The organism is Rhodococcus sp. SMB37 (genome assembly GCF_004345605.1).
Classification (GTDB): domain Bacteria; phylum Actinomycetota; class Actinomycetes; order Mycobacteriales; family Mycobacteriaceae; genus Rhodococcus.
In genome coordinates, this window is sequence record NZ_SLVY01000014.1 from 114,178 (window position 1) to 170,499 (window position 56,322).

The 56,322-nt window shown below is 65.1% G+C and carries 56 protein-coding genes and 1 pseudogene (2 of these 57 cut by a window edge); 31 read left to right on the forward strand and 26 right to left on the reverse strand.

The features are described 5' to 3' along the window. Positions 1-906 carry the 5' portion of a sensor histidine kinase gene (locus EV641_RS21140; RefSeq protein ID WP_132474292.1) on the reverse strand. The gene continues 324 nt to the left of window position 1, outside the view, so only the first 906 of its 1,230 coding nucleotides appear in the window; it begins with the start codon at positions 904-906; its stop codon lies beyond the left edge, outside the window. A gap of 111 nt (positions 907-1,017) precedes the next feature. Between EV641_RS21140 and EV641_RS21145 the strand changes: the two genes are divergently transcribed. The 4 genes from EV641_RS21145 to EV641_RS21160 all read left to right on the forward strand — a co-directional run bounded on the left by EV641_RS21145 (position 1,018) and on the right by EV641_RS21160 (position 5,023). Beyond that, on the forward strand, positions 1,018-1,770 hold the full coding sequence (locus tag EV641_RS21145) for an ABC transporter ATP-binding protein (protein WP_132474294.1): 753 nt from the start codon (positions 1,018-1,020) through the stop codon (positions 1,768-1,770). Beyond that, positions 1,770-4,205 (forward strand): ABC transporter permease, encoded by a 2,436-nt coding sequence (locus EV641_RS21150; RefSeq protein ID WP_158289202.1) that lies wholly within the window; start codon positions 1,770-1,772, stop codon positions 4,203-4,205. Before EV641_RS21145 ends, EV641_RS21150 begins: the two co-directional genes overlap by 1 nt. Before the next feature lie 102 nt (positions 4,206-4,307). Next, positions 4,308-4,724 carry a hypothetical protein gene (locus tag EV641_RS21155; RefSeq protein ID WP_054712933.1) on the forward strand — a complete coding sequence of 139 codons (417 nt, stop codon included), beginning with the start codon at positions 4,308-4,310 and terminating at the stop codon, positions 4,722-4,724. 104 nt (positions 4,725-4,828) lie between these two features. Beyond that, positions 4,829-5,023 carry a hypothetical protein gene (locus tag EV641_RS21160; RefSeq protein ID WP_054712936.1) on the forward strand — a complete coding sequence of 65 codons (195 nt, stop codon included), beginning with the start codon at positions 4,829-4,831 and terminating at the stop codon, positions 5,021-5,023. Between the two features lie 293 nt (positions 5,024-5,316). Here EV641_RS21160 and EV641_RS21170 read toward each other — a convergent pair whose 3' ends face one another. Continuing rightward, positions 5,317-6,561, reverse strand: coding sequence for a multidrug effflux MFS transporter (locus EV641_RS21170; protein ID WP_277874516.1), 1,245 nt, complete (start codon positions 6,559-6,561; stop codon positions 5,317-5,319). 76 nt (positions 6,562-6,637) lie between these two features. On the opposite strand from EV641_RS21170, the gene EV641_RS21175 reads away from it, so the two are divergent. After that, complete coding sequence (locus EV641_RS21175) at positions 6,638-7,075, forward strand: MarR family transcriptional regulator (protein ID WP_158289203.1); 438 nt, start codon at positions 6,638-6,640, stop codon at positions 7,073-7,075. A 56-nt stretch (positions 7,076-7,131) separates the two neighbouring features. Here EV641_RS21175 and EV641_RS21180 read toward each other — a convergent pair whose 3' ends face one another. The 4 genes from EV641_RS21180 to EV641_RS21195 form a co-directional block, all read right to left on the reverse strand. Continuing rightward, on the reverse strand, positions 7,132-8,880 hold the full coding sequence (locus tag EV641_RS21180; RefSeq protein ID WP_132474300.1) for an ABC transporter ATP-binding protein: 1,749 nt from the start codon (positions 8,878-8,880) through the stop codon (positions 7,132-7,134). Further along, a complete protein-coding gene (locus tag EV641_RS21185) occupies positions 8,877-11,462 on the reverse strand; it encodes an ABC transporter ATP-binding protein/permease (protein ID WP_199233345.1) in 2,586 nt (861 codons plus the stop codon). Before EV641_RS21185 ends, EV641_RS21180 begins: the two co-directional genes overlap by 4 nt. After that, positions 11,462-12,148 carry a TetR/AcrR family transcriptional regulator gene (locus EV641_RS21190; protein ID WP_132474302.1) on the reverse strand — a complete coding sequence of 229 codons (687 nt, stop codon included), beginning with the start codon at positions 12,146-12,148 and terminating at the stop codon, positions 11,462-11,464. The genes EV641_RS21185 and EV641_RS21190 overlap by 1 nt, the downstream gene beginning before the upstream one ends. Positions 12,149-12,260: 112 nt before the next feature. Then, on the reverse strand, positions 12,261-12,887 hold the full coding sequence (locus EV641_RS21195) for a pyridoxamine 5'-phosphate oxidase family protein (protein ID WP_054712942.1): 627 nt from the start codon (positions 12,885-12,887) through the stop codon (positions 12,261-12,263). Between the two features lie 80 nt (positions 12,888-12,967). On the opposite strand from EV641_RS21195, the gene EV641_RS21200 reads away from it, so the two are divergent. Further along, positions 12,968-14,410, forward strand: a complete 1,443-nt coding sequence (locus EV641_RS21200) for a PLP-dependent aminotransferase family protein (protein ID WP_132474304.1) — start codon at positions 12,968-12,970, stop codon at positions 14,408-14,410. Positions 14,411-14,422: 12 nt separating this feature from the next. Here the strand turns inward: EV641_RS21200 and EV641_RS21205 are convergent, their stop codons facing one another. Continuing rightward, positions 14,423-14,662, reverse strand: coding sequence for a sigma factor-like helix-turn-helix DNA-binding protein (locus tag EV641_RS21205; RefSeq protein WP_132474306.1), 240 nt, complete (start codon positions 14,660-14,662; stop codon positions 14,423-14,425). Between the two features lie 275 nt (positions 14,663-14,937). Here EV641_RS21205 and EV641_RS21210 point away from each other — a divergent pair, with 275 nt between their 5' ends. Continuing rightward, entirely contained in the window at positions 14,938-15,267 is a 330-nt protein-coding gene (locus EV641_RS21210) for a PASTA domain-containing protein (RefSeq protein ID WP_054718913.1), read from the forward strand. Positions 15,268-15,624: 357 nt separating this feature from the next. On the opposite strand, the gene EV641_RS21215 is transcribed toward EV641_RS21210, so the two are convergent. The 3 genes from EV641_RS21215 to EV641_RS21225 all read right to left on the reverse strand — a co-directional run bounded on the left by EV641_RS21215 (position 15,625) and on the right by EV641_RS21225 (position 17,993). Further along, complete coding sequence (locus EV641_RS21215) at positions 15,625-15,858, reverse strand: hypothetical protein (protein WP_132474308.1); 234 nt, start codon at positions 15,856-15,858, stop codon at positions 15,625-15,627. A 160-nt stretch (positions 15,859-16,018) separates the two neighbouring features. Next, positions 16,019-16,450 carry a helix-turn-helix domain-containing protein gene (locus tag EV641_RS21220; protein WP_241997387.1) on the reverse strand — a complete coding sequence of 144 codons (432 nt, stop codon included), beginning with the start codon at positions 16,448-16,450 and terminating at the stop codon, positions 16,019-16,021. Positions 16,451-16,883: 433 nt separating this feature from the next. Further along, complete coding sequence (locus EV641_RS21225; RefSeq protein ID WP_132474310.1) at positions 16,884-17,993, reverse strand: hypothetical protein; 1,110 nt, start codon at positions 17,991-17,993, stop codon at positions 16,884-16,886. Positions 17,994-18,092: 99 nt separating this feature from the next. Here EV641_RS21225 and EV641_RS21230 point away from each other — a divergent pair, with 99 nt between their 5' ends. After that, a complete protein-coding gene (locus EV641_RS21230) occupies positions 18,093-18,698 on the forward strand; it encodes a TetR/AcrR family transcriptional regulator (RefSeq protein WP_054718519.1) in 606 nt (201 codons plus the stop codon). Between the two features lie 820 nt (positions 18,699-19,518). Here EV641_RS21230 and EV641_RS21235 read toward each other — a convergent pair. Further along, positions 19,519-21,036, reverse strand: coding sequence for an NAD(P)/FAD-dependent oxidoreductase (locus EV641_RS21235; protein WP_054718523.1), 1,518 nt, complete (start codon positions 21,034-21,036; stop codon positions 19,519-19,521). Between the two features lie 276 nt (positions 21,037-21,312). Between EV641_RS21235 and EV641_RS21240 the strand changes: the two genes are divergently transcribed. Further along, a complete protein-coding gene (locus tag EV641_RS21240) occupies positions 21,313-22,356 on the forward strand; it encodes an LLM class F420-dependent oxidoreductase (protein WP_054718526.1) in 1,044 nt (347 codons plus the stop codon). A gap of 79 nt (positions 22,357-22,435) precedes the next feature. Beyond that, positions 22,436-23,218: a PASTA domain-containing protein gene (locus EV641_RS21245; RefSeq protein ID WP_132474314.1), complete on the forward strand. Its 783-nt coding sequence runs from the start codon at positions 22,436-22,438 to the stop codon at positions 23,216-23,218. Positions 23,219-23,335: 117 nt separating this feature from the next. Here the strand turns inward: EV641_RS21245 and EV641_RS21250 are convergent, their stop codons facing one another. Next, positions 23,336-24,184: a phosphotransferase gene (locus tag EV641_RS21250; RefSeq protein ID WP_054716565.1), complete on the reverse strand. Its 849-nt coding sequence runs from the start codon at positions 24,182-24,184 to the stop codon at positions 23,336-23,338. 161 nt (positions 24,185-24,345) lie between these two features. Between EV641_RS21250 and EV641_RS21255 the strand changes: the two genes are divergently transcribed. Further along, positions 24,346-24,930 (forward strand): molybdopterin-dependent oxidoreductase, encoded by a 585-nt coding sequence (locus EV641_RS21255; protein ID WP_132474316.1) that lies wholly within the window; start codon positions 24,346-24,348, stop codon positions 24,928-24,930. Positions 24,931-25,019: 89 nt separating this feature from the next. After that, the gene (gene modA, locus EV641_RS21260) at positions 25,020-25,823 is read left to right on the forward strand and encodes a molybdate ABC transporter substrate-binding protein (RefSeq protein WP_054716553.1); all 804 of its coding nucleotides are present in this window, start codon (positions 25,020-25,022) and stop codon (positions 25,821-25,823) included. Between the two features lie 27 nt (positions 25,824-25,850). Here the strand turns inward: modA and EV641_RS21265 are convergent, their stop codons facing one another. Then, positions 25,851-26,447, reverse strand: coding sequence for a hypothetical protein (locus EV641_RS21265; RefSeq protein WP_132474318.1), 597 nt, complete (start codon positions 26,445-26,447; stop codon positions 25,851-25,853). A 211-nt stretch (positions 26,448-26,658) separates the two neighbouring features. Here EV641_RS21265 and EV641_RS21270 point away from each other — a divergent pair, with 211 nt between their 5' ends. Next, positions 26,659-27,558 (forward strand): SGNH/GDSL hydrolase family protein, encoded by a 900-nt coding sequence (locus EV641_RS21270; RefSeq protein WP_241997388.1) that lies wholly within the window; start codon positions 26,659-26,661, stop codon positions 27,556-27,558. 35 nt (positions 27,559-27,593) lie between these two features. On the opposite strand, the gene EV641_RS21275 is transcribed toward EV641_RS21270, so the two are convergent. Continuing rightward, positions 27,594-28,631, reverse strand: coding sequence for an alcohol dehydrogenase catalytic domain-containing protein (locus tag EV641_RS21275; protein WP_199233346.1), 1,038 nt, complete (start codon positions 28,629-28,631; stop codon positions 27,594-27,596). Positions 28,632-28,664: 33 nt separating this feature from the next. After that, a complete protein-coding gene (locus EV641_RS21280; RefSeq protein WP_054716543.1) occupies positions 28,665-29,558 on the reverse strand; it encodes an aldo/keto reductase in 894 nt (297 codons plus the stop codon). A gap of 130 nt (positions 29,559-29,688) precedes the next feature. Here EV641_RS21280 and EV641_RS21285 point away from each other — a divergent pair, with 130 nt between their 5' ends. Both EV641_RS21285 and EV641_RS21290 read left to right on the forward strand, forming a co-directional pair. Further along, positions 29,689-30,627 carry a helix-turn-helix transcriptional regulator gene (locus tag EV641_RS21285; protein ID WP_054716539.1) on the forward strand — a complete coding sequence of 313 codons (939 nt, stop codon included), beginning with the start codon at positions 29,689-29,691 and terminating at the stop codon, positions 30,625-30,627. A gap of 120 nt (positions 30,628-30,747) precedes the next feature. After that, positions 30,748-32,348: pseudogene (locus tag EV641_RS21290) on the forward strand (FUSC family protein). Here EV641_RS21290 and EV641_RS21295 read toward each other — a convergent pair. Further along, complete coding sequence (locus tag EV641_RS21295) at positions 32,349-33,356, reverse strand: iron-siderophore ABC transporter substrate-binding protein (RefSeq protein ID WP_132474320.1); 1,008 nt, start codon at positions 33,354-33,356, stop codon at positions 32,349-32,351. It abuts the pseudogene before it with no gap. Between the two features lie 152 nt (positions 33,357-33,508). Here EV641_RS21295 and EV641_RS21300 point away from each other — a divergent pair, with 152 nt between their 5' ends. Further along, complete coding sequence (locus EV641_RS21300; protein ID WP_132474322.1) at positions 33,509-33,853, forward strand: CD225/dispanin family protein; 345 nt, start codon at positions 33,509-33,511, stop codon at positions 33,851-33,853. Here the strand turns inward: EV641_RS21300 and EV641_RS21305 are convergent. Further along, positions 33,740-34,921: a hypothetical protein gene (locus tag EV641_RS21305; RefSeq protein WP_241997389.1), complete on the reverse strand. Its 1,182-nt coding sequence runs from the start codon at positions 34,919-34,921 to the stop codon at positions 33,740-33,742. The two genes, EV641_RS21300 and EV641_RS21305, sit on opposite strands and share 114 nt — an antisense overlap. 30 nt (positions 34,922-34,951) lie before the next feature. Continuing rightward, entirely contained in the window at positions 34,952-35,896 is a 945-nt protein-coding gene (locus EV641_RS21310) for a helix-turn-helix domain-containing protein (RefSeq protein WP_132474324.1), read from the reverse strand. Positions 35,897-36,019: 123 nt separating this feature from the next. Here EV641_RS21310 and EV641_RS21315 point away from each other — a divergent pair, with 123 nt between their 5' ends. Further along, a complete protein-coding gene (locus tag EV641_RS21315) occupies positions 36,020-36,655 on the forward strand; it encodes an isochorismatase family protein (protein ID WP_132474326.1) in 636 nt (211 codons plus the stop codon). Positions 36,656-36,658: 3 nt separating this feature from the next. On the opposite strand, the gene EV641_RS21320 is transcribed toward EV641_RS21315, so the two are convergent. From EV641_RS21320 to EV641_RS21335, 4 genes are all read right to left on the reverse strand, one after another. Continuing rightward, positions 36,659-37,270 (reverse strand): dihydrofolate reductase family protein, encoded by a 612-nt coding sequence (locus EV641_RS21320; protein WP_054719910.1) that lies wholly within the window; start codon positions 37,268-37,270, stop codon positions 36,659-36,661. Between the two features lie 42 nt (positions 37,271-37,312). Then, positions 37,313-38,719, reverse strand: coding sequence for an amino acid permease (locus EV641_RS21325; RefSeq protein ID WP_132474328.1), 1,407 nt, complete (start codon positions 38,717-38,719; stop codon positions 37,313-37,315). Next, positions 38,712-39,965, reverse strand: coding sequence for a Glu/Leu/Phe/Val dehydrogenase dimerization domain-containing protein (locus EV641_RS21330; protein ID WP_132474330.1), 1,254 nt, complete (start codon positions 39,963-39,965; stop codon positions 38,712-38,714). Before EV641_RS21330 ends, EV641_RS21325 begins: the two co-directional genes overlap by 8 nt. Positions 39,966-40,106: 141 nt before the next feature. Beyond that, a complete protein-coding gene (locus tag EV641_RS21335; RefSeq protein WP_132474332.1) occupies positions 40,107-40,616 on the reverse strand; it encodes an Lrp/AsnC ligand binding domain-containing protein in 510 nt (169 codons plus the stop codon). Between the two features lie 187 nt (positions 40,617-40,803). Between EV641_RS21335 and hppD the strand changes: the two genes are divergently transcribed. Both hppD and EV641_RS21345 read left to right on the forward strand, forming a co-directional pair. After that, the gene (gene hppD / locus EV641_RS21340; protein ID WP_132474334.1) at positions 40,804-42,009 is read left to right on the forward strand and encodes a 4-hydroxyphenylpyruvate dioxygenase; all 1,206 of its coding nucleotides are present in this window, start codon (positions 40,804-40,806) and stop codon (positions 42,007-42,009) included. 68 nt (positions 42,010-42,077) lie between these two features. Further along, the gene (locus EV641_RS21345) at positions 42,078-42,704 is read left to right on the forward strand and encodes a maleylpyruvate isomerase family mycothiol-dependent enzyme (RefSeq protein ID WP_132474336.1); all 627 of its coding nucleotides are present in this window, start codon (positions 42,078-42,080) and stop codon (positions 42,702-42,704) included. A 15-nt stretch (positions 42,705-42,719) separates the two neighbouring features. On the opposite strand, the gene EV641_RS21350 is transcribed toward EV641_RS21345, so the two are convergent. Continuing rightward, on the reverse strand, positions 42,720-43,163 hold the full coding sequence (locus tag EV641_RS21350) for an SRPBCC family protein (RefSeq protein WP_054715937.1): 444 nt from the start codon (positions 43,161-43,163) through the stop codon (positions 42,720-42,722). A 156-nt stretch (positions 43,164-43,319) separates the two neighbouring features. Between EV641_RS21350 and EV641_RS21355 the strand changes: the two genes are divergently transcribed. The 5 genes from EV641_RS21355 (at position 43,320) to EV641_RS21375 (ending at position 48,176) form a co-directional block, all read left to right on the forward strand. Further along, the gene (locus tag EV641_RS21355; protein ID WP_132474338.1) at positions 43,320-44,447 is read left to right on the forward strand and encodes an NDMA-dependent alcohol dehydrogenase; all 1,128 of its coding nucleotides are present in this window, start codon (positions 43,320-43,322) and stop codon (positions 44,445-44,447) included. A gap of 35 nt (positions 44,448-44,482) precedes the next feature. Then, positions 44,483-45,109, forward strand: a complete 627-nt coding sequence (locus EV641_RS21360) for a TetR/AcrR family transcriptional regulator (RefSeq protein WP_054715942.1) — start codon at positions 44,483-44,485, stop codon at positions 45,107-45,109. A gap of 87 nt (positions 45,110-45,196) precedes the next feature. Then, entirely contained in the window at positions 45,197-46,414 is a 1,218-nt protein-coding gene (locus tag EV641_RS21365; protein WP_132474340.1) for an acyl-CoA dehydrogenase family protein, read from the forward strand. Next, positions 46,411-47,442 (forward strand): phosphotransferase family protein, encoded by a 1,032-nt coding sequence (locus tag EV641_RS21370; RefSeq protein ID WP_132474342.1) that lies wholly within the window; start codon positions 46,411-46,413, stop codon positions 47,440-47,442. The genes EV641_RS21365 and EV641_RS21370 overlap by 4 nt, the downstream gene beginning before the upstream one ends. Then, positions 47,439-48,176, forward strand: a complete 738-nt coding sequence (locus EV641_RS21375) for an SDR family oxidoreductase (protein ID WP_132474344.1) — start codon at positions 47,439-47,441, stop codon at positions 48,174-48,176. The genes EV641_RS21370 and EV641_RS21375 overlap by 4 nt, the downstream gene beginning before the upstream one ends. A 79-nt stretch (positions 48,177-48,255) precedes the next feature. Here EV641_RS21375 and EV641_RS21380 read toward each other — a convergent pair whose 3' ends face one another. Further along, positions 48,256-48,855: a hypothetical protein gene (locus tag EV641_RS21380; protein ID WP_054719539.1), complete on the reverse strand. Its 600-nt coding sequence runs from the start codon at positions 48,853-48,855 to the stop codon at positions 48,256-48,258. A gap of 93 nt (positions 48,856-48,948) precedes the next feature. On the opposite strand from EV641_RS21380, the gene EV641_RS21385 reads away from it, so the two are divergent. From EV641_RS21385 to EV641_RS21400, 4 genes are read left to right on the forward strand one after another with little or no spacing between them, the layout of a single operon-like run. Beyond that, on the forward strand, positions 48,949-49,452 hold the full coding sequence (locus EV641_RS21385) for a methylated-DNA--[protein]-cysteine S-methyltransferase (protein ID WP_054719536.1): 504 nt from the start codon (positions 48,949-48,951) through the stop codon (positions 49,450-49,452). Next, positions 49,433-49,942, forward strand: coding sequence for an RNA polymerase sigma factor (locus EV641_RS21390; RefSeq protein WP_132474346.1), 510 nt, complete (start codon positions 49,433-49,435; stop codon positions 49,940-49,942). The genes EV641_RS21385 and EV641_RS21390 overlap by 20 nt, the downstream gene beginning before the upstream one ends. After that, positions 49,939-50,526, forward strand: coding sequence for a methylated-DNA--[protein]-cysteine S-methyltransferase (locus tag EV641_RS21395; RefSeq protein WP_132474348.1), 588 nt, complete (start codon positions 49,939-49,941; stop codon positions 50,524-50,526). The genes EV641_RS21390 and EV641_RS21395 overlap by 4 nt, the downstream gene beginning before the upstream one ends. Continuing rightward, positions 50,523-51,434, forward strand: coding sequence for an AlkA N-terminal domain-containing protein (locus tag EV641_RS21400; protein WP_132474350.1), 912 nt, complete (start codon positions 50,523-50,525; stop codon positions 51,432-51,434). Before EV641_RS21395 ends, EV641_RS21400 begins: the two co-directional genes overlap by 4 nt. On the opposite strand, the gene EV641_RS21405 is transcribed toward EV641_RS21400, so the two are convergent. Then, the gene (locus tag EV641_RS21405) at positions 51,371-52,972 is read right to left on the reverse strand and encodes a bifunctional 3'-5' exonuclease/DNA polymerase (protein WP_132474352.1); all 1,602 of its coding nucleotides are present in this window, start codon (positions 52,970-52,972) and stop codon (positions 51,371-51,373) included. The two genes, EV641_RS21400 and EV641_RS21405, sit on opposite strands and share 64 nt — an antisense overlap. Before the next feature lie 308 nt (positions 52,973-53,280). Here EV641_RS21405 and EV641_RS21410 point away from each other — a divergent pair, with 308 nt between their 5' ends. Then, positions 53,281-54,039 (forward strand): CPBP family intramembrane glutamic endopeptidase, encoded by a 759-nt coding sequence (locus EV641_RS21410; RefSeq protein ID WP_132474354.1) that lies wholly within the window; start codon positions 53,281-53,283, stop codon positions 54,037-54,039. Positions 54,040-54,060: 21 nt separating this feature from the next. Here the strand turns inward: EV641_RS21410 and EV641_RS21415 are convergent, their stop codons facing one another. Beyond that, positions 54,061-55,419 carry a DUF3533 domain-containing protein gene (locus EV641_RS21415; protein ID WP_132474356.1) on the reverse strand — a complete coding sequence of 453 codons (1,359 nt, stop codon included), beginning with the start codon at positions 55,417-55,419 and terminating at the stop codon, positions 54,061-54,063. A 213-nt stretch (positions 55,420-55,632) separates the two neighbouring features. On the opposite strand from EV641_RS21415, the gene EV641_RS21420 reads away from it, so the two are divergent. Together EV641_RS21420 and EV641_RS21425 are read left to right on the forward strand one after the other, a co-directional pair. Continuing rightward, positions 55,633-55,980, forward strand: coding sequence for a helix-turn-helix transcriptional regulator (locus EV641_RS21420; RefSeq protein ID WP_054713473.1), 348 nt, complete (start codon positions 55,633-55,635; stop codon positions 55,978-55,980). Further along, positions 55,977-56,322, forward strand: the start of a protein-coding gene (locus tag EV641_RS21425) for a permease prefix domain 1-containing protein (RefSeq protein WP_054713474.1). 599 nt of this gene lie beyond the right edge of the window; only the first 346 of its 945 coding nucleotides appear in the window; it begins with the start codon at positions 55,977-55,979; its stop codon lies beyond the right edge, outside the window. Before EV641_RS21420 ends, EV641_RS21425 begins: the two co-directional genes overlap by 4 nt.

Below are 56,322 nucleotides of genomic sequence, written 5' to 3' on the forward strand. Positions count from 1 at the left end.
CGGTGAGCGGGCCGCGACGTCGTCGATCGCGGCGGGGAGTCCGCGCTCGGCCAGGACCTGCGGATGGATGCCGCGAATGAGGTCGCGCAGATCCTCCAACGCCAGCCGCGCCTGTTGCTGCGCCTCGCCGACACGTTCGGCGGCCGGGGAGTCGGCGGGTAGATCGAGCTTCGCCATGCCGAGCGACATCGACAAGGCGACAAGTCGTTGCTGTGCTCCGTCGTGCAGATCCCGTTCGATCCGGCGACGTTCCGCGTCGAACGCTGCCGCGAGCGCACTGCGCGACAGGGTCACCTCGTTGAGCATGCGGTCGAGTTCCGCGTCGCGCGGAGAGAGCACGGCGCGCGCGATCTCGGCGCGACCCGCCGCCCACGCAGCGATGATGTAGGCAGCGATCGGCAGGAACAGGAGCGACGCGAGCACGAAGATCACCCGATAGTGCGTCGGCACACCGGGTTCGGTCAGCGACATCTCCACGCCGAAGAACACCGTTCCCAGGCAGAGGAGCAGTACCACGGTATCGATCCAGCACAGGATCGACGCATTGATGACGGCATAGCCCAGCTCCCGCCACGTGACGCGCTCCCGTAGCCGAACCCGGAGCCACGCGCGCAGGCCCCGCTCCGTAACTCGGATGTGCGGATCGAAGGTCGGCTCCTCATCCACCAAACGCAACCGCGCGCGTTCCCACCGGGCGATCGGGATACCCATGAGCAGCGATGCCGCGAGTAGGACGAGACCCACCACGTAGATCGACAGCACTATCGCCAGCGCAACCGCCGCAGCGGTCAACGCGCCCAGCGCGGCTCCTGTCGCGAGGTAGACGATGGCGCGCCACGGCCACCACGACAGCAGGAACCGTCTCGGCGATCGTGGCACCGCGGCGCGAAGCGTAGAGGGTTCCACGTCCAAGCACGTTATCGCGTTCGGGAGGGCGCCACAGTAGTGCTGGCGCTACTCGGAAGAGTCACCCCTGCGTGACCGACACGATAACCGGAAACCGGTTGGGTCGAGCCCATGACGACAACGATTCGAACCACGACGCGAGGGCATGTCGCACTGCGCAGCGTCTCCCGTGAATATGGACTCGGCGATCATATGGTGACCGCACTCGACGATGTCTCGGTCGAATTCGCACCGGGAACCTTCACGGCGATTATGGGACCGTCCGGTTCGGGCAAGTCCACGCTCATGCACTGCGCCGCCGGCCTCGATCGCCCCGACGCGGGATCGGTGTTCATCGGCGAGATCGACATGACGCAGCTCGGAGAGAAGGAGCTGACGAAGTTTCGACGTCGGCACATCGGGTTCGTATTCCAGGCGTTCAACCTTGTGCCGTCGCTCACCGCCGCGCAAAATGTGGCACTGCCGCTGAGGTTGGACGGCAAGCGGCCGGAGAAGACGGAAGTGGCCGCGGCGCTGGCCCTCGTCGGACTGAGCGACCGAGCCGCGCACCTCCCGTCGGAACTGTCGGGTGGCCAGCAGCAACGTGTCGCGATTGCGCGTGCCCTGATCTCGAATCCTTCGGTCCTGTTCGCCGACGAGCCGACAGGAGCGCTCGATATCACGTCGTCGCGCACTGTGCTCGAGGAACTTCGACGGCTGGTCGACAAGCATCGTCAGACGGTCGTGACGGTGACGCACGACCCGGTGGTGGCAGCATCCGCCGATCGAGTGCTGTTCCTCGCCGACGGCAGGGTCGTCGATGAGTTCAGCTCGAGAACGCCCGCTCAGCGGATCGCCGCGCGCATGACCGAATGGGAGGCGTGATGTTCTCGCTCGCAGTGTCTTCGGCGCGACATCAGTGGCGGAATCTGCTCGGCAGCGCGGTCGCGCTCGCCTGCGGTATCGGTCTGCTCTCGGCTACGTTGCTGGTCATCGTGTCTGCGCAGCCGCGCCCACCGGCTCAGTACGCCGACGCGGACATCGTCGTTGCGTCCGAGGTGCTGGGCGAGACCTACAACTCCACACCGGTACGCAAGCCGTGGGACGAGTCGACGGAGAACAGCGTGGTCGCCCGGCTCGGGCAGGTCGACGGCGTTGCTTCGGTGGTTCCGAGTTCGGTGTTCCCCGCGCAGCTCGTCGAGGGTGATCGAGTACTCACCCCGACCGATCGGGATGACCCACTGGGACACAATATTTCGTCATCGACTCTGGGTGGAAATCGGATCATTGCCGGATCGCCCCCGGTCGAGGCCGGTCAGATCGTCGCGCCGGAATCCAGCGGGCTCGTGGTCGGGGATTCGACCGCACTCGTCACCGCTGCGGGCCGAACGGACGTCATTGTGGCGGGTCTGGCGCAGGGTCGTTCCGTCTACGTCGACGACGCGACCGCGCGGACACTGTCGGGGGGCGCCACCACCATCGGAGTGATTCTCGACGAAGGTGCCGACACCGACTCGGTGCGCGCAGAATTCGCGGCGATCGTCGGAGCGTCCGGGGACGTCCTCACCGGCGATGATCTGGTGGCGATCGAATCGTCGGCGGATCGCGGCGCCCGTAATATCGGGTCGCAGCTGCTCGGCGCGATGGGGCTGCTCGCTGCGACGATCACGGTGTTTATCGTGGCGACCACATTCGCATTCACTGTGACGCAGCGTCGGCGAGAGCTCGGTCTGCTGCGGGCAGTCGGAGCCACACCAGGGCAGGTACGACGGATGCTCCTGGCGGAAGCCGTCGTCATCGGTGCGGTGTCGAGTGTTGTCGGGTCCATGCTGGGGTGTGCGTCGGCGCCGATGCTCGGTGGATGGATGCGCGACGCCGGGATGCTGCCGGCAGGCTGGGAGCTGTCGATCACCGCGATGCCGGTCCTGGCGTCGGTGGTGACCGGCCTGGTAGTTGCAGTGACGGGCGTATGGTTCGCGTCGCGCCGAGCCACGCAGGTACAGCCGATGGAATCGTTGCGGGAAGCGCAGGCCGAGCGGTCCCCGATGACGAGGGCACGGTGGATCGCAGGCGGAATCGGCGTTGTCGCAGCATTCGGGTTCGCTGCGGCCGGCGCGACGAGTGGTAGCGGTGGGTCGACGGCGTCGTTCGCGGTTGCCGCGGTGATGTCGGCAATCGTCGGTGCCACGGCACTCGGACCGGTGTATCTGCCGAGGTTGATCCGGGTGTTCGTGCGGGGTTCGAGTCCGACCGCGGAACTGGTGCGCGCGGAGTCGTCGCATGGTGTGCGGCGCGTGTCGTCGGTGTTGTCGCCGATCCTCGTTCTCGTCGGATTCGCGGTGATGTTGACCGGCTTGATCGACACGATGGACAAGGCCTTCGGCGAGACGGCATCAGCGGCGGTTCCGTCGGAGTTGGTCGTGTCGCCGGGCGAGGGTACTCCGGCGCTTTCGCTCGATGTCGTCGACACCGTGCGGTCGTATGGAGGGTCTGTTGTCGCGCCGGTCGCGACCATGCTCGTGTATGGCGAGAGGGCACTGGACGTGTGGGGGATCGACACGGCGGCTCTCTCGTCGATGGGGTTGACCACCGACGAAGGCTCGGTCGACCGTCTCGCGCCCGGCACTGCCGTCCTGGATGCGGACGCGGCGTCCCGGCTGGGTGTGGGAGTCGGCGCGGCGGTACCGACGGTATTTCCCGACGGCGCACAGGAACTGCTCGAGGTGGTGGCCGTGGTATCGGGAGGGCCGGTATTCTCGTACGTCGATACGCAGACGGCGTTGGCTCACGACCGGGTCGCGATGACCCCGCTGTTGTACGTGGACGGCGTCGAACACGCGGCCCTGACGGACGCGTTGGCCGGTACGGGTGCGCGGGTGGAGACACCGGAACAGTACGAGAGCGCGGGCAACGCCGAGGATGCGCGGCTCCTGGGGTTGTTCGAACTCGCGCTCGTGGGGCTGTCCCTCGGCTTCGCTGCACTGGCTGTCGCAAACACGATGCTCATGGCCACATCCGACCGGCGCCCCGCCTTCACGCTGTTACATCGGATCGGCGCGACGCGTCGTCAGATCCTCGGGGTCGTGGCGGCAGAGGCTGCGGTGGTGGCAGTGATCAGTGCCGTCCTCGGAGCTGTCCTGGCATGGCCGGCGCTGGCCGGTGTCGCAGCGGGATTGGCCGACGACCTCGGTACTTCCGTGTCGCTGGAAGTGCGATGGAGTGCCGTGGCCGGGGTCGGGGCGGTGTCGTTGGTAATCGCACTGGGATCCGCCCTGCTTCCGGCGGCAAGGCTGATTCGATCCGCCGGAGCGGCCCGATGAGTCCGCACCGGCCCCGCCGAGTCGAAGTGCTCCGGCCGAATACCTCGCGTTTCCGGTTCGTTCTTGCGGGTATCCGCTTGGTATTGCCCGAAGGAGGTTGCAATGAGTACCAACGGCTGGATCGGACTGATCATCATCGCACTCGTGGTAGTGCTGTTGCTCATCGGACTGGTGTGGGCACTGAGGCGTCGGGGCGCCGTGAAACGGCAGGAGGAGGCTGCGCACATCCGTGAGCGAGTGACGGAGAAGCAGCCGGTCGTCGAACAACGTGCCGTGGTGGCCGAGCAGACCGAAGCGGAAGCGCGACGGGCAGCAGCCGACGCGGATGCCAAGGCCGCAGAAGCAGAACGTCTGGGCAACCGTGCGGAGAATCAGCGCGTCGCGGCTGATCGCTCCCGTGCTGAATTGAATGAGGACGTGGCGCGCGCGAACAAGCTCGATCCGTCGGTCCGCGACGGCAACAGCGTCGGCCGGACCGATCCATCCGACCCAGATGCCGGATTGCCGCCTCGGCGCTGAATGGTTCCGCCTGCGCAGCAGGACACCACGAACGCTCCAGCTAGCGTGAAGGCGGTCACACGCACTCGCCTTCCGGGTCTGTGAACTGCCGTTATCCCAGGCTTGTGCGAGCCTGTCGGCGCTCGATACCGACGGCGACTTTCGAAACCCAGGTCGAGGACACCGACGGCGACGGCCGGATCGATCTGATCGCAACCGACGCGGACGGTGACGGTGAAGTGGATGCGGTCGTCGACCTGCACAGCGGCGCGGTCGACTACGACGGTGATGCGGATCTCGCGCGCTGTCAACCGAGTTGAGTCGCCGGTCGGAGCAGGATCTCGTTGAGGACCAGATGACGGGGGCGGCTGAGGGCGAATGAGATGACCTCGGCGACTGCGTCTTCCCGCGCGCATCCCTGCTTCGCGCATCGGCGGCGGTCGTTGCCGGAGACTGGCCGGCGCGCGGGAAGGAGTGTGGGGCCAGGTCGACTCTCCTTGTCGGCATGGGAGACGCGCAACAGTTCGGATCGAGTGGCAGAGGCATTACCTCCGGAGGCGAGCAGGCCGAGTCGCTGGCAGTATCACTGTTGCTCGGGCTGCTTGCCGTGAAATCACCTCCCTTGTATGGCTTCCAACTTGTGATCGACCTGACCGGTCTCCGGTTCGTTTGTCGTGCCACGTGTGAGAGTCACCAAGCTGAGGAGGGCTATCGCGCCGGCAACGACCATCACTATCGCCATCGGTATGGCGCTACCTTCGCCGGCGAGCCCCACCAACGGTGAAGCGAGGGCGGCCAAGGTGAACTGAAGTGCGCCCAGGATCGCGGACCCTGTTCCGGCGTACTTCTTGGCCTGCTCTGTGGCCAATGCCGCGGCATTGCCGAAGACGAAGCCCAGCGGCGAGATGGCCAGGAAGAGCAGGACGAGTGTGGGCACAAGTGATGTATCGGCGAGCGACACGACCGCCAGCAGAGCGGCACTGGACACCAGAAGTCCGGAGACCCCGACGTACGTCATCCGCAGCGGCCCCACGGAACCCGCCAACCGCACCGCGACGATGCTGGTGATGGTCAGGCCCAGGGCGTTGAGGGCAAAGATCAGTGAGTAGGCGGTAGTGCCGAGTCCGAGGATGTTCTGGATCACGAATGGCGAGGCAGCGATGTAGCCGAACATGGCGGCCATCGAGAACGCGAAGGCGGAGGTAAATCCGAGGTATCGCTTGTTGCGGAGAACGCGCCCGGCGTTGGAGAAGAGTTCGCTGACGCCTCCCTTGCTGCGAAGTTCCTGTGGCAAGCACTCTTTCAGGATGAAGAACGAACCGATCAACATGATCAGGTTCAAAACTGCCAACACCCAGAACACTCCGCGCCAACCGGCGAAAGCGATGACTCCGCCGCCTGCCAGCGGCGCGAGAACCGGTGCGATGCCACTCACCGCCATCATGATGGAGAACAGCTTCGCGGCCTGCGCTCCGTGAGCCGTATCGGAGATCACGGCGCGTGCCAGTACGACACCGGCAGCACCTGCGAAACCTTGCACGAATCGCATGCCGATGAGGAATTCGACATTGGGTGCGACGGCGCAGAGCGCGCTGGCGATCGTGCAGGCGAAGACGCCGATCAGTAGCGGCTTACGTCGGCCGAACTGATCCGACAGCGGCCCGATGACGAGATGGCCCACGGCCATGCCGAGCATGAACGCGGTGAGCGTCAGCTGAACAGTGGCGGCGCCGGTGTCGAGGTCCACCATCATCTGGGGAAAAGCCGGCAAGTACATGTCGATGGCAAAGGGGCCCTGGGCGCTCAGAAGCGCCAACATGGCTATCAGGGAAGCGGTGGTCGTCGAAGACTTGTTCACGGCGAGAAGAGACTCTCTTTCGAATCGATAGGTTTGTTATGTTCACATATGTATGTCTCCATGTCAAAATGGTGGGATGGACAAGGCGTATGAGACGGCGAAGACCCTTATGGAATTGGCCTGGTGGGTTCAGCGGAAGGGGCCCATCCGGTCGGGGCTCGAGCCACTACCGGCTGCTGAGCGCGCAGTGCTTCGATATCTGGAGCACCACGATGGAGCCGGCGTCACCGAAGTAGGGTCGGCGTTGAATATGAAGACGTCCAATGTTTCGGCCGTGGTCCGTGCCCTGAGCGAGCGTGGGCTGGTCGAGAAGTCCTCGGACCCTCGAGACAAGCGGAAGTCGTTGCTTCATCGTACGGATCTCGCCCGAGCGAACAAGGGGCGGATCGACGCGGCGGTAACCGGCGCGCTGGAAGAGGTGCTGGGAGAACTTTCTCCTGAGCATCGAGAATCCCTGTTCGACTCCCTCGAAGCTCTGAGTGAGGTTGCTTCACGACTTCGGCCCTACGGGTAGGGCGCACGAGATACCGCCGCAGACGTGTTCGTGTCAGCTACCGCGCCGCCCTGAGGTCATGGACGGGGCCCCGACGTCTCGAGTTGCCAACCCGACGCCTCGTCACGCTGACGCCAGAACTCTGCGAACCGGCCTCCGGCGGCAAGTAGATCGTCGACGGTGCCCTCCTCGACAACTCGGCCCTGCTCGAGGAACACGACGCGGTCGGCGGTGCGAATACTCGCCAGACGATGCGCGACGATCACGCGGGTGCGCGGGGTGGGGTCGTCCGTGAGGGCCTGCACGATCGCGGTTTCGTTTTCGGTGTCCAGTGCGCTGGTCGCTTCGTCGATGAGCAGGAGCGGTGCGGGTTTGAGGAGGGCGCGCGCGATGGACACGCGTTGCTTCTCACCGCCCGACAGTGCGGCGCCGCCCTCGCCGACGCGAGTATTCCACCCGTCGGGGGAACGTGCGATCACTTCGTCGACCCGCGCGAGTGTGGCAGCGGCGGTGAGCGCGGCGTCGTCGGAATTCGGATCGCCGACACGGATGTTCTCGCGGATCGTTCCGTCGAACAGATAGGGGTGTTGGAAAACCATCCCGGCCAGCGCGCGTCGCGAGATCGGATCCAGGGTCTCGGCGTCGACACCGTCGACGAGTATCCGTCCGGTGCGCGGTTCGTGTAGACCGGCGAGAAGCGTGAGAATAGTGCTCTTGCCGGAGCCGGACGGGCCGACGATCGCGGTGGTGGTGCCGGCCTCGAAGGTGAGGTCGACACCGTCGAGCACGGGCGGCTCCCCGACGTTGTACCAGAACCGTATGTCCTGCAGCACGATTCGGGGCGTCCTGCCGGTGAGGGCGCAGGTGCCGTCGTTGTTCGTGACGGGGGCGTCGAGGACGGCACGGATGCGGCGCAGAGTGGTCAAAGACGATTCGACACCACCGGCGATATCGCTCAGTGTGGTGAACGGGTCGAGGTAGCGGACGATGACGACGATGAAGGCGACCGCCTCGGTCACGTCGAGGTCTCCGCGCACTGTCAGCACCGCGACCGCACCGGCCAGGATCGCGAGCGCGAGTTGAGTTGCGAGGCTGAAGATGAGCTGTCCCGGAACCTGCATGAGCAACAGTCGCACCGTGGCCGAATGCTGACGGTCCAGCGCCTCGCCTACGTGACTGCGGCTGGGCTCGGTGCGTCGAGCAGCGCGCAGTGCAGGCTGGGTACGCGCGAATTCGACGATCCGTTCGGTGAGTGCAGCATTGGCATCAGAAGCGACGCGGTCGGCGCCGCGGCCGAGCCGGGCCGAGAGCAGGAAGGCGCCCAGCAAGATAGGCACACCGGCGAGCGCAGCAACACCGAGAACCCAGCTGATCGGCAGCAACGCAATCGCGATCGCAAGTGGCAGCAGAATGGCGCTGAGGATCGGAGTCACCAGATACACGATGAGGCCGACGAGGTCCGGCCCGGTGGCCGCGATGGCCTGCCGGTTGGTTGCGGTGTTCTCACCGGTGAACCACGTCAGCCGGATTCGTGCGGTGCGCTCGGCTATTTCGTTCTGGGCGTGGTTGAGCAGCCCGAAGCCGAGGTTGAATCCGAGCAGGGACACGAACATATCGACGATCCAGCCCGCGATCGTGACACCGGTGAGCGCGCCCAGCCACGGCCACGCATCGGACGGCGTGGTACCGAACAGAGCGCCGACGAGCGGCACCATCAGCACCACACCGGCAGCGCGAAGCGCGACGCTGACGACGGTGAGAAACACATGGGAGGCGACAGTGCGGCGGCTGCCGGGCGGCAGCAGTACGAGCAGTGTGCGGATCATCGGCTCGGCTCCTGGTCTGCGTCGGCGTGGACAAGTTCGTTCGACGTGAAGGATCCTGCATCCCACATCTTCTTGTAGCGGCCATCGGTGGCGAGTAGCTCGCTGTGGGTGCCGGATTCGGCGATATGGCCGTGGTCGAGCACCACGATCCGGTCGACGTCGACGATGGTGTGCAACCGGTGTGCGATCACCAGCACGGTGCGGCCGGCGGTGAGCCGGCTCAAGGCCTGCTGGACGAAGTACTCCGATTCGGGATCGGCGAAGGCCGTCGCTTCGTCGAGGACGAGGATCGGGGTGTCGGCCAAGATGGCGCGCGCGATCGTGATGCGTTGCCGTTCACCTCCGGACAACTGTGGATTCGTGTCGAGCACGGTGTTGTACCCGTCGGGTAGCTGCAGGATCCGGTCGTGGATGTATGCGGCGCGTGCGGCAGCTTCCACCTGGTCGTCGGTAGCGTCCGGTACGGCGAGCGCAATGTTCTCGCGCACGGTGCCCTGCACGAGTTGAGTGTCCTGGAAGACGAATCCGACCTGCCGATAGAGCGCATCGGCGTCGAGTTCGCGGATGTCGCGGCCGAAGACGCGGATAGTGCCCTCGTCGACGTCGTGGAATCGAGCCAGCAGAGACGCCAGCGTGGACTTGCCGGAACCGGAGTGACCGACGAGCGCGGTGATCGTCCCGGTATCTGCGGTGAGAGAGATGTCGTCGATCACGGGTGCGCCGAGCCGGTACGAGAACCGGACACGGTCGAAATCGACGGCAGCGGTGGAAGGCCGCGACGTTGCGGGGCTCTTCTCCTGGGGGCCGAGTTCGGGTTCGTCGAGGACGACGCCGATCCTGCGCGCCGCGAGCATCCCGTCACGCAGGCCGCCGACACCGTATCCGAGTCCGAGTAGCCGGGCACCGAACGTGGTGCCCAGGAACAGGAACGGAAGCAGCGTGGTGGGCTCCATACTGCCCGAGGTGATGAGCGCGGTACCGGCTGCCGTGATGAGCAGCAGGAAGGTGGCGGGCCTCGTCGCCAGGTCCATGAGTGACTTCTTGCCACTGAACGGGCGTTGCCAGCCGTCGAGGAACTCGATGTACTCCCACAGTCTCGCACGGAACGTGGATGCGGCTGCTCCGCCGAACACGCGAATCACCGGTTGTCCCTCGAGGTAGGCGCCTGCTTCGGAACCCATACGGTCGGCCCAGCGCATCGCCTGCGCAGTCTTGTTTCCGGACTGAACGAGCATCACCGTCATCGTCACGATGTAGACGAGGATCGGCACGAACATCAGAAGTGCCAGACGCCAATCCACTGCGAAAAGATAGATCAGCACCGCAACAGGGGCGATCACCGCGGCGACCGCATCGGTCACTGCGTGGGTCACGAGATAGTGCAGCGACAGCGTATCGTCCTGCACGAGCCGTTTCACCTGCCCCGAGTCGCGGGCCGTGAACCAGCCGAGCGGCAGTTTGGCGAGTTTACCCAGAAGTTGTTGACGCAAATCGCGTTCGAATCGAGCATCGACACTGTGCAGCCACAAGGTGAGGGCGGCCGCGAGCACTGTGCCGATGCCCATCAACCAGACCGCCCAGAGCCCGATGGTCCACAGTTCGGATTCGGTTGCGCCGTCCAGCATTCGTCGTGCCAGCTCGGTCAGTAGGACGAACGGTGCGAGCTGGATCAAGGTGATGAGCGCCTGCAGGATTCCGGCGACGATGAGAGTGCCCCGCAGCGGAGCGATCAATTTTCCTGCCGCATCCGCGTTCCACGAGCCTCGATTGCTTCGAACCGGCTCGGGTGTCGGTGTCTCGTCGAGCTGCGTGGGTTCGGGTTCGGCCGGCTCGGTGGAGCGGTAAGTGCCCATGGCTCGACCGTGGAACCAGTATGCCTGGGCGTGTATCTCGGACTTCGGAAATCCGAAATCGTCACGTAGCCGTGCCCGGACATGTTTGAGCGCCTTCGATTCAGGACCCGCCCACACCGTCCAATTCGACCAGTCGCGGTCTTCGATGGCCGCAGCCAGCGAAGTGGGTCCCTGCCGGGGAATCCAATGCTTGTGCATCAGACGATGATCGGGCATCGGAATGCGCAGATCGTCTTCGTCATGCTGTTCGAGGTACAACTCGATCGCGACGTCGTCGGGTAGGGCGCGGATGATGCTGCTGATCGCGGGAATCGACGCGGAGTCGCCGATCAGCAGATAGCCGGCGGGAAGCTCGTCGGGGACGTCGAAAGGTTTCGACCCGAACGACGTGATGCTGACGGCGTCGCCAGGTACCGCACGTTTCGCCCACGCAGATGCCGGCCCGGCCGGCTCGTGCAGGACGAAGTCCACGGCGAAGTGTCCGGTATCGGGATCGGACTCGGTGAACGTGTATGCGCGCTGGTGTTCTGTATCGGGATCGTCGGGATCGGGCACCCAGAACCGAAGCCATGCCGTCGGTGCTGGATCGACCTCATCGAACAACGTCTCGGATGTCATCCGTACGCGCACGAAATGCGGAGCGAGTTGTTCGGTACCTGTGACGACGGCGCTGTGGTCGCGGGCTCCGAACCCGCGCATCACCGCCCCCTGGAATCCCCGTTTGGCCATCAGATCCCCATTCCGGTGGTCGCCAGATCGGCGATCACCTGCTCCAGCGGTCGACCCGGTGGGGCGACCGACACGAGACCTCGGATTGTTGCTGTAAGAACGAGTTTCACGTATTCCCCGTGTTCGAAATTGGGTAGCTCGCGGTGGGTCTCGCCCAAGTCGGCGTCAACGGCCAGTTGGTTCGTGACGTCGCGTCGTTGATCCTCGAGACCGTCCGACCTGGCGTTCTGGTTGTCCTCGGCCACCGAGTAGTTGATGGAGTTTCCCGCGACTGCGCTGGACAGGGCGATGGCCACATCGGGTGCGTACCCACGCCGTCCCAACGCGACGACCTCATGGGTCATCAGCCGGCGACCCGCTTCTCCGCGTGGGAAGAGGGTCTGCATGTAGGTGCCGAGCCCGGGGTGGGCGAGGACGAACGCCCTGAGCTGCATCCCGAACGACAGCAGATGTCGGGTCGGGTCGTGTTCGGGATTGTCGTGCAGGACGAGGTCGTCCAACAAGCTCTCTCCGACGACCCGTTCGAGCCCCCAGCGGCCGTCGACGTGCCGGTACAGGGCGGTGGTGGATACTCCGAGTTCCGCTGCGACCGCGCTCAGGCTCAGGTGGCGCATGCCGAGTTCACGACCGACGCGGACGATGTCGTCGACGTCGATCCTGCGCATACGTTTAACCGGCTGAGCCACTCGCTCATCGCCCCGATCCCTTAAGTTGAACCCCATAACTTAGGGCAGTCTAAGTTCCTCTCCGGTTCGTGACAAGAGCTTGGAACGGACGCGGTACACGTCGGCATCTGGTTCAGTCGATTGCGGCCAGGCGCTGGACGGACAGGGGGAGCGGGGCATCGTCGGATATCCACGGCGCCGGAACGGGTGTCTCGGCGACGGTGCGTAGCGGTACCACTCCGGACCACGGGCCGGGGGTGTCCGTTCTCGTAGGTGGTGCATCCCGCACCTTCGCCGTCCACTGCCCGGGCAGGATGGGCAGAGCCAGTGCCGCAGTCGCCGCGAGTTGCTTGGACGTCGGGGCAGGCACTTCGCTGCTCCGTCCAGGAATCAGCCTGTCGGACAGTATGTTCAGGGCCTCGAGTGCCTCTGCGGCGCCGAGTCGTCCGACGGTACCGCGGACCACGGCCGACCGGTAGTTGGCCGACGAGTGATACAGATCTTCGGCGACGACGATTCCGTCGAGCAGCATCACGCTCACCGCGACGGGTGCCCCGGCCATGACGTGACGCAGTGCGCCGGCCCCCGTGGAACCGTGCAGGAGGATTCGATCCCCGTCACGGGCGTAGAGCATCGGCACCAGCCATGGTCGCCCGTCGAGCACAGTGGCGAATGTGCAGGTCGAGGCGGAATCGAGGACGCGGTCGAGATCCTCCCGATCGGTGCGGGCGCGTTCGGGGTAGCGAGTGACTGTATCCATGATGGCAACCCTGCCGGTTATCCGGACCGGAGAACAGATCCAGAATCGGGTCGGCTTTGGAGACCAGTATCTTGGACGATGTGCCCCGTGTTGCGACTCCTGTGAATCTCCCGTTGACGGTGCCCTCCGGCAGCGCACCGCTCCGGCACCGCATTGCAGAAGCGATCGTCGAACAGATCCGGCTCGGTCGCCTCGGGATCGGCGACGCTCTGCCGTCGTCTCGGATGCTTGCCGCCGAGTTGAGGGTGGCGCGCGGCGGAGTCGTCGAGGCGTACGACGAACTGGCCGCGTCCGGCTTCGTCGTCGCTGTGCCCGGTTCGGCAACCCGTATCGCCCCCGGCGCCGACGTGGCGGCCCGCGCGCACGCACAGTCCCATTCCGTCGAACCCGCTACGGTCGTGCCGCCGCGGCAGCGAACCCGGGTGGAGCCTGCCGTCGCCGACCTTCGCCCCGGGCGACCGGACACTTCTCTCATTGCCGAATCCGCGTGGCGCAGCGCGTGGCGTCGTGTCGCGAGCGCGGCTCCGGCGGCGGGAGGATCCGACTTGGCGGCCCACCCCGAACTGCGGTCTGCCCTCGCTGTGCATCTGCGACGCACTCGCGGAATCGACGTTGTGCCAGAAGAGCTGGTGATCTTACCCGGAGTTGCTGCGGCCATGCGTGTCCTTGCTGTGGCGGCCGAACTCGATGGACGCGACGTCGCCTTCGAAGATCCCGGATATCACCGGGCTCACCGTGCACTGGTCACCGAGGGAGCCCGCATCCGGCCTGTCCCCGTCGACAGCGACGGACTGCCACCACATCTGCTCGTGGACACCGATGCGGCTGTGTATTGCACTCCGGCGCACCAGTACCCGATGGGCGCACGAATGCCGGTCGCGCGCCGCGCCGAACTCGTCGCACGGGCGAACGCGGTGGGCATGCTGGTGATCGAAGACGACTACGACGGCGAGTTCCGGTACGACGTGTCGGCGCTTCCCGCATTGCGCAGCATCGACGGTGGACGCGACTGTGTCGCTTACATCGGCACCGCATCGAAGATCTTGTCGCCGGCGCTGCGACTCGCTTGGCTGATCCCGCCGGATCCATTGCGCGCCCGCATCGGCGACGCTCTTGCAGAATGTGGAGAGACGGCCAACGCGATATCCGCACTCGCGCTCGCCACGTTGATCGACAATGGCTCCCTGACAAGGCATCTCGCTCGGACTGCCCGCACTTATCGGGCGCGCCGCGCAGCGTTCGTCGACGCGCTGCGACTGCAACTCGCTGATCTCGAGGGGGTTCAGGTGGTGGGAATCGAGGCAGGTCTGCACGTGGTGCTGAGCCTGCCCGCCGGTATCGACGACACTGCGGTCGTGGCGGCGGCCGAACAATGCGGTGTCCGGACCACCCCGGTGTCGGCGCAGCTCTCGGGTGATCGTGGGCCACGAGGTCTGGTATGCGGCTATGCGTGCCTGCCGGAATCCGCGGCGGGAGAGGTGGCCGGGGTGATCGCAGACGCGGTGCGGCAGGTTGTTTCTTGATCGGCGGGCCGATCACGTGGACCGGAGCCCCGCCCGCAGTCGCGCCAGCGCGCGATGCTGGCCCAGAAGTACCGCGGCGACTGTCGTTCCCATGATGTCGGCAGTCTCCTGAGTAGACAGGCCGCGCCGCAACCGCAAGTCCAGGATCGTGCGCTGCCGGTCGCTGAGCGACGCAACGAGTTCGCCGATCGTGCGACGTGCGCGTAGTGCCGCGAGGGCCGTGATGTGGTCTTCGGTGGTGACTGGATGCATGACGGTGACGGGTACCTCGGATCGACGGATGTGTGTGCCACCCGGAGATCAGGGAGGGTCCGGGCGACTTTCCCAGTGGGCCACGAGGAGTTCCGGGCCAGCTGTGAAGAACTCGAGAATCGCCAGGTATCGAGCTCGGTGATTCACAGCAGACTGGGACTTTGCTCGAAGAGCGCTTGCAGGTTGCACGACGACCATGAACTCGAACAGGCAACGGGCACAGCTCAACGTGGCATGCCCAGACCCATCGGTTGCGTTGTAGGACAGGAGATAACATGCGTTCGAAGGTTTTCGCAGGACTCGTAGGTGCTGCAGTGGTGTCGGCAGCCGTGTTCGGCGCCGGGACGGCATCCGCGTCGACCGTTCCGAATGTTGTGGGAATGAACGAGACGGACGCGTACGCAACATTGGACGCCGCAGGCGCACCACATTCGATCATCAGCAGGGCCGGCAGCGCCTCACGGGATGCGTGCACCGTCACCGAACAGAGAGACCTGGGTTATCACACTGAAGCTGCGGGGGAGTGGAACAGCAGCACTCACTCGTACTACAGCAGCGATACCGAGGTGTGGGACGGCATCGGAGTTGTCCTGATCTGCCAGTGATCCCCAACCGCCGATTGCACCTCACCCCCACCGCTGGCGCGGAGCGCTCACTCATGTGGTCGCATCGCAATGAGGAAGGGCGTCAAACCCCGCTGGTAGAACCGACGAGGACTTGACCGATATCGAGGTGCTGGAGGTGGCACCGAACACGTTCGGCGAAGTCTGGTGCGCCTGCCGATTTCAATCTTTCGGGAAGCGAGCTTCTGATCTCCCTGGCGTGGTAGTAACGGAGTTGCTCCGCGATGACGGTTCGGACGATCTGCGGTCCGGAATCATCTATGAGTAAGAAAAATTCGTCGCAGGTGTAAATCTCGTACGGAAGGTCATCCGTTTCGGGGAGGCCCTTGGGGTCGTGCGTCAAAATGATGTCTGCCTGCGCATGGAGGGCTGCGCAATGAACATGAGCGTCACGATGTCGGGATAGTGGCCGTCCGGGTTGATCGTGAAATTGCGTACACGACCGCTGGCGAATGTGTCCTCGAGATTGCGCCGAACACCGCCGCATTGGGCATCGTCGAGAAACGGATTCTTCTTACGGAGGTGGTACTGGAACTCCACCATGATGTCGTCCGTCCACATCACTTCGAACATCGTCTGGCCGGACCTCAAATAGAGCAGCGCAAGCCAGTCGCGAAGTGTCCGTGAAAAGCACATTCGCATCGACCAGAACATTTGTCCCCTGCCCCCATGTCATACGGAGGATGGTACAAGCTGTCGGGGGCGCATGTTCTGGTCGATCGAGTTGGTTGTGTCAGTCCTCGATGCCGAGCTCGTCTTCGAGTGCGCGCAAGCGCTCGAAGGCATCGCTTTGCCGGCTTTGTTGGGCGTCCCTGTAAGAGAGGACATCCTTGCTGAACAGGCGCGTATGCGACCCGCGTTTGTGTGCGGCCAGTGCTTCGTCTCGCACGAGTTTCATCAGTGTGGGACGAGATATCCCCAGCATTTTCGCGGCGGTCGTGGTGGTGACTTCGGTGGGAATGCTACCCACCGTCACTGTTCCTCCGCGGCTGACTATGTCGAGCAGTTGGTTGAATATTCCAGCCAGCTCGGTGGGGAGTAGGAGAGGCTCTGTGTCCGATGTTGCGAGCGTGATCGTGTATCCGTCTTCGCTGTTCGATGTGCCGCGAGTCGCGTGGATCCGTTCGTTGAAGGCGCGAGCCTGCTCGACCTCGTCTGAGGTCAAGGATAGGACGGTCCTGTCTTCTCGGGCGATGTGCTCCGTGCTCACGGACTCGGCCTCCTCACCTCTATTGCTGATCCAATGTCACCACCGTAGCTAGTTGCAGAGTGTGGTTCGTCGATCGATGCCGCAATGTTGTTCGCGATCTTTGTCGCCACTGCCGGTGACACTTTCGCGTTGTGGCATCGACGCGCTGCCACGGCGAGACGATGCGCGGCTTCGTTGAGTGGGTGCCCATCGTGGGTTCGGACGCCTCGGAGGCTGGTGACCATCTGCGAAAGGCGATCGGTCGCCGTGCTTATGTGTTCCTCGCCGATCACACCGCGAAACACTGATCGGAGCATCCGGTCCTCGCGGTCGATACCGGCCCGGACGGGATCTACCGCGGATTCGCCTGAACTCGGTGAGGTGGTTTGGATACCCGTTCCAGGGTTGCTCAGCCGGCAGGCACCAGTTCTGGATCGTCGACAGGGGAGGGGGTCGCACCGCGTTCACGCACAACCGCAATTGCGGTGAGCAGCACGCCGGCTGCAGTCCACCCGGCAAGCACGGCCCACGGGAAGGCTTTGCTCGCGTCGGGGAAGTACGAGAGTTCCTTCAGCAGTGTCGCGCCCGCGCCCGGCGGGAACCACTGCCCGATCGCACCCCACGGTGACAGCAGGAATTCGACGGGCATCGTGGCAGCCGAGATCGGGTTGGCGACGAGCATGATCAGTACGGCGCCGACGCCGATGCCGGGAGTCCCGATCAGGCTGCGCAACCCGACGATGGGCGCGGTGATCGCCACCAGCGCCAGCCCGATCGCGGCGGCGTTCGTCCAGTAGCTGCCCTGCAGCGCTCCGAACATGCCTTGCAGGATGCTGCCGAGCAGCAGTCCGCCGAACACCCCGTAGGCCACCAATGCCACGATGCGGTGAGCCGATCGTCGAACCCCGAACGAAATGAGCACGGCCCCGGCAATACCACCGAGAACGAGGGGGAACGCGGCAACGCTCAGCTTCGCGCCGCGCGGGTCCGACTCGGAGAACGGCACGACATCGGTTACCACGACTTCGGCGTGCGGGATCGTGAACGGCGTCGACGCGGCGGCCGGATCGGCCGAGCGTTGCGCGATCGCGGCTTCGGTGGCCATCCGCATCTGAGCGTCGATCTGCTGCTGCATCCCGTCCGCGACACCCTGAAGCATCTGTGCAACTTGGGCATTCGCTGCTGTTGCGACGAGAACCTCGGGCGCTTCGGTGGGGTTGTCGCCCAGGACGATCGCGCCGTAGATCTCGCGTCGTTCGATAGCGGCGACCGCTGCGTCGCGGTCGTCCTCTCGAGTGAGGAGCAGCGCGTCACCCGACTGAGTCTCGAGCATCCCGGTGGTCTGCGCGACCGATGTGTCGGGGCCCACAACACCGACGGGCAGACCGTGCGGTTCGGAGGTGACGGCCGGCCACGCGAAGGCGAGGAGGACGACGCCGACGATGGCGGCTGCGCCAGCCGCGAGGGCGACGGCGCGTGCGATCGGCGGCATGCCGGTCGCCGGTGGGGTGGCAGTCATGGGTTCTCTCCTAAAACGAATATTCGTTCTTTATAGTGGGGTCGGTTAGAGTTACTTGTCAACAACGTGGCTGTGAGCAGGAGGAACGTGGTGCCGAGGGTGAGTGACGCGCATCGTGTCGCGCGAAGGGCAGAGATCATCGGCGCGGCTCTGCGATGCTTCACCCGCGCGGGCTACCAACGCACATCGATGGCCGACATCATCACCGAATCCGGGTTGTCGGCCGGCGCCATCTACAGCTACTTCAGTGGCAAGCAACAGTTGCTCGTCGCAGTCGCCGACCACGTCCTCGGCGATCGGCAGACCGCGTTGGCGACCGGCGGCGCGCTCGAGGGAGCACAGAGCCCCGGGGGCATTGCCGCGAACATCATGAGGACTCTCGCCGAGAACTTGCGCAGCATCGCGGGAGAGGGTTACAGCAAGGCGATCCTGCAGGTGTGGGCCGAAGCCACCATCGACCCCGAGATCCGCGAACTCGCCCACTCCGTCCTCGGCCGGCTTCTCGGCGCGGTCACCGACGCGCTCGTGGCGTGCGCGGAATCCGATCCGGATGTTCTCCCTGCCGGCGAGGCCGACGCTCGCGCTTGGGCCGTCGGGTACGCGCCGGTGGTTCTCGGAGTAGTCCAGGGCTTCATTGTGCAGCAGTCCCTGCTCGATGACTTCGACGTCGACGCATACATCGCCACGGCAGTGGGTACGTTGTGAAGCGGCCCGGATCGCCCTGGTAGGTGCGAACATAGGGCGCCCTGCGGGCGGCTGCGCCTGACCGATCGGAGACCCTACGGGTCCCTGTACTTGCCTTCGGCCCCTTCCCCAACGCTGCCCGGTCGCCATGCCCCGATAGACCGTCTCGGCCAGCGCATCTGGCCCCACGTCGCTGGTGACGTGCGGCTTGCGCTGAACCCGAACGCTCGTGTCGACCCGCGCGATCGGGTGCTCCACCACCAGCAGTGGAGACGAAGGATACTGGTGCCCAGTCGGTTTCGAGCCCCTGGCTTCGATGCAGGGTGCTCGCAGCGTCGATGCGCTGACGTCGGACCTCGGGGGATGAGCGACGTTGACCGGCGTGCCTTGGTTACCGAAACGGCCCTTGCGTACGCCGATGCTGAGAAACGACTCGAGCCCCTCGACGACACCGCATCATGCGGGGGCGAGGGGCCGGGAGGCTACGACGTCGGGAGTGGGTCCGGCGGGGTGAATGAGTGGCGACCGCGGATCGCGGCCGGTCGCTGGTGCACGCCTCTGAGGGGCGTATGGATAGACTCCACCGTACGGTGCATGACAGGTCCTTTGTCGTGTGCCCAGACCCCGGTGTGGTGTTGGCGCACCTGCCGGGGTCGACCTATTTCAAGGTCAGTTCAGGGATGGTCCCACGAGTCACGGTCGCCGTCAACTCGCACGGGTGTTCTACCAGCCCACGATGTCGGCGGTGTCCTGAGTGGACACGCCGTGCCGCGCTCGAAGATTCTCGGAGGACTCGTAGCTCACCCGTCGGGATTCGCTCCAGAGCGGCGGATCATGACGATCAGCGCATCACACGCCCTGTTGCCTCAGCGGAGGTGATCCGGTAGTCCGTGAGCGGGAAGGCTGCGGCCTCTTCGAATGCGTTCGCGGTCGACGTGGGCCGGAGCAACGCGGCCTCGCCGTGCTGGTTGAAGTAGTAGCTGCGGGAGGTGCTGCAACTGCCCCGGTAGAACACCGAGTCGTCGAGGTTGTCGGTCATCCGGTCGAGGAAACGGGTATTGGCGTCTTCGGTCACCTCGAACACGTCGGCACCCCGGTTGCGCATCGCACCGAAGAGGCGTGACATATGGGCCATCTGCGACTCGATGGTGGTGAAATACGACAGGCCGCTGTACGAGTAGGGGCTGGCCAGGGTGAGGAAGTTCGGGAACTGCGGCACCGTGACGCCCTCGTATGCCTGGAATCGGTTGTCGCGCCACCATTTGCCGAGGTTACGTCCTTCGCGTCCGATGATCTCGATCGCGGGGAAGTTGGCATCCCACAGGCTGAATCCGGTCGCCAGAATCAGGGTGTCGACCTCGGTCTTGCGGCCGTCTGCGGTGACGATGCCGTCGGCCTCGACCCGTACGATCGAGGTCGTTTCCAGGTCGACGTTGTCGCGGGTGAACGTGCGGTAGTAGCTGTTGGAGAACGTCGGTCGCTTGCAGCCGAAGTCGTAGTCGGGCGTGAGCTTGCGGCGCAGCGACCGATCGCGGACCTGGGTGCGGAGAAACAGCCGGGATGCCGCCGCGGCGCCCTTGTTCAGCAACTTGGCCTGCCGATAGTGCAGTACCGCGCTCACCATGATGCCTTCGAGCAGTCCGTCGCTGACTGCGCGGGCGACGCGCTGCGTGGCGGGCCTCCGTGCGAAGAGGCGCTGCACGACCTTCGGAATGGGTGCGTCGAGCTTCGGCACCACCCAGATCGGGGTGCGTTGGTAGACGGTGAGCGCGGCGGCTTCGCGTGCCACTTCGGGGATCAGCTGCACAGCGGTGGCGCCGGTACCGATGATCGCGGCGCGTGTGTCGCGCAGATCGATGGTGTCGTCCCAGGCGGTGGTGTGCAGGACGTGTCCGGCGAAGGTGTCGATGCCGTCGATGTCGGGCATTTTCGGCTGAGACAGGAACCCGGTTGCGGTGAGCAGGTAGCGGGCGGTGACCGGGTCGCCGCCGTCGATCGACACTGTCCATCGGTGCGCGTCGTCGTCCCACTGGGCGCCGGTGACGGCTCTGCCGAACCGCATGTGGCGGCGGAGATCGTATTTGTCGGCGACGTGCTCGGCGTAGCGTTTGAGTTCGGTGCCCGGCGCGAAGAGACGTGACCAGTACGGATTCGGTTCGAACGAGTACGAGTAGGTGACCGACGCGATGTCCACGGCGAGGCCGGGGTAGCGGTTGACGTGCCACGTTCCGCCGAGATCGTCTTCGCGCTCGAGGATGAGGAGGTTGTCGAACCCGAGGCGGTTCAGGGCGATGGCCGCACCCATGCCGCCGAATCCGGCTCCGACGATCACTGCGTCGAACTGTGTGCTCGAATTCATCACTCCACCCTCGCCAGATTATATGTCACCGCAAGTATCATATACTTTGCGGTCGTTGGCCACCCCCGCCGCGGTTCCGAAGGAAGCGTTGCGAACGGCGTAGGCTGCTGCGATCGCATTGTGCTGGAGCCGATATCGCTCATTGGTTTTGCTGATTGATCGGATCGGTGATGGGTCTTTGCGTCGTGTGCCGCGCAATGTTGGACTGCGGAAGTCCTCAGTTTCGCGAACTCGGATCCGTCATCGATGCCGGGTACCTCGATTGGAGCACTGCCGATGCGCATCGGAACGATGATCACCTACAGCGGTGGGTTCACCGAGACCGTCGCCGAGGTCGCCGACCTCGAGCGTGCCGGGCTCGACATCATCTTCATGGCGGAGGCGTACTCGTTCGATGCCGTCAGCCAGCTCGGCTATCTCGCGGCGAAGACTTCGCGGGTGCAGCTCGCATCCGGGATCTTCCAGATCTACACCCGGACCCCGTCGCTGATGGCGATGACCGCTGCCGGGCTCGACTACGTGTCGGACGGCCGGTTCGTGCTCGGGATCGGTGCGTCGGGGCCGCAGGTGATCGAGGGTTTCCACGGAGTTCCGTACGACTCCCCGCTGGGCCGCACCCGCGAACTCGTCGACATCTGCCGGCAGGTGTGGCGACGTGAACCGGTGCGCCACGATGGGAAGCACTACCAGATTCCGCTGCCCGTGGAGAAGGGCACCGGCCTCGGTAAACCGCTGAAGCTCATCAATCATCCGGTACGCGAACGTATCCCGATCATCATCGCTGCGCTCGGACCGAAGAACGTCGCACTGACCGCGGAGATCGCAGAAGGGTGGCAGCCGATCTTCTACCATCCCGAACGTGCGAAAGACGCGTGGGGCGACGCACTCGCGAAAGGTAAGACTGCGCGCGACCCGTCCCTCGGTGAACTCGAGGTCTACGCCGGTCCGGCCCTCGCGATCGGAGACGACGTCGACCACCTTCTCGACACCGTCAAACCGCACCTGGCGCTGTACATCGGTGGCATGGGTGCGCGCGGCAAGAACTTCTACAACGATCTGGCGTGCCGATACGGATACGAAGCGGAAGCCAAGACCATCCAGGACCTGTACCTGGACGGCAAGAAGAACGAGGCCGCTGCCGCCGTACCCGACGAGCTGGTGCGGGCGATCTCACTGATCGGCCCCGAAGGGTACGTCAGGGAGCGGGTCTCCGCGTTCAAGGAATCAGGTGCGACGACATTGAACGTCAAAGCTCTCGCCCCTGACTCATCGGGGCGTGTCGCGCAGATCGAGAGGCTTCGCGCCATCGTGGATGCGTAACGGTCGGGTGCCCTGATACGAACAAAGCTCATGAGACAGACGTGCGCTGTCGTGATCGCGTTTGTTCTGAAGGAGCACCATGAGGTTCGTCGTGCCTTACCTGCGGGTTCTGGCGGGAATGTTCGCCGGTGTCACGATGTGGCTGGCGATTGTCGAGATCGTCAACGGCAACGTCCCGGAGGCGCTCATCCAGTTGCTGTTCACGGTCGGACTCGGATATCTGGCTGTCGGTAAGCCCCTCCGGGACCGGCGGGCGAGGATCAAGGCTGAGGAGGATGCCCTCGCAGCCCGCGCCGAAGCGGGGCATCGCGCATTCCTCGCCGGCGACCCGTCGGCCGCGTTCGCACCCCCGCCGGAGCCACCGAAACCTCAGAAGATCCGCCGCGGCGTCGTGATCGCGGCAATGATCGCCGCCGCCTTCGTGCTCATCGGGATCATCGGCGATCTCTCGGATGGACTCGACGCGCCGTCCGACGACAACGCCACTACTACACCGCAGACCTCCACGCAGGCCACGGCAACACCGACCGTGCCTGTCGCGACGAGCGCCGCGACCACCGCTGCGGCCGTGACGCCCGCGGCCGTAGCCGTGCCGACACCGTCGTCCAAGGCGGCGAGCGCCCAGTCGGCAGCGATCATGCCGAACGTGGTGTGCATGGATCTGCAGGCAGCACAGGACACGATTCAGGCTGCGGGCGTGTTCTATTCGAGAAGTGTCGATGCCACGGGAGAGGGTCGCGCTCAGGTGTGGGATCGCAACTGGGTGGTCGTGGAGCAGTCGCCGTCTGCCGGCGCGGTGATCGGTGAGGGCGACGCGGTGCTGTCCGTCGTCAAGGAAGACGAGCCCAGCGGTTGCTACTGAGCGAACCTCATCTCTGCGTTGCAAGCCTTGATGACCCGCTCGCGTATCAGCATACGTACGACGAAGGGTTCGAGCCTCCGTGTGGACTTGTGTCTGCTATCGGGGCAAGAACCCACACTATCGAGTGAGCAGGTCGGCGATCATCCGGTGCCCCTCGGCTTCGTATGCGTAGTCGCCGACCTGAAAAGCCCATACGGCCGTTGCCACCGCCGCACGAATACGTTGCCGGAACCACGCTTCCGGTTCGCGCGGGTCGCTGCCGTAGCCGTCCAGGAACGCGTCCTCGGATCCTGCGACGCTGAGGAACTCGCGCGCGGCGAGTCGTTCGAAGTCCTCTGCGGCGTGTCGCAGGTCTGCGCGCCCGAAGTCGATCACCCTGACGGCGTTGTCGCTGTCGATGAGCCAGTTGCGGGTGTGCCAGTCACCGTGAGTGGGTACCAACGTCGTGGTTGGTGTGGACCAGGATCGAATCATCGCGCGTAGTTGCTCGACGAGGTCGGGTTCGACGCGATGCGGTCCGTCGAGCCAACGCAGCGACTTGTCGTTGGCCCGCTCCTCGTAGTGTTCATCCTCCACTCTGTACTGCGCATGAAACACCGCGAGCAGTCGTCCCGCCTGCTGGTATGTGTCCGGATCCGACATTGCGGGGTGATCCTGGACGAGTCGTCCAGGGAGGTATTCGGTCACGATCAGCTTGGCGTCGCGATCGGAGTGGAACATCCGTGCGGCGTGGCCCGTGGCGACCCACGGACCCGTCCACATCTCGTGTGCGCGAATTTCGCGGGCGATGTGGTGGTCGGATGCGCCGCCTGCTTTGACGACGAGTTGTCCGTCGGGGGAGTCGATGTGCAGGACGGTGGTCTCGACAAGATTCCAGCTCATGTCGGAGAGGACGTCGAACCTCGGGAACCGATGCTGGAGTGCTTCCTGTTGGTACGGGGTCAGGCGATGGAGAGCGGAGGACACGGGTGTAGACCATACGGAATCGGGCGCCCGCGAACGCGCGACACGGATCGACTCGTTCTCGATGACCTCGACGTTGCGGCCGGGTCGCGACAAATCGAAGAACCGTATCTGCGTGAAGACTGATAGATGCAAACCGCGAATGCTGATCTATCATTCCATTCATGACGCGTTTGCGAAGTTGCGTGACGGCGACTCTGGTCGCCGCCTTGCTTGCCCTGACGGGGGCGTGCTCCTCGTCGAGCGGCGATACCGACACTGCACCCGTTGCCGCGACGACAGATGTGTCCTCGTCGCCTGCGACGACGACCGCAGCGGTTCCTGCAGGATCGGTCCGACTCGGCGGCGCAGTCGAGAATCCGACGACTCTGTCCGGTGATCAACTCCGCGCCTACCCCGTGCAGACACAGGCAGTGACGTTCGACAGCAGCAAGGGCGCCCAGTCGCACACCTATGACGGGGCCGCGCTCTCGGACATCCTCACCGCTGCGGTTCTCACCGGCGATGCCGAGGCGCACAATCCCGACCTGACCTTTGCGATCCTCGCGACCGGCTCGGACGGTTATCAGGCCACCGTGTCGTTCGGTGAACTCTCACCGAACTTCGGCGCCACGCCGATCCTCGTTGCCTACACCGAAGACGGCCAACCCTTGGATGCACCGCGATTGGTGGTGCCAGGGGATGTGAAGGGCGGGCGCTACGTCAGCGACTTGACCGATCTCGAGGTGATCGACCTCAGAAACAACTGAGCGACCACGTATTTGTCCGCGCGTGACCAGGCTTCTCACAGGCGGAAGAATCCCCCTGTTACAACATCGACCACTACAGGAGACCTTCGGTGAACAGTCTTTACGGCAGAGCTGCCGCGGTATTGGCAGCAGCGACACTGGTCCTTGCGGGGTGTTCGAGCTCGGATTCGAGCGATACCTCCGCTACCACCGGAACAGCCGACTCGGCGTCGGAGATCAGCGGCGACATCACCGTCTTCGCCGCCGCATCATTGACAGCGACGTTCACCGAACTCGGCGAAATGTTCGAAGTTGCCTACCCCGGCACGAGCGTGTCGTTCAACTTCGCCGGATCCTCGGACCTCGTCGCCCAGTTGACCCAAGGCGCGCCTGGCGATGTCTTCGCTTCCGCGGACACAACCAACATGACCAAAGCAGTGGACGCCGAGCTGATCGCCGGTGAACCGACGAACTTCGCGACCAACACCCTCACGATCGTTACCCCGCCCGGAAATCCGAAGAACATCACTTCTTTCGCCGATCTCGCAAACCCCGACAACCTCGTCGTCATCTGCGCACCGCAGGTGCCGTGCGGCGCAGCGACGGCGAAGGTCGAAGAGGCCACGGGGGTCGATATTGCACCGGTCAGTGAAGAATCTGCCGTCACCGATGTACTCGGCAAGGTCATCTCGGGTCAGGCCGACGCAGGCCTGGTCTATGTCACCGATGCCGCCGGTGCGGGGGACCAGGTCGTGACCGTGGGATTCCCCGAGTCATCGGAAGCCGTCAACACGTACCCGATCGCGGTGCTGAGTGATTCCGCGAATACCGCCGCGGCCGAGGCGTTCGAAGAACTCGTCACGAGTCCCGAAGGCCGGCAGGTACTCAGCGCTGCAGGCTTCGAGGCGCCCTGACGCGGTCGCTGCAATACGGCCCCGCAGTTACCTCGACGGCCTGTGATCGGCCGCTTCCCACTCCCTGTCCCATTGCGCCATCCTTCGTCGTAGGCCGATCCGGTGCACGACGTACAACACGGTGACGGCGGTTCCCGCGGAGAGGAACCACACCGTGACCGCGAGCGCGACGCCGTCGAGTCCGGCATGAGTCCCGGACTGCGGCGCGGTCGTGGGCAGCGCGTCGGCGTCGACCCACACGGTGATTTCCTGACCGGCCGTCGCGCCGGCGGGAGTCTGCAGTGGCCCGGTGTGTTCGACGCCGTCGACGGACCAGTGGGCGGTGGCGTAGTCACTCGCGCGCGGGATTCGCGGATCGCCGTCGGGGTCGGCGGGGCGGGAATCTTCGAGGAGGACCGCGACCACCCGCTGCCGGGTGTCGCGCTCGCTCTGGGCCCGTTCGCTCGAATTGGCGTAATACACGGTGCCGATCGCCGCGGCGACCGGGATCATCAGCAGTACGAATGTCAGGGTCACTGCGACAGCTACGATTTCGAGTCGATGGAATCCGCCCATCAGCGGGTTGCGGCTCCACGGTGCGCCTCGCCACAGCCGGAGCATGAGGCCTACCTGTGCACTCGTCACGATATCGCCGGCCCTTCGTGCCTCGGGGATCTGTCGAATCTTGGCAGTCGCCGGACACTGGTCGTCCAGGACATTCACAAATTATCGTCTTGTCACTCGCACACTTGTGTGGGAATCGACCCGGGCGGTGCGGGGGACTTGGTAGACCTTTGTAAGCGGGCTGTCTCGTTTACCCTGCCGTCACAGCGTCCTTACCGGATAATCCCTTCTCGTGAGTGTCGGCGAATTCGAAGTAACCGCGGAGCGAGACCCGGTTCCTGCGGTGCGTGCGTTGGTAGTGGCGGCGATCACTGCTGCCATCATGGTGTTGTCGAGTCCGGCATTGGGCTCGGCGGATCCACAGATCCGATATGTCGCCCTCGGTGATTCGCGTGCGGCCGGACCGTATCTCGACGCCGGGGCGCTTGCGGACGGGTGCTCTCGGTCGAATCTGGGCTATCCGTCGGTTGTGGCGCAGGTGCTGCGCCCGCAATCGTTCACGAACGTCTCGTGCACGGGCGCACGCACCGATCACATCACGTCGGTGCCGCAACCGACTCAGGCCGGTCCCGTGCCACCTCAGGTCGAGGCACTCGCGCCGGACACAACCCTGGTCACTCTCAGCATCGGTGGAAATGACATCAGCTGGTCCAGATTGGTTTCCGCGTGCTACACCAGCGCCCCCTTGGTCGATGCGCGCTGCCGCACCGATCCGGCGGTGGCGTCGCGAATGGACGGCGCCCTCGGCGCCCTCGGCGCGAAGGTGACCTCGACCCTCGGAGTGATCTCCGGGAGAGCACCGAATGCGCGAGTTCTCCTCGTCGGTCACGGCGGCATCTTCGGCGCCCGCGGATGCTGGCCCAACATCCCCACCAGCGACGCCGACGCCGCCTTCGTCAGCGGATTCTTCACCAGAATGAACCGGGTGCTGGCCGGCGCGGCAGCGACCTCCGGGGCCGAGTTCGTCGATGTCACCGTCGGAGCAGAAGGCCACGACGCATGTGCGCTGCCGGGTAACAACTTCTTCGAGGGACGGCACTCGCTGTCGCTTGCACGGCAGTTGCATCCCACCGAAGCCGGGATGCGGCACATGGCACGACGCGTGGTGGATGTGCTTCAACGGGCCGGGTGACCCGGCTCGGGCAAGCGCTACGGCCCATAGGTGAACTACGGCCGGACGAGCACCTTGAGCGCTGTGCGGGAGTCCATCAGCCGATAGGCCTCGGCGACGTCGTCGAGAGTGGTCTCGGAGTCGAACACCAGGCCCGGGTCGATTTCCCCGCTGAGCACCTGCGGGATCGCTGCTTCGATGTACGCGCGAACGGGGGCCGGCCCGCCGTTGAGCGTGACGTTCTTACCGAACAGCGACCCGAAACCGACGGGCGCATCCTCGTATTGCGGTACCCCGACTCGGGATATGACGCCACCGGGACGCACGACCCCATAGGCCTGTTCGTAGGCGGGCATGTGTCCGACGGCCTCGAGTACGACGTGGGAGCCCTCGCCACCGGTGAGCTCGAGCACCTTTGCGATGCCCTCTTCGCCGCGCTCGGCGACCACGTCGGTGGCGCCGAAATGACGGCCGAGGCCGGTGCGGTCGACGTGGCGACCCATGAGGATGATCTTGTCTGCACCCATCTGCTTCGACGCAAGCACCGCGGACAGGCCCACTGCGCCGTCGCCGATGACGGTGACTGTCTTGCCCGGGCCGACGTTGCCCATGTGCGCGGCGTGGTATCCGGTGAGATAGACGTCGGACAGGGCGAGTAGCGACGGGAGTAGTTTCTCGTCGACGTCGCCTGGGATAGGGACGAGAGTGCCCGAGGCCTGCGGTACGCGGACCTTCTCGGCCTGCGCTCCACCGACACCGCCCGCGCCGTACCAGCCGCCGTGCTTGCACGCGGTGTGGAAACCCTCCCGGCAGAACTTGCAGGTGTTGTCGGAGAAGGCGAATGGTGAGATCACCAGGTCGCCGACCTTCAGCCCGGTCACCTCGGACCCGAGTTCCTCGACGACGCCGATGAACTCGTGTCCCATCGGAACGCCCTCGTCGCCCGTGGGCATCGAGTGGTAGGGGTGCAGATCGGATCCGCACACGCAGGCCAGAGTGATTCGGACGAGTGCGTCGGTCGGCTGCGCGATCGTGGGGTCGGGGACTTCCTCGATTCGCACGTCGCCGGCGCCGTACATGAATGTTGCTCGCATGAAGAAGAATTCCTGCCTGTGTAGTCGGGTTGATCAGGCTTCGGGAATCGCTCTTCCGAAGGATTCGAGGGTGATGGCCTCGGGTTCCGGGCCGCCGCGCACGCCGGTGTCGAGAGCGTCGATCGATGCCAGTTCGGCGTCGGTGAGCTCGAAGTCGGTGACAGCGAAGTTCTCGGCGATGCGGCTCGGGGTGACAGACTTGGGGATCGCGGACCGGCCCTGCTGCAGGTGCCAGCGCAGCATCACCTGGGCGGCGGTCTTGTTGTGTGCGTCGCCGATCGCGCGGATGGTCGGGTCGTCGAGGGTGCTGCTGTTCTTCCCGTCGCGGTAGAACGTGATGCCACCGATCGGCGACCAGGCCTGGGTGAGGATTCCGTGTGCCTTGTCTGCGGCGAGCACTGCGGGCTGCTGGAAGTACGGATGTACCTCGATCTGGTTGACGGCGGGTGTCACGGTGGCGGTTTCGAGCAAGTGGTCGAGATGCTCGACCATGAAGTTGCTGACGCCGATAGCGCGGACCTTGCCGTCGGTGAGCAGCGTTTCGAGTGCGCGGTAGGCCTCGCGCGTGAGGTCGAACCGCGAGGGGAGTGCCTGGTGAAGGATCAGCAGATCGAGTTGATCGACGCCGAGTTTGCCCACGGCCTTGTCGAAGGCGTGCAAGGTGGCGTCGTAGCCGTAGTCGCTGATCCAGACTTTGGTCTCGATGAAGATGTCGGCGCGGTCCAGCTCGGATCGGCGAATCGCCTCGCCGACCTCCCTTTCGTTGCCGTAGGCGGCCGCGGTATCGATGTGCCGGTAACCGGTCTGCAGCGCGGCCTCGACGGCGGCGATGGTCTCGGCCGGAGGCGTCTGGAATACACCGAAGCCGAGTGCGGGCATGGTGACCCCATTGTTGAGCGTCAGGTCAGGAAGCGTGTTCGCAGGCATGGCCACCACGATAAGAGCGATTCGCAGAGCGTGGGAGGGTCTGACGGAACCCCCATTCGCCTGCCTGGGCTGTGCTGGGAGTAATACCAGTACCTCCCACGCGCAGCCTTCCGGACGTACCGTCGATGACATGGACCTCAAGGCAGAGACGGCGGAGTTCCTCGCCTCGCGACGTGCCCGGATCACTCCGGACGAGGCGGGGTTGCCCGCATACGGAGGGAGTAAACGGCGGGTGCCTGGACTGCGACGCGAAGAGGTGGCGATGCTCGCCGGGGTGAGCGTCGACTATTACACCCGCCTCGAACGGGGAAACCTCAACGGTGTATCCGAATCGGTACTCGAGGCGCTGGCTGAGGCGCTGCAACTCGACGAAGCCGAGCGCGCTCACCTGTTCGACCTCGCTCGCGCGGCGAACGCTTCCGGTGTAGCGCGGTCGAGGGCCCGTCGTGCATCGCCTGCGAGTGTTCGCCCGGCTGTGCAGCGCATCCTCGACTCGATGGAGAGCGCGCCCGCTCTGGTGCGCAACGGTCGGCTCGATGTCCTGGCGACGAACCTCACGGCCAGGGCCTTGTATTCGCCGATGTACGATTCGCCGGAGCGAATCGCGAACAAACCGGTGAACTCTGCCCGATTCCACTTCCTCGATCTCGATGCCGCGCAGCAGTATTGGGGAGACAGGTGGGAGAAGATCGCCCACGATGCCGTCGCAATACTGCGAGCCGAGGCCGGGAAGAATCCCTATGACTCTGCGCTCATCGCTTTGGTCGGCGAACTGTCCACGCGTAGTGAGGATTTCCGTCGGATGTGGGCCTCTCACGACGTGCGTCTCCATCGCAGCGGCACCAAGGTCTTCCATCATCCGGTGGTAGGCCGACTCGAACTTGCATACGAGGCACTGGAGCTTCCTGCCGATACCGGATTGCAGCTCAACGTGTATACCGCTGTGCCGGGTTCGCCGTCCGACGACGGACTCAAGCTGCTCACCTCGTGGGCGGCCACGACTCCGGCCACGACTCCGGCTGCGCCCGAACCGTCGGCAGAGGTCACTCGATCTCGGAAGGACCTGTGACGGACAAGCTCGACGACGTAGCTTGCATAGCTCGCATATCAGGCATATCGGCGTGAATTGTGCCTCATAGGTCCGTCTGGATTGGCGCACCTGTCCGGCTCCTTCCTAGCCTGGGTGGTTGTGTCGAACGGAACGGGATCGCAGCAGGTGGTGGGCGCCGACCTGCCTATTCCCGCTCCGGCTGCCCCTTGGTCGGCGATGCTGGCGGTGCCGCGTCACGGACGCCGGTGGCCCGGCGTCGCGCGGGCGGCGCTGACGGTCGCATTGCCCGGGCTCGTGGGTGTCGCGGCGGGGTTCGGATCGGTTGCCGCCATCGCCACCCTCGGCGCGTTCGCTGTGGTCTACGGCGAGGGGAGGCCCTACCGGGTGCGCTGGCGGGTGGTCGCGATAATCGGGGCGGTGCTCGTCGCCTTGGCGGGCGTCGGCGCCGTCGTCGGGTCGGAGGTCCACCGAGCTGTGGTCGCGGGAGGCTCGCAGTGTGGTCGATGGCGGTGGTCTTGACCATGACCGTGGTGGTCGCATCATGCGCGTTCGTCGTCGACGCGCTACGACTCGGCGCGCCCGGCGCATTCCTTCTGCTGTTCACCTTGGAAATTGCCTCCGTCCTGCCCGCGGCCGGAGCCTCGGTTGTGTCGATCGTGGCGTGGACGGCGATCGGTGCGGGCACTGCGCTCATCATCGCCATGTCCGGTGTCCTGGCTCGGCCCCGCACCCCGGAACACATGATGGTCGGTGCTGCGATCACCGCCGTGGATGCGATGGCCGCGGACAATTCGCCGGCCCACCGCCGCACCGCTATGCACGACCTGCATGCGGCGTGGCAATGCCTGCATGATGCGGGCATCGCCGATTCCGGGCATCCGCTGGCACGGACGCTGTATGAGGCTCACGTGCGTTGCGTTGCCGTCGTGGGCGGTCGCGACCGCGGTGAGGCCGGGCCCGCGGACGATCTGCGTCCGGAAGTGCCGCTGCGTCGGCCGTCGGTGCGTTACCGCCTCTCTCGCGCGGCGCACCTGCGAGCTCGGTCGACGACCATCGTGGTGCGGTTGCTCGTGGCCTGCCCGGTGGCCGGGGCGATCGCAGTGGCACTGGGAGTGGGTAGAGCGGATTGGGCGGTGATCACGGCCGCGATGATTCTGCATCAGGGACCGGACAGGATCCTCGGCACCTACCGAGCGGCCCACCGGTTCGTCGGCACCGTGCTCGGTCTCGCATTGCTGTCCGGTCTGGTGTTCTTCGAACTCCAGGGTGCCGCTCTCGTCGTGGTGCTGGCGTTGATGATGGCGGGGACCGAGAGTTTCCTGGTGCGGAACTACGGACTCGCGATGGTGTTCATCACTCCGCTTGCGGTGATCCTCGGGTCGCTCGGAACCATGGCTGACCTGACCACGGTCGCCCGAGACCGCTTCCTCGAAACCATCGTGGGTGTGGCTGTCGCGTTGGTCGTCATGTGGTGTGTGCTGCCCCGCGCTCATCGCCGGACTCTCACGTTTGCGGACGGCCGTATCCGCGACGCCATCTCGCGGATCAACCATGCGACCGACGGCAGAGAACTCTCCGAGCTTCGTCGCGATCTCGAATTCGACCTGCATGCCTCTACCGCGGCGGCCATCACGGCCGCGCACAGCGACCCCGCCTGGGCTCGCGACCACTGGCCGGAGCACCGTCGTCTGCACGAACTCGGCTACCGGATCCTGGCGTCGCCCGATTCGAAGTCCTGATCAGGAACCGAGCAGCTCCTGGAGATCGTCGAGCACGAGCATGGCGCCGGTCGGGCCGAGTCCGAGGAACCAGGTTTCATCGCTGACCCGTTCCACTCGTCCGTCCTGGACTGCCTCGATCTGGTTCCAGAGAGGTCCGGCTACGACCGCGGCTTCGCCGGTGTCCTCGGGTCGGCCGTAACTGGTGTAGAAAATCCGGTCGCCTGCAGCTTCCGTGATGGTTTCGGGACTGATCTCGACTGCCAGTTCCTCGATGTCCTGGATTTCGGGCCGGGGGAGCCCGACGTCCTGCAGGATCACACCGATGAACGACAGGTTCCCGTAGAGCCGGAGCCGTCCCGACATGAATCGGACGAGGGAGATCGTCGGAGACCCGTCGATAGACGCGCGCACTTCGTCGGCGCGTGCCTGGTACTCGTTCAGGGTCTCTACTGCGGCGTTCTCTTCTCCCAGAGCGTCGCCGACGAGGAGGAAGTTCTCCTTCCATGGAAATCCGGGCCTGATACTGAAAACCGTCGGCGCGATCTCCGAGAGCTGAGGATAGAGGGTGTCCGCTCGGAGCTTGCTGCCGAGAATCAGATCGGGTTGGAGCGCGCTGATCGCTTCGAGATTGAGGTTGTTGACCGTTCCGACGTCGGTGATGCCGTCGAGTTCATCGGCAAGGTAGGACGGTTGCCCCGACGCGCTTTCCGGGCTGGCCAAGCCGACCGGAGTGACGCCGAGCGACAGGACGTCGTCGAGTTCGCCGCTGTCGAGCACGACCACTCGTTCCGGCTTGCTGCCGATGACGGTGTCGCCGAGAGCGTGTGCGACGGTGCGCGGGAACACTCCGGGCTCGGCGTCGCTGCCCAGCTTCGCCGTTTCGGTGTCGGCGGTGCTGAACTGGGCCCCACCGGTCGCGACATCGGCGTTGCCCGCGCCTTGACTCGGCGTGTCTGTTGTACCGCAGGCGGCAAGGAAGACGGTCGCAAGGGCTGCGACGCCGACGCGTGACCAGATTCTCGACATGAAGGTGAGGCTAACTTGTCGGTGTTCGGTGACCATGCGGTGCCCCTGACCAATTTCCCGGGTGAGGGAACCAAACCGCCCTTCGATGCATCCAAGTATGTGACGGGGGAGCTTGCCTCCGTGCACACAGCGAAATCGCAAACGGAGGAAGAATGACCCAGCAGTTCCAGCAGCATGGCTTCCAGCACAGCGCGGCGCCGGAATATTCACGGCCGCCGTTGCCTGCGCAGAACACGGGCTGGGCGGTTGCCGCGATGCTCTTCTTCTGGCCGCTCGCGTTCTCGGCCTTCAGCAACTCGGCCAAGGTTTTCCCGCTGTGGATGATGGGCGACTACGAAGGTGCGCATCGCGCGTCGGCGCAGGCGAAGAAGCTCGGCAAGATCTCACTGATCATCTGGGCGGTCTTCATGGTTCTGCTCGTCGTCCTGTACGTTGTCGTTTTTGCGGTGGCTATGGCCAGTGTCGAGGCGGTGACCGACTACCCGTCCTATCGCTGAGTGATGGGGATCGGCCGCTCGGGCCGGCTGTTCGGTGCGGACGGAAATGTGGTGCGACAGAACAGCCATGGTGAACAATCCGAGGGCAAGATTTGGGAGCGCACCGAAACCGGACGTGGCGAAGTTCGCCAACGCATTGAGCGCGGTGAAGATCAGTGCGGCGGTCCGAACAGTGCGCAGGGCCCGCAGTGAGTCCCCGCGGTGGACGGCGATCATCGCAGGAAGGGCCATCAACAGCGTGATCGACGCGCTCACGAACAGGATTCCGCCGGTGATCCCCATCCTGTCGATCTCGATCCGAACGTCGTCGGTGTCGACATGCACGCCACCGGATACGAGCTGTACGACACCGAACACCACGCCGGCCGCCGCGGCCAGGACCATGAGCCACCCGAGGATCGGAACCCATCGGGGACTTCGGAAGAAACCGGGGATGAGACCTACTGCGAATCGTTTACCGGACTCGATGCGGTCGTCGCGGTGACCCGCGGAGTCGAGAATCATACGTATCCCGTCGACTGCGCGAGGGGCGCTGCCGAGTTTCTGTGCTTCGTCGAGCATGCGTGCGGCGGCCTCGCGTCGGTGCGGAGGGATCCCACCCGCGAGGCCGTCCGCGGCGATGGCCGCAGCGTTCGCGAGATACTCGGCTGCCGTGGGAGGCCGGGCGATGCGAATGAGCCGATTCGCCACCAGGACGAGGACGATGAGCACGTACATGATCTCCGCGGACGGACCGTAGAAGTAGTCGTTGTCCTTGGTGACGAACTTGCCGATCTCGTCGAGGAACAGGCCGAATCCGATGCCGCCGACCACCACCGCGAGCACCCGCGGCCCGAAACCGAGGAACAACCAACCGATCAGAAGGGCCGCCATCATCGCGGCCCCGCCGTAGAGGGCGTGCGCAATATGCAGTGTCGCCCCGCCCACTTGGGGATAGCCGGTCAGCGCCAGATACAGCCGAGTGACCAGGATCGTGATGATGGCAATGACCAAGAACGCTTCGGCATACGAACTGCCGTAGGCGGTGCGCAGTACATGCCGCTTCGGGCTATCGGATCTGATGACCACAGTGTGTGATTCAACAGGACAGACAACGCTTCAGCCGGCGAATCGCTGCCGGTAGGCCGTAGGGGTGGTGGCGAAGGCGGACACGAAGTTCTGCCGGAAGGTCACGGTGCTCCCGAATCCACACGTGGACGCGATGGCGTCGATACCCCAGTCGGTCGTTTCGAGCAGGACACGTGACTCGTGTAGTCGACGCCCGACAACCCACTGCGCTGGTGTGGTGCCCGTGGCTTCCTGAAAGTGCCGTACGAAGCTGCGTCGGCTCATCCGGGCGTGCTCGGCGAGTCGCTCGACGGTGAGTGGTTCGTCGAGATGTGCTTGCGCCCAGTCCATCGTGTCGGTGATGGCGGGGTCGCTGGTGGGTCTGTGGATGGGACGCTCGATGTACTGGGCCTGACCGCCTTCGCGATGCGGAGCGACGACAAGACTGCGAGCAACCTTGGTGGCGATCGCCGATCCGAGGTGCTTACGCACCAGATGCAGACACGCGTCGATCGCTGAAGCAGTGCCGGCCGACGTGAGGACATCGCCGTGGTCGATGTACAGCACCGACGAATCGACTTCTGTTCCCGGGTGCCGCGCGGCGAGTTCGGGCATCATATCCCAGTGGGTGACCGCTGCGCGGCCGTCGAGGAGCCCGGCGCCGGTGACGGCGAATGCGCCGAGGCACAGTCCGGCCACCATCGCGCCGCGCGCGTGTGCGCCCTGAAGCAGTGTCGTCAGCGAGTCGTCGACGGGTGTCAACGTCTGGGGCCAGGACGGAATGACGACGATGTCGGCCCAGTCGACCGTTTCCGGTCCTGCGATGCCGGCGATCGGATATCCCTCGACGGCGCGGATCGACCCGGGACGGTCCGACCAGAGGCGGGTCTCCCAGTCTGATGCGAGGTCGAGCCGTCCGAGTTCACCGAACACCATCAGCGGCGCCGCGAGATGGAACATGGTGATGCCGTCGAACGCGTAGATCGCAATTTTCACGGGTTGGCCCAATCTCATCGAAAGTCGGCATTTGTGCCACTCGTCGTAAGGGTAGCGCTGCCGAACAATCGAAGTCACAGGTGAGCACATCCGGAGCGCACCAACAGATATGAGGAGCAACTCGTGACCACGCCCCGCCGCGCCCTTGTCGTCGTCGATGTCCAGCAGGAGTACTTCGACGGACCTCTCGAAATCCAGCATCCGCCGCGCGACGAATCGCTGGCCAACATCGTCGCTGCGATGGACACCGCAACTGCACACGACGTGCCCGTCATCATCGTTCAGCACCGTATGCCCGAAGGGGCTCCCGTGTTCATCGAAGGCACGAAGGGATGGTCACTTCATCCCGCGATCGAACAACGCGTCGACCCGGCGTGGAAGCGTGTCGGCAAGAACTACGGAAGCGTGTTCGCCGGGACGGACGTGGCCGAGTGGCTGCGCGCACACGGCGTCGACACGATCACCATCGTCGGATACATGACCAACAACTGCGATCTCGCCACCGCCGTGGAGGCCGAGGGATTGGGCTTCGCGACGGAGATCCTCTCCGACGCGACCGGTGCGATTCATCTGGCCAACGAGGCCGGAAGCGTGTCCGCGGAGTCTCTTCACACGACGCTGATGGTGTTGTTGCAGTCGAATTTCGCCGCGGTGGCCACGACCGGGGAATGGTCGAAGGCGGTGCAGTCCTACGCGGCCCTGCCCAAGAGCAACATCGTCGAGTCTGCGCTGCAAGGACGTTCAGCGGTCTCCGCCTGAAGGTCACTCCACCTCGGCGAGCCCGTACTCGGGCCGACCGGCCGGCACATACGAGCAGATGCTGACGCCCGACTTCGTGGTGCGGGACTCGACGAGCGTCAGTGCGGTGTCGATCCCTCGGTCGAAAAGTCGCCGGCCCTGCCCTACGACGACCGGGAAGGTGAGCAACCGGTATTCGTCCACCAGGTCGTGGTCGTGAAGGACGCGGACGAGTTCGATGCTTCCGTGCACCTGTAGTTCGCGACCGGGTTGCTTCTTCAGTGTGGCCACTGCAGACGGGATGTCGTGGTTGAGCACGGTCGTCGGACCCCACGGCGGCTCGGTGAGCGTGCGCGACGCGACGTACTTGGGGAGGGTGTTGAGCGCGTGGGCGATCGGGTCCTCGGGATCGGTCGAGTCGGGCCACGACGCGGCGAAGATGTCGAACGTCTTCCGCCCGAGCAGAAACGCGTCGACCTGCGCGAACACTTCGTCGATGAATTCGCCGGTATCCTCGTCGAACAGTGGAACGACCCAGCCGCCCCGGGTGAAGCCTCCGCTGAGGTCTTCCTCGGGGCCGCCGGGCCCTTGTGCCACTCCGTCGACCGATACGAATGTCGTCACTGTGAGTTTCATGGTCTCCTCTTCCGGAAGGTGTCCCGAAGGTAGACCCGGGAGCTACTGGAAACTCATCGCCTTGACCTTGCGACGGTGGAGAACGGTGCACGTACCGGCGATGGCGGCGGTGAGCGCGCCGGTCGCGAACAATTGCGTGCGGGCGGCGCTGTCGAACAGGGCCAGCACCACGATGCCGGCGAGCAGACCGAGCGTCGCATACGACAGATACGGGAAGCCCCACATCTTCAGCGGCAGTGTGCCCTCGGTGCCGTTGCGCCGAGCTCGGCGTCGCAACACCATGTGCGACACGGCGACGAACGTCCACAGCACCAGAATCGTGGAGCCGACTGCGTTGAGCAGCAGCGGCAGCACCTTGTCGGGGTAGGCGTAGTTCAGTCCGACGGTGACGAATCCGAACGCCACCGACGCGAGCACCGCATTGCGGGGGACGCCGTTCTTCGAGGTGCGCCCGAATGCGGGATGCGCCGAGCCCCGGTGCGACAGCGAGAAGATCATCCGCGACGCACTGAACAGCATCGCGTTGAGCGACGACAGCAGTGCCACCACCACGATCACCGTCATCACCGCGGCCGCACCCGGTACCGCGCCGGCCTGCAGCACTGCGACGAACGGCCCGGTCGCGAGGTCTTCCGACGTCCACGGCAGGATTGTCACCATCACCAGCACGGAACCGATGTAGAACACCAGGATCCGCCAGACGAGGGTGCGCACGGCGCGGCCGACATTGCGTCGCGGATCGGACGTTTCGGCAGCGGCGATCGCGATGATCTCGGTGCCGCCGAATGCGAAGATCACGATCAGCAGGCCGGCAGCGATACCCGCGATCCCGGTGGGCGCGAAACCGCCGTGAGCCGTGAGATTGGCGAACCCGGTGGTGTCGAAGGTGGGCATCCAGCCCGCGATCATGGCAACCCCGATCGCGAGGAATGCGACGATCGCCGTGATCTTGATCGCGGCGAACCAGAATTCGACCTCACCGAACCGCTTGACACCCACGAGGTTCACGCCGGTGAGGACGACCATGTAGAACAGCGCCGACGCCCACTGCGGTATCCCCGGCAGCGCCACCGCGGTGATCGCTGCTGCGCCTGTCGCTTCGGCGGCGATCACGATGATGACCTGAATCCAGTACAGCCAGCCGATGGTGCGCCCCGCGACCGGGCCCAGCGCTGCTTCGGTGTGCGTGGAGAATGCGCCGCTCGCCGGATTCGCCGCCGCCATCTCGCCCATCATCCGCATGATGAACACCACGAGCACGGCCGCGACCAGGAACGAGATCAGGATCGCCGGGCCGGCGACCGCGATGCCCGCGCCGGAGCCGACGAACAGACCCGCTCCGATCGCGCCGCCGAGGCTCATCATCACGAGCTGGCGAGGCTTCATCGCGCGGTGTAGTCCCGCGGGTTCGGCGGTGGCGGCCGGTGCGGCGACCAGGGTGTCAGTCATCGATACGCTCCCCTGCAGGGACGAGCTGGTCGAGGGCGATCTCGAACGCCGTCGCAGCGAGGCCGGTGCGCTCGGGTGAGCGGCCGTGGCAGCGTCGCAGCGCGGTCGCGATGGTGTCGGAGACATCGCCGAAGATCGCGGCGTCGGACACTTCCACTTCACCCTCCATGAGCTGGGCGAATGCACGGGCCATGCCGCAGTTGGCGATGAAATCCGGGATGACGGCAACAGACTTGTCGGCGTGTTCGTATGTCGGGCCGTAGAAGATCTCGTCGTCGGCGAACGGAACATTGGCACCGCTCGCGATCACCTCGAGTCCTGCAGTGACCATCCGGTCGACCTGCTCGCGGGTGACGAGACGGCTTGCAGCGCAGGGGAGGAAGATCTCGGCGCCGAGATCCCAGATCTGCTCGTTCACCTCGGCGAAGGGCAGCATGCGGTCGCTGCGCAAGGCGTTGCCGTTGCGGGTGAGCAACAAGGTGCGGATCTCGTCGAGCGACAGGCCCTCGGGCTCGAGGATGCCACCGTCGCGGTCGATGATGCCCACGATCCGGGCACCGGCCTGCGCGAGATAGTAGGCAGCTGCGGCGCCCACGTTGCCCCACCCCTGGACGATGACGCGCTTTCCTTCGAGACCTTCTCCGGGGTAGAGGCTTCGGTGATGGCGCACCGATTCCGCGACGCCCCATCCGGTGATCAGGTCGGCGACGGTGTATTTCGAGTCGAGGGCCGGAGTGAACCGCGAATCCTCGACCACTTTCGCGACGCCGAGTCGTAGCTGGCCGACGCGCTGGATGCGCTGGCGCTCGTCGTTGCCGAAATGTCCTGTGACGACACCTTCCTGAGGATGCCACAGGCCGTTGGCCTCGGTGATCGGGACGACCTCGGCCATCTCGTCGACATTGAGATCGCCGCCGGTGCCGTAGTAGGCGCGCAGCAGCGGTGCGACAGCGGCGAACCAGCGGCGGAGGACCTCGTCCTTGCGAGGGTCGGACGGATCGAAGTCGATGCCGGACTTGGCGCCGCCGATCGCCGGTCCTGACACCGTGAACTTGATTTCCATGGTCTTCGCGAGGGATTCGACTTCGCGGCGGTCCAGTCCACGCCGCATGCGGGTACCGCCGCCGGCCGCTCCGCCGCGCAAGGAGTTGATGACGACCCAGCCGCGTGCGGTGGTGTCGGTGTCGTGCCATTCGAAGACGATCTCGGGGGCCTTGTCTTCGAATTTCGTCAGCAGGTTCTTCATGGGAGAGAACTGTGACGGCAGTAACAATCTGCCCGCAACTGCGGTTCAGGCAACTGTGCACGCTGCGGAGGTTCGGTTGAGTACTGGAGTAATTTTCTGTGCAATTCGTCCAGTTGCGTAGGTTCCCGCTGGTGGATCGGGTCAACGACGATATGCGGGGGCCTTCGCCGATCGTTCGGGTTCGAGGGTCCGGAGCAGCGGCATCGCGCGGTAGTGCACCACTTCGGACAGCACCATGACGCTCGTCGATCGGGCGACGATCGACGAGCGGTTCAATTCGATGAGGGTCTGCTGTAGCCCGATGTGTGAATCGGCACCGATGCGGCACAGGATGTCGCCGGCGCCGGTCGTGGCGAAAGCTTCGAGCACACCGGGGATCGCCTCGAGCACGTCGGTGACTGCTTCGAGTGCGCCTTGAACGATTTCCATCGTCACGAATGCTTGGACCTCGAAACCTGCTGCAGACAAGTTGATCCGGGGTTCATAGCCGGCGATGACGCCGGTGTCCTCGAGACGTCTGAGGCGTGCCGACACCGTGGCGCGTGCGACCGTCAGGCGCCGCGACAGTTCGAGTGCACCGACCTTCGGATCGGTGTGCAGTGCCTCGAGGAGCGCGAAATCCAACTCGTCCAGTTGTACGGGCTCACGCATGGCGGGTCCTTCCCATCGAGCCGCAAATTCTAGACCGATTGTATAGCTGAATGGCGCCACTCCTGTGGATTCGAGCCAAACCGACCAGTTGGGAAAGGCGACGTTGCGCGACGACATTCCATGGGCTTTTCCTGGTGATACACGACACATCGACCGGTGCCGCGGACAGCGGCAGGAGGTTCACGACATGACGCTCGAATACACCCTCACCGACAGCGAGAAACTCGCCCACCTCGACGCCGACGAACTGCATCGTCTCGTCGGACTCGTCGAATACGACAGTGAGAGTGACCCGTTCCCGGTGAGTGGCTGGGACGCGGTGGTGTGGGTGGTCGGCAACGCGACCCAGACCGCCCACTACTTCCAGTCCGTCTACGGAATGGAACTCGTCGCGTATTCCGGCCCGAACACCGGAAATCGAGACCATCACGCGTACGTATTGCGCAGCGGTGCTGTACGATTCGTGATCAAGGGTGCGGTCGACCCGAACAGTGCGCTGATCGAGCATCACCGACTCCACGGTGACGGCGTCGTCGACATCGCACTGCAAGTGCCCGACGTCGACAAGTGCATCGAGCATGCCCGCCTGCAGGGCGCGACGATCATCGAAGAACCCCGCGACATCGCGGACGAGCACGGCACTGTGCGTACCGCGGCCATCGCGACGTACGGCGACACCCGGCACACGCTCGTCGACCGGTCGCGCTACAACGGGCCTTACCTGCCCGGATACGTCGAGCGCACGTCCACCTTCCGTAAACGTGACGGTGCTCCGAAGCGGCTGTTCCAGGCCCTCGACCACGTGGTCGGCAACGTCGAACTCGGCCGGATGGACGAGTGGGTCGGTTTCTACAACCGCGTCATGGGGTTCACGAACATGGCCGAATTCGTCGGCGACGACATCGCCACCGACTATTCGGCGCTCATGAGCAAGGTGGTGTGCAACGGCAATCACCGCGTGAAGTTCCCGCTCAACGAGCCGGCGATCGCCAAGAAGCGGTCGCAGATCGACGAGTATCTCGACTTCTATCAGGGTCCGGGAGCGCAGCATCTTGCGTTGGCCACCAACGACATTCTCACCACGGTCGATCAGTTGCGAGATGAGGGCGTCGAATTTCTCGCCACCCCCGACGCGTACTACGAGGATCCTGAACTGCGTGCGCGCATCGGTGAGGTGCGCGTGCCGATCGAGGAGCTCAAGAAGCGGGGGATCCTCGTCGACCGCGACGAAGACGGCTATCTGCTGCAGATCTTCACCAAGCCGATCGGTGACCGTCCGACCGTGTTCTTCGAACTGATCGAGCGCCACGGATCGCTCGGTTTCGGGAAGGGCAACTTCAAGGCTCTCTTCGAAGCGATCGAGCGGGAGCAGGCTGCGCGCGGCAATTTCTGATCGCGCGATGAGTTCCTCGCGTCGGACGGGTCTGCCCTGGCAGAAACTCCGAGTGAAGGGACCGACCGATGCCGAAGTCTGCACACCCCTATGTTGCTGGGGAACGGCGGGATCTCCTCGAGGTGCTCGACCGGCTCGACGAGCGGCAGTGGGATGTCGCGTCGTTGTGCGAGGGGTGGAGGATCCGAGAGGTGCTCGCGCACACCACCACAGCGTTTCGCTACAGCATTCCGAGACTTGCGCTCGCCATGGTGAAGGCGCGGGGCGACATCAACCGCGCGTCCGACGCGTGCGCCCGCGCCGACACGCGCGCATTGTCCGACGCGGAGCTGCTCGACAGTCTGCGGACGAATATCGAGCATCCGTGGCATCCGCCGGGTGATGGACCGGAAGGGACGCTGTTCCACGAAGTGGTCCATGGCCTCGACATGACCGTCGCGCTCGGGATCGACCGCACCGTGCCGCGCGAGCGAATCGAAATGATGATCGGATCATTGCAGCCCAAGGCCATCGACTTCTTCGGTGCCGACCTGACCGGTGTTCGTCTGCAGGCCGATGATCACGACTGGTCGTACGGCACCGGTTCCACCGTCACCGGATCGGCGCAGCATCTCCTGCTGGTTTTGGCCGGCCGGACCCTGCCACCGGGTCTGTTGTCGGGAGAGCAGAGCGGGCGGTTCACCGCAGGGGCGTGAACCGCCCGCTAGGATTCAGGCGAGCTGCGTGAGTTGGACGCGCAGCGCCTGCTCGGTCTGTCGTACGGCCGTGCCCACGATCGGCTCGATGAGCTTGCCGAGGGCACGGCCGGCGAGTCCTCCGGGAAGTTCGTAACCGAAGACGACGTCCAGGCGTGCCTGCCGGTCGTCGAGTTCGGTGAACCTCCACGACGATGACGTCCGGAACCCCGAGATCGACGACAACACGATCGCCTTGCGGTGTTCCCACTCGACGATCTCGACGCGGGAATCGAGGTTCTTCGGGCCGACCCGCATGGTGGCATCGAACGTCGCGCCGAGTCCCTGGATCTGTGCTCCGACCGGCTCGAATCGGACGACGCCGAACATCCAGTCGGGGACGGTGCGGTGGTCGTCGATGTAGTCGAACGCGACGTCGACGGGAACCTCCGCGACGGCGGTGTGGTGGACCTCGATCATGGCGGGTGGGTTCCCTTTCAAGATTTGTTCCTGTTACGAACAGTAGCTGTTACCTTTCGGCGCGGGAAGGGATGCGCACGAATTTTTCCCCGAAATGTCGGAAAACCTGTTTCACTCTCCGATGGATCACGTGGTTCCCATCACTCAGGAGGCTCGGTGAAGGTAAAAGCGGCAGTCATCAAGGGCGTAAACCAGCCGTGGGAGATCGAAGAGATCGATCTCGGCGACCCGGTGGCGGGTGAAGTGCAGGTCAAGCTCGCGGCGTCGGGTCTGTGCCACTCCGACGAGCATCTGCGGACCGGGGCCTCACCGCTTCCGTCGTTCCCTGCGCTCGGCGGTCACGAGGGGGCCGGCGTTGTCACCAAGGTCGGACCGGGCGTGACCAGCGTGGAGGAGGGCGATCATGTCGTTCTCGCGTTCATCCCGGCATGCGGGCGGTGTCGCTCGTGCGCGAAGGGGTTGCAGAACATCTGCGACGAGGGTGCCGGACTCCTCACCGGAAAGGCGATTTCCGACAAAACCAATCGTGTGACGCTGGGCGGCGAGCCGGTCATCCAGATGTGCCTGCTCGGCACCTTCGCCCCGTACGTCACGGTCAACGAGGCCTCGGTCATCAAGATCGAGAAGGACATCCCTCTCGATAAGGCGGCGCTTCTCGGCTGCGGCGTTGCGACCGGCTGGGGATCGGCTACGGCGATCGGCGGAACCAAGGTCGGTGACGCGGTGGTGGTCATCGGCGTCGGTGGCGTCGGTATCAATTCCGTGCAGGGTGCTGCCCACGCGGGTGCGCGCTTCGTGATCGCGATCGACCCCGTCGAATTCAAGCGGGACAAGGCGAAGGAGTTCGGCGCGACACACACGTTCGCGTCGCTCGAGGAAGCTGCGCCCGTGATCGGTGAAATCACTTGGGGTGCAATGGCTGACGTCACGATCATCACCGTCGGTGAAATCCACGGCGACATGATCGCGCCGGCGCTCGCGGTGACGGCGAAAGGTGGCCAGGTGGTGGTCGTCGGTATGGGCGACGCGCGGGATACCGAGGTCACCATGAGCCTGTTCGAGCTCACGCTGTTGCAGAAGCGGGTGCAGGGCGCGATCTTCGGCGGTGTCGGGCCGCGTTCGCAGATCCCGAAGCTGCTCGAGCTGTACCGCAACGACCAGCTCGAACTCGACGGTCTCGTCACCAAGACCTACAAACTCGAAGACATCAACGAGGGTTATGCCGACATGCTTGCCGGCAAGAACCTGCGCGGTGTCATCGTCTACGGCGACGACGACTACTGAGTCCGTGGGGACGGCCGTCCTTTACCGTGATGTCCATGGACACGCGTGAGGATCAGGTCTCCGGCGACACCGGGTCGTGGCGACACTACGGCCCGGTGTCATTGCCGAAACCCCTCGCTGCGGCACTCGACGCGTTCGCCGAGCGAGGCTACGACGGCACGTCGATCCGGGAGGTCGCCGCGCGCGCGGGACTCTCGGTCCCCGGTCTCTACCATCATTACCCGTCCAAGCAGGCGCTCCTGGTGTCGCTGACGACGGCCGTCATGAACGAACTGCTGGACCGCAGTCGGCGCGCCCTCGCGGAAGCCGGCCCGAGCCCCTCCGAGCGGTTCGACGCGGTGGTGGAGTCGCTGCTGCGGTTCCACATGTTCCGCCGCGACCAGGCCTTCGTGGCCTCCACCGAGATGCGCAGCATGGAGCCGGAGAGTCGCGAGACGTACGTCGCGCTGCGCGACGAACAGCAGCGCATGATCGACGAGATCATCGAGGCCGGGGTCGAGTCGGGCGAGTTCACCACGCCGTTTCCCAAGGACGCGGGGCGTGCGGTGGCCACCATGTGTATCGGGGTGGCCGATTGGTATCGCCCGGATGGCACGCTCACGCCCGATGAACTCGTCGAGCGGAATCTCGCGATTGCACGCAGCGCAGTGGGGGCGCGCTGAGTCCTGGATCCTTGACCGGACCGATGCCGGTGTGTCACCGTATCCAGAACCGAGCGATCGATCGGTCGGTGTGGAGAGGGAGTGATCATGGCAGTCGATCTGTCGTATTCGGATCAGGTAACCGGCCTGGTCGCAAAGACCGAATCGTTCATCCGCGACCACGTGTTGCCCATCGAGGATGCACACGGCGGTGACATCACTGCCGCCGGCGGCGACACCGTCCGAGCCGACCTGCAGAAGGCCGCGAAGGACGCCGGTGTCTTCGCGCCCCACGCTCCCATCGAGTACGGCGGACACGGCCTCGGTATGTCCGACCGCGCACCCGTCTTCGAAGCGGCCGGCTACTCGCTCTTCGGCCCCACCGCGCTGAACATCGCCGCACCCGACGAAGGCAACGTGCACATGCTCGCGCACATCGCCAGCGACGAGCAGAGACAGCAATTCCTCGCACCGCTCGCAGCCGGTGACGTGCGTTCCGCGTTCGCGATGACCGAACCCGCCCCCGGTGCCGGAGCCGACCCCAACGCGCTCAACACGCTCGCCGAGAAGGTGTCGGGTGGCTGGAAAATCAACGGCCGCAAGCACTTCATCACCGGAGCCGATGGAGCCGGATTCTTCATCATCATGGCTCGCACCTCCGGTGAGCCCGGTCAGCGCGGAGGGGCCACCATGTTCCTCGCGCCCGCCGATACCGAAGGACTGACGGTCGGCCGGCACATCGCCACCCTCGACAAGTCGATGCTCGGCGGTCATTGCGAGGTGGACTTCGAGGATCTGTTCGTACCGGACTCCGCTGTCCTCGGTGAGGTCGACCAAGGCTTCGCCTATGCGCAGGTCCGCCTGGGCCCCGCCCGCATGACCCACGTGATGCGCTGGCTCGGTGCGGCCCGCCGCGGCCACGACATCGCCGTCGGTTACGTCGCCGAGCGTGAAGGTTTCGGATCGAAGCTCGGCGATCTCGGAATGATACAGATGATGGTCGCCGACAACGAGATCGACATCGCCGCTACCCGCACCCTGCTCACACAGGCCTGCTGGGAGCTCGATCAGGGTTCGCACGCCGCCAACGCCACGTCCATCGCCAAGACGTTCGCCTCCGAGGCGATCTTCCGGATCGTCGACCGGTCGGTGCAGATGTGCGGTGGCCTCGGTGTGTCCGAAGACCTTCCGCTCGCACGTCTCTCGCGTGAGGTGCGTCCGTTCCGCGTCTACGACGGACCGTCCGAGGTGCACCGCTGGGCCATCGCCAAGCGCACCGTCGGTGCCGCTCGTAAAGCTGCTGCAGCGAAGGCGGACCGGTCGTGACCGTAGTCGAGCACGAGGGTCTGGATCTTCCTGCTCTCCAGCGTTTCCTGTCGGAATCCGGAGTCGGTCTCGACGGTGAGCTCCGCGCGGAACTCATCTCCGGCGGCAAATCGAACCTCACCTACGGGATCTTCGACGACACGTCGAATTGGGTTCTCCGCCGTCCCCCCACCGCGGGCCTGACACCGTCCGCACACGATGTGGCCCGAGAATTCCGCATCACCTCGGCGTTGCAGGACAGCGGAGTCCCGGTCGCGCGGACGGTCGCGCTGTGCGAGGACGACGCGGTGATGGGCGCGCCCTTCACCGTCGTCGAGCACATCGACGGCCGCGTCATCCGCAGCAAGGACGATCTCGATGCGCTGACCGACGACGAGATCACGGGCTGCACCGACGAACTCGTTCGCATCATTGCTGCGCTGCACGACGTCGACTTCGTCGCGGTGGGTCTCGGCGAACTCGGTCGCCCCGACGGGTATGTCACACGGCAGGTGAAGCTGTGGGCCGGCCAGTGGGGCCGCGTCAAGACCCGGGAACTTCCCGACCTCGACCGCCTCCATGTGACACTCGCCGACGCGATCCCCGAATCGCCCGCGCCGTCGATCGTGCACGGCGACTACCGGATCGACAACACCATCCTCGATAAGAATAATGCGAGAAAGGTTGCCGCAGTGGTGGATTGGGAACTATCCACACTCGGTGATCCGCTCACCGATCTCGCGCTGATGTGCGTCTACCGGCACCCGGCGCTCGACGATGTGCTCGGCTTCCCTGCCGCGTGGACGAGCTCCCGGCTGCCGGCCGACAACGACCTCGTTCAACGCTACGCCGTGGCCTCTGGTCGCGAGATCGCACACTGGGACTTCTACCTGGGTCTCGCGTATTTCAAACTCGCCGTGATCGCCGAAGGGATCAACCACCGGTGGCGCGTCGGCGCAACCATCGGTGAGGGTTTCGACAAAGCAGGAGAAGCGGTTCCGGCGCTCGTCGCAGCCGGACTGGATGCAGTGAAGGGAGCGGCCTCGTGACTGCGAGTGCACTTGTCACCGGAGCTTCGCGCGGCATCGGGTTCGGTGTCGCGCTCAGGCTCGCCGAACAGGGCTACGCCCTCACGATCTCGGCGCGCGGCGAGGAGAGGCTAGAGAAGGCCGCCGCACAACTGCGCGAGGCGGGTGCCTCGGAGGTGCGCGCGGTCGCTGCGGATCTCGCCGATCCCGAAGCGGCAGCACGGGTGGTGGGCGCGCACGAAGAATCGTTCGGTACGATGCGTGCGTTGATCCTCAACGCCGGCGTCGGCACCGCGGGTGCGATCGCGGACTTCCCGGCGCGCCGCTTCGACAAGACGCTCGCGGTGAACCTTGCTGCACCGTTCGCGCTGCTCCAGGCTTCGCTGCCGTTGCTGCGGACAGCCGCTGCAGCCGATCCTGCCCGGGGTGCGAAGGTGGTGGCGTTGTCGTCCATCACCGGTGTCTATGCCGAAGCCGGACTCGCTGCTTACGGGGCAACGAAGGCCGCGCTGATCTCCCTGGTCGAGACCCTCAATCTCGAGGAATCCGGCAACGGGGTCTCCGCCTCGGCGATCGCGCCGGCCTACGTCGACACCGACATGTCCGACTGGATCAAGGAGAAGATCCCCGCCGAGTCGATGCTCGAGGTGAACGACGTCGTCGAATTGGTCGACGCGCTGCTCAAGTTGTCGTCGCGGGCGGTGCTGCCGCGGCTGGTGCTCAGCCGCGCGGGATCGAGTCTGTACGAGGCTTGATGATGCTGCCTTGATCGGCCGAATGTCACCTTCATTCCGTTCGACTGTATGAAGGTGACATTCGGCCGATCGGGGTTGGTCAGTCGCCGTTTTCCTTCTCCTCGCCTCGACGTCGTAGGAAGCCGAAGCCGGGTACTCCCGTGATGGCCTGGCGCACGTCCTGGGCGACGCCGAGCAGTTCGTGAAGCTCGGGCCCGACGGATTCGAGGGTCGCGAGGATAGGCATGAGCCCGACCATGCGTTCGGACAGTTCCGGGAACTGGTCGAGCATCAGGATCGCCGCATGGACTTCCTCGGGTGACAGTTCGTCGAGGAACTGCGACGCCAAGGGCGCTGCCTGCGTGGCGAGCGGTGCGTAGGTGTCGAGGAGCTCCCCCGCGACAGCGGTGCTGGTGCCCGCAGACTCGACGACCTGCTTGGCTCGTGCCGCCGCATCGGCGGCCTCCCCGACAACCTGCGTCGTCGATTCGATCACCGCGGCAGCGTGGGCGACAGCTGCGGCGGCGTCGGTGACGACATCGTCCACTCGCGCGACGAGTTTTTCGGCGGTGTCGAGCAGGGCTTCGACACGGGCAGGAACAGTTGCCGCGAACACGACGGTGGCGACCGTGCGTTCGGCGAAGGTGCGGGCCACACCGGTGATCGGTCCGAGGAGGGGCAGGTCTGGCAGCAAGATCATTCGACAATAGTGCAGGAACGGGCAACCTCACGTTTCCACCGACCCGTGCGTCTACCTCGTGAAGACCTTGCACCGGATGGAAGGATCGAAGCCGTGACCGCATCACGCACCCACACCGTGATCGACTCGCCGATCGGCGAGCTGACCCTCGTGAACACCGACGGCATGCTGTCGGGCCTGTACATGTCCGATCACCATCCGGCGCCCGACGCCACTACCTTCGGGCCACAGACGTCCGAGGGGTTCGACGAGGCCGGCGGCCAACTACGCGAGTACTTCGATGGCACGCGGACGACGTTCACGTTCCCGATAGCGCCGGTCGGCACGGAGTTCCAGCGCACCGTGTGGACGGCCCTCCGGGCGATCGAATACGGAACCACGTCGACGTATGGGGAAGTCGCGGCATCGATCGGCCGGCCCACCGCGGTTCGGGCGGTCGCGGCGGCCAACGCACGGAATCCGCTGAGCATCATCGTTCCGTGTCATCGCGTCATCGGTAGTAGCGGGCGGCTCACCGGGTACGCCGGGGGAGTCGAACGCAAACAGTTCCTGCTCGAACAAGAGGCGCGGATCGCCCATGCCCCCACACCGGCCTGATGCGCACCTGCCACCGTTCGAGCAGGTCGTCGCCGACCACGGCCCGACGGTGCTCCGGGTATGCCGCGCCATGCTCAGCGCTGCCGACGCCGACGACGCGTGGTCGGAGACGTTCCTCGCTGCTCTGCGGGCCTATCCGGATCTGAAGCCGGGTGCCAACATCGAGGCGTGGCTCGTGACCATCGCGCATCGCAAGGCCATCGACGTCCACCGCGTGCACGGGCGAACACCGATACCCACGGAGGCGCTGCCCGAGCGCGCATCGACCACCGACCTCCCCGGCACCGGCGACGACGAACTGTGGGGCGAGGTCGCGGCACTGCCGTTCACCCAGCGGGCCGCGCTCGTCTACCACTACCTCGGCGGATTGCCGTACGCGGAGATCGGTGAACTCCTCGGCAACACCGCAGAAGCCGCGCGCCGCGCCGCCTCCGACGGACGTGCAGCGCTACGTCGTCGCTACAGCACAGAGACAGGGAGCGTGAAATGACCTTTCCGATGCCACCGGTCTCGACGCCCGACCTCGCATGGCTACATCAGCGGCTCACGATCGATGCCGAAGCTGCCGGCCTCCTCGACGTCGCGTACCGAATCCTCGACACCCCCGTCGGACCGCTGCTGCTCGCAGCAACCGAGGCGGGACTCGTGAGGGTGGCGTATGTCGCCGACAGCCTGGACGATGTGCTCGACGAACTCGCCACGCGGATCAGCCCTCGGATCCTCGAAGCCCCGGCACGCCTCGACACCGCGGCAGCTCAGCTCGACGAGTACTTCGAGGGTGCTCGGACGTCGTTCGATCTGCCTCTCGATCTCAGGCTCGCGACCGGGTTCCGTCGCGACGTGATCACGCACCTACCCGACATTGCTTACGGGCACACGGCCAGTTACGCAGAGGTCGCGGAGGCGGCAGGCAGCCCCAGGGCGGTGCGCGCTGTGGGTACGGCGTGCGCAAAAAACCCTCTGCCGGTGGTCATTCCCTGCCATCGGGTGGTGCGCAGCGACGGTGGGATCGGACAGTATGCGGGGGGAGTCGACGCGAAACGGATCCTGCTGAGTCTCGAGACCGCGGCATGACCACCCTGCGATTGCCGTTGACACCGCCGTTCGCTGCGCAGGCGATGCTCGACGCGCTGCGGAGTCACACCGTCGCAGGACACGAACGGCACAACGCTCGGACTCGCACCCACAGCCGTGCGGTCCGGGGTCGTGGAGGTCCCGCGGTCGTGTCGGTGACGTTCGAGAACGATCCGGAAGCCGCGCACATCACTGCGCGGATCGATGCTACCGATGGTCGAGATGTTCCCGAACTCGAACGGTGTATCACCGCCTGGCTCGACCTCGACGCGGAACCGGCCGCGATCGACGCCGTGCTGGGCACAGACCCGTTGCTCGCGCCGTTCGTGTCGGCGAGGCCAGGTCTGCGCGTGCTCGGTGCCACCGACTGGTTCGCCACCGCCGCGCAGACAGTGCTCGGACAACAGGTGAGCCTTGCGGCGGCCTCGACGTTCACATCGAGACTCGTTGCAGCATATGGTGAACCCGCGCCAGACGGTTTGCGGTGTTTCCCCACGCCGCAGCGTCTCGCGGCTGCGGATCCGGACGAACTGAAGGCGACGGTACGGGTCACGGGTGCGCGCTCCCGCACGGTGCACGCACTCGCGACCGCCGCGGCCGACGGGCTCGACGCGACGCCGACCGCCGACTTCCGAACAGAACTGCTGGCCCTGCCGGGAATCGGACCGTGGACCATCGACTACCTGTCGTTGCGTGCACTCGGCGATCGCGACGCGTATCCCTCCGGCGACCTGGTGCTGCGCCGAGCGTTGGGAGGCATCACCGCCGGTGAGGCGACCACGCGCGCCGAAGCTTGGCGGCCGTGGCGCGCCTACGCCGTGTCGCACCTGTGGACGCACGCGGCCTATACGCCGTCTCCCGCATCCTCGTCCCCGGCAGCGGCCTCGTCGTCCGACTCGTCCGCGTAACAGGCGCGGACCGACGTCGACATGGGAAACCGGACTTCCGTCGCGCCGAACATCAACCGAGTTGCAGCCTCGACCGACGCCTCGATGTGCGCGGCCGCGGCATCGGCATTCCGGGTGTGTACCACCACCTCATCGTGCTGGAAGAACACCAGTTCGCCGTCCTGGCCGTCCGGTGCCGTCGCGAGCCGGCGACGAAGCTCGGCCAGCGCGCACAACGCCCATTCCGCGGCCGTGGCCTGGACGACGAAATTGCGGGTGAATCGTCCGCGGGCGCGCACGTCCCCGTGCAAGAGAAATTCAGGTTCGGGTTTGGGACAGGCACGCCCGAGCCATGAATGCACCACTTCCCCGCGCTCTCCGGCGCGGGCTGCACGTGCGACGAATTCGACTGCGTCGGGAAAACTCCTCCGCAGCACCGTCAGCAGCGCACGGGAATCACCGGACGTCGCGCCGTACAGCACACCGAGCACCGCGACCTTCGCTTTCGCTCGGTCACCACCGAATGCTGCCGCCGCGACCGGTGCGTACAGGTCGTCGCTTCCTGCGGCCGCGACCATGCGGGGATCTCCCGACATGGCGGCGAGGATACGAGGTTCGAGCTGCCCGGCGTCGGCGATGACGAAGGTGTGACCGGGGTCGGCGAGCACGCTCGACCGCAACGCTTTCGGGATCTGCAGGGCACCGCCGCCGCGGCTCGCCCACCTCCCCGAGACGACCGCACCCGGCACGTAGACGGGGCGGAAGCGGTTGTCGTGCACCCATGTGTCGAGCCAGCTCCAACCGTTGGTGCTGTACAGCTTCGACAGGTCGCGGTGCCTCAACAACAACGGCACCGCGGGATGGTCGAGTTCGCGCAGCACGTGCTTGCGTGTCGACGACAGTTCGATGCCCTCGCGGCGGAACGCGTCGAGCACCTCGACGTGCGATGCCGGGTTCACGGGCCGGCCGAACACGGCCTGAATCTCTGCGATCACCTCGGCGATCCGAGAAGGTGGTTCGTAGCCGAGGGGACGCCGGCCGAGGGTGCGCTCCAGCAAGTCGCGGTGCACGTCGGCGGAGAACGGCAACCCCCCGAACGCCATTTCGGCCGCGGCGAGTGTCCCCGCAGATTCGGCTGCCACGAGCAGATCGAGACGGCGATCGGTGGCCGTGCGACGACGTTGCTCGGCGAATCGCTCGATCACGGTGGCGATGTCGACGCCGGGCGCCGCGTCGAACAGCCCCGGGCGTTCGTCCACCGGTTCCTCGACGGGATCGGGCGGGATCCCGTCGCGCGTGTTCAGGATTGCGGCGGTGGTCGCCAGATCATGGCACCGCTGCACCCGCACACCAGCGCGCAACAAATCCGGGTACACGGTTGCGGTGGAGGTCCACACCCATCGTGGGTTGTGCGAGGATTCGAGCTCCGACACGGTCGCGGCGAGATCGCGATGCTCGCGGATGTCGCCCACCGGGACGCCGGCGTCGTCGATCAAGGCGATGCTGCCGCCACGCACGCCTCTGCTCTCAGAGGGGTGGGGAACAACGACGGCACGCATCGGTTCAGGGTACGGTCAGCGAGGAATCCCGGCGCTTCAGGTCCGGTAGGAATCTCACCGACCGGTCAAGTCCGACCGGCTGTCACCAGCGATCGGCTACGCTGACCGCCTTTGGACTGCAAACCGGTATCCACACCTCAGGGGGTTCCGCTTTGTCCGATCGGAACAGTAGGGGTGATGATGCCCCGGTCGATCCCGTCCGTTTGTCCAGTGGCAGTAGTCGACTGGATGCTTCGACAGGCACCGCACCTACGACGGACCCCGCCCCGACTCGCTCGGCCGCGACCCGGTTCTTCGAGTTCCCCCTGGTGTGGGGTTCGATCGGAATCGTCGGCGTCGCCGGGGTGTCGGCGCTGACTGCACAGGGCGTGGCACTGCCGATTGTGGGTGCGGCGGCTGCGGTGGCGGTCTATTGGCTGGTCATGCGGTTCGTCGCCCATCGGGATGCCCCGGAGATCAGGCGTGCACACGCCGGGCGGCTGGCTCTGTTGGGTGGTGCGATCGGTTTCGGGTTCATCGCTGTGTCGATGCTTGCCGTGATCACCGAGTTCACCTTCACCGGCTCCTCCGGGAACGTCTTCCGCATCATCGCAGGCATTGTCGCGGTCTCGATCGGTGCGGCTGTCACCGAGGAACTGATCTTCCGCGGCCTTGCGTTGCAGGCCCTGGAGCGGCTCTGCGGCAGCTGGGCGGCCCTGGCGATCACTGCGTTGCTGTTCGGGGGCTTGCACCTGGCCAACCCCGGCGCCACGCTGTGGAGTTCGTTCGCGATCGCCGTCGAGGCGGGTGTCCTACTCGGCGCCGCGTTCCTGTGGAAGCGCAGCATCTGGTTGGTCGTCGGTCTGCACTTCGCTTGGAACACCACTATCGGGCTGATCGGCATCCCCGTCTCCGGTCACGCATCGTCCGGCCTGCTGATCACCACCCCGACAGGGCCGACCCTGGTCACAGGCGGCGACTTCGGTCTGGAGGCCTCGATCGTTCCCGTCGTGGTCAGCTTGCTCTTGGCCATCCCCATGCTCATTGCCGCCCACCGGCGCGGCAACATTGTGCCCCTTTCGTCGTAACCAGCGCGTGCGGTAGTCCGTTCAGGGCCCGGTAGGCGACTCTCCGCGGTCGGAGACGGACGCTGTGTCGAGCGCCAGCAATTCGGTGGAGCGGTGGAATCCCCGACGGTCGTACATCCACGTCACGATCGCCCCGAGAGCCACGCCGACACCGAGCCCGACGAGCGTCATCGCGACTCCGTGCGTCAGTCCTGCAGCGCTGTGGCCGTCGAAGTAGAGGATCGCGCGCGTGGCGATGTAGATCTGGTGCATCGGCTCGAATGTGGACAGCCACTCGAACATCTTGGGCATCGCCTCGATCGGGACAGTGCCACCGGACGACGGCAGCCCGAGCACGATGAAGATGAACAGGTTCACGAGCAGGCCTGCGGATCCGAACACGGACATCACCGACACCGAGGTGATGCCGACCGCGCTGATCGCGAGTGCCCCGTATTCCCACATCAGCAGGGCGCGCGGAACGGGCATCCCGAGGGCTGTGCCGATCCACAGATACAGCGCCGACACGATCAACGACAGGACGACGATGATTCCCCACTTGATGAACAACACCGTCAAACGGGACATGCGGGTGGTCTCTCTGTTGATGTAGAGCGGCCCGTATTCGGTGGGGATGAACCCGAGAGCGGTGTCGACGAGGGTGTTGACGATCGTGGCGCCGGTGAATCCCGCGAGGATCAGCAGCAGCGTGAAGTAGAACGCGGACAGGCCGGCGCCGGTGCCGTCGGGCAGCGGCTTGTGTTCGACGTCCAGGACGTTGATCGGGTCCTGGAGGGTGAGCAGGCTTCCGCCCGACAACTGCAGGTCTGGTGCGGTCTCTGCGAGGGTGTTCGTGACCTGGGTGGTGAGCTGTTCCCCGACCGTGTCGTTGACCTGGGTCATGGCGGTGTCGCTGATCATGCCGACGATGCCGGTCGCGAACGTTCCGGTCCGGGGATTCGAGTAGACCGTGATGATCGGCTTTTCGATGTCGCCGGGTACGACGCTGCCTTGCGCCAGAATCGAGGTGCGTTTGGTGAAGTCGCTGGGGATCACGATCGCGCCGTACAACGATCCGGTGTCGAGACCGGAGTTGGCCGCGGAGATACCCATCTCCTGCATGTCGATCTCTGCCGGATCGATACCGTCCAGGATTGCGGCGGTGATCTCGTTTCCGAGGTTCCGCGGTTCGTCGTCGCCGGGCATGACGTCACCGACGTCCTGGTTGACGATCGCCATGGGGAATTCGCGAAGGTTGTCCGCCGGACTGACCATGCTCGCGAGATAGAAGTACCCGAGCGCAGACATCACTGCAGTTACGACGACGAGCGGCGCGAGCCAGAATCGAGGCCCCCGCAGCGTCTTGCGGTGGGGATCGGTCGCGGTACCTGTTGAACTCACCCATTGATTGTGCACACGGGTGTGCGAAATTGTGCCAGATGGGCGGGACCAAGTGCTCGAGCGCACGGCGACCGGACGGTTGGGGTGGGGCTCACGTCGGTCGGTCAAGTAGACCGACGGAACTGCTGTAGATCTGGGCGCTTGCCGCCTCGGCGCACGCCTCCGTACCTGCGCCTGTTGCAATAGTGTGTTACACACACTATTGTGCGACATGTGATCGACCCCGAGATCTCCGCCGGCCACAGTCAAGAAGTGCGACGAGGTTCCGTCGTCGTCGCGAGTCTTCTGATGCTGCGCACCCCCGGGTACGGCTACGGCCTGCTCGAAGCGCTGGCCGCTGCAGGCGTCGCCGTCGACGCCAACACGCTCTATCCGCTGCTGCGGCGCCTCGAGAAGCAGGGCCTTCTCGTCAGCGAGTGGAACACCGATGAGGCACGTCCACGCAAGTTCTATCGGACCTCCGAGGCCGGTGAAGCGCTCGCGGCGTCGCTGCTCGACGAATGGATTGTGCTCGGGCGCAATCTGCAGACCATCGAATCCGGTACGGAAGGCGCGCCATGACACTCACCGACCGTTATGTCGCTACGACCCTGCGGAGGATTCCGGCAGGAAAACGTGACGACATCGACCGCGAGCTCCGAGGCTCGATCGCAGATGCGGTCGAGGCTCGCGTCGACGCCGGCGTCGACGCGGCCGTCGCCGAAACCGAGGTGCTCACCGAGCTCGGCGACCCCGACCGGCTCGCCGCGGAATACGCCGCGAGACCGCTGTATCTGATCGGGCCCGGTCTCTATCTCGACTGGCGTCGGCTGCTCTCGGTTCTGCTGTGGATCGCGCCGCTTCCCGGGGCTGTGGTGCTGGTCCTCGACCTCCTCGACGACGCGTCTCCCGGAGAGGCGATCG

Excerpts from the sequence above, each read along its gene's own strand:
- EV641_RS21145 (WP_132474294.1), top strand. The coding sequence starts at position 1,018 with ATGACGACAACGATTCGAACCACGACGCGAGGGCATGTCGCACTGCGC.
- EV641_RS21150 (WP_158289202.1), top strand. The coding sequence starts at position 1,770 with ATGTTCTCGCTCGCAGTGTCTTCGGCGCGACATCAGTGGCGGAATCTG.
- EV641_RS21155 (WP_054712933.1), top strand. The coding sequence starts at position 4,308 with ATGAGTACCAACGGCTGGATCGGACTGATCATCATCGCACTCGTGGTA.
- EV641_RS21175 (WP_158289203.1), top strand. The coding sequence starts at position 6,638 with ATGGACAAGGCGTATGAGACGGCGAAGACCCTTATGGAATTGGCCTGG.
- EV641_RS21180 (WP_132474300.1), bottom strand. The coding sequence starts at position 8,880 with ATGATCCGCACACTGCTCGTACTGCTGCCGCCCGGCAGCCGCCGCACT.
- EV641_RS21185 (WP_199233345.1), bottom strand. The coding sequence starts at position 11,462 with ATGGCCAAACGGGGATTCCAGGGGGCGGTGATGCGCGGGTTCGGAGCC.
- EV641_RS21195 (WP_054712942.1), bottom strand. The coding sequence starts at position 12,887 with ATGGATACAGTCACTCGCTACCCCGAACGCGCCCGCACCGATCGGGAG.
- EV641_RS21205 (WP_132474306.1), bottom strand. The coding sequence starts at position 14,662 with ATGCATCCAGTCACCACCGAAGACCACATCACGGCCCTCGCGGCACTA.
- EV641_RS21210 (WP_054718913.1), top strand. The coding sequence starts at position 14,938 with ATGCGTTCGAAGGTTTTCGCAGGACTCGTAGGTGCTGCAGTGGTGTCG.
- EV641_RS21215 (WP_132474308.1), bottom strand. The coding sequence starts at position 15,858 with ATGTTCGAAGTGATGTGGACGGACGACATCATGGTGGAGTTCCAGTAC.
- EV641_RS21225 (WP_132474310.1), bottom strand. The coding sequence starts at position 17,993 with ATGACTGCCACCCCACCGGCGACCGGCATGCCGCCGATCGCACGCGCC.
- EV641_RS21235 (WP_054718523.1), bottom strand. The coding sequence starts at position 21,036 with ATGAATTCGAGCACACAGTTCGACGCAGTGATCGTCGGAGCCGGATTC.
- EV641_RS21240 (WP_054718526.1), top strand. The coding sequence starts at position 21,313 with ATGCGCATCGGAACGATGATCACCTACAGCGGTGGGTTCACCGAGACC.
- EV641_RS21245 (WP_132474314.1), top strand. The coding sequence starts at position 22,436 with ATGAGGTTCGTCGTGCCTTACCTGCGGGTTCTGGCGGGAATGTTCGCC.
- EV641_RS21255 (WP_132474316.1), top strand. The coding sequence starts at position 24,346 with ATGACGCGTTTGCGAAGTTGCGTGACGGCGACTCTGGTCGCCGCCTTG.
- EV641_RS21275 (WP_199233346.1), bottom strand. The coding sequence starts at position 28,631 with ATGCGAGCAACATTCATGTACGGCGCCGGCGACGTGCGAATCGAGGAA.
- EV641_RS21280 (WP_054716543.1), bottom strand. The coding sequence starts at position 29,558 with ATGCCTGCGAACACGCTTCCTGACCTGACGCTCAACAATGGGGTCACC.
- EV641_RS21285 (WP_054716539.1), top strand. The coding sequence starts at position 29,689 with ATGGACCTCAAGGCAGAGACGGCGGAGTTCCTCGCCTCGCGACGTGCC.
- EV641_RS21295 (WP_132474320.1), bottom strand. The coding sequence starts at position 33,356 with ATGTCGAGAATCTGGTCACGCGTCGGCGTCGCAGCCCTTGCGACCGTC.
- EV641_RS21300 (WP_132474322.1), top strand. The coding sequence starts at position 33,509 with ATGACCCAGCAGTTCCAGCAGCATGGCTTCCAGCACAGCGCGGCGCCG.
- EV641_RS21320 (WP_054719910.1), bottom strand. The coding sequence starts at position 37,270 with ATGAAACTCACAGTGACGACATTCGTATCGGTCGACGGAGTGGCACAA.
- EV641_RS21325 (WP_132474328.1), bottom strand. The coding sequence starts at position 38,719 with ATGACTGACACCCTGGTCGCCGCACCGGCCGCCACCGCCGAACCCGCG.
- EV641_RS21330 (WP_132474330.1), bottom strand. The coding sequence starts at position 39,965 with ATGAAGAACCTGCTGACGAAATTCGAAGACAAGGCCCCCGAGATCGTC.
- EV641_RS21335 (WP_132474332.1), bottom strand. The coding sequence starts at position 40,616 with ATGCGTGAGCCCGTACAACTGGACGAGTTGGATTTCGCGCTCCTCGAG.
- hppD (WP_132474334.1), top strand. The coding sequence starts at position 40,804 with ATGACGCTCGAATACACCCTCACCGACAGCGAGAAACTCGCCCACCTC.
- EV641_RS21345 (WP_132474336.1), top strand. The coding sequence starts at position 42,078 with ATGCCGAAGTCTGCACACCCCTATGTTGCTGGGGAACGGCGGGATCTC.
- EV641_RS21350 (WP_054715937.1), bottom strand. The coding sequence starts at position 43,163 with ATGATCGAGGTCCACCACACCGCCGTCGCGGAGGTTCCCGTCGACGTC.
- EV641_RS21360 (WP_054715942.1), top strand. The coding sequence starts at position 44,483 with ATGGACACGCGTGAGGATCAGGTCTCCGGCGACACCGGGTCGTGGCGA.
- EV641_RS21365 (WP_132474340.1), top strand. The coding sequence starts at position 45,197 with ATGGCAGTCGATCTGTCGTATTCGGATCAGGTAACCGGCCTGGTCGCA.
- EV641_RS21380 (WP_054719539.1), bottom strand. The coding sequence starts at position 48,855 with ATGATCTTGCTGCCAGACCTGCCCCTCCTCGGACCGATCACCGGTGTG.
- EV641_RS21390 (WP_132474346.1), top strand. The coding sequence starts at position 49,433 with ATGCCCCCACACCGGCCTGATGCGCACCTGCCACCGTTCGAGCAGGTC.
- EV641_RS21395 (WP_132474348.1), top strand. The coding sequence starts at position 49,939 with ATGACCTTTCCGATGCCACCGGTCTCGACGCCCGACCTCGCATGGCTA.
- EV641_RS21400 (WP_132474350.1), top strand. The coding sequence starts at position 50,523 with ATGACCACCCTGCGATTGCCGTTGACACCGCCGTTCGCTGCGCAGGCG.
- EV641_RS21405 (WP_132474352.1), bottom strand. The coding sequence starts at position 52,972 with ATGCGTGCCGTCGTTGTTCCCCACCCCTCTGAGAGCAGAGGCGTGCGT.